Source organism: Rhodococcus sp. 15-649-2-2, assembly GCF_002258645.1.
Taxonomy (GTDB): domain Bacteria; phylum Actinomycetota; class Actinomycetes; order Mycobacteriales; family Mycobacteriaceae; genus Rhodococcoides.
Genome location: NZ_NPFM01000009.1, coordinates 1 through 56,058 on the forward strand (window position 1 = coordinate 1; position 56,058 = coordinate 56,058).

The 56,058-nt window shown below is 64.0% G+C and carries 56 protein-coding genes, 1 tRNA gene and 1 pseudogene (1 of these 58 only partly in view); 23 read left to right on the forward strand and 35 right to left on the reverse strand.

What is annotated here, in order from left to right; translation table 11 throughout:
* Positions 1–187 precede the first annotated feature (187 nt).
* Complete coding sequence (locus CH305_RS03980; protein WP_373454532.1) at positions 188–1,183, reverse strand: YihY/virulence factor BrkB family protein; 996 nt, start codon at positions 1,181–1,183, stop codon at positions 188–190.
* 140 nt (positions 1,184–1,323) lie between these two features.
* Here CH305_RS03980 and CH305_RS03985 point away from each other — a divergent pair, with 140 nt between their 5' ends.
* Together CH305_RS03985 and CH305_RS03990 are read left to right on the forward strand one after the other, a co-directional pair.
* The gene (locus CH305_RS03985) at positions 1,324–1,494 is read left to right on the forward strand and encodes a CsbD family protein (RefSeq protein ID WP_027495724.1); all 171 of its coding nucleotides are present in this window, start codon (positions 1,324–1,326) and stop codon (positions 1,492–1,494) included.
* A gap of 270 nt (positions 1,495–1,764) precedes the next feature.
* The gene (locus tag CH305_RS03990; RefSeq protein ID WP_249305040.1) at positions 1,765–2,388 is read left to right on the forward strand and encodes a GAF and ANTAR domain-containing protein; all 624 of its coding nucleotides are present in this window, start codon (positions 1,765–1,767) and stop codon (positions 2,386–2,388) included.
* A 118-nt stretch (positions 2,389–2,506) separates the two neighbouring features.
* On the opposite strand, the gene CH305_RS03995 is transcribed toward CH305_RS03990, so the two are convergent.
* The 6 genes and pseudogenes from CH305_RS03995 to CH305_RS04020 form a co-directional block, all read right to left on the reverse strand.
* Positions 2,507–3,304 carry a DNA-formamidopyrimidine glycosylase family protein gene (locus CH305_RS03995; protein WP_094702801.1) on the reverse strand — a complete coding sequence of 266 codons (798 nt, stop codon included), beginning with the start codon at positions 3,302–3,304 and terminating at the stop codon, positions 2,507–2,509.
* Positions 3,305–3,349: 45 nt separating this feature from the next.
* On the reverse strand, positions 3,350–4,366 hold the full coding sequence (locus CH305_RS04000) for a zinc-binding dehydrogenase (protein ID WP_032405679.1): 1,017 nt from the start codon (positions 4,364–4,366) through the stop codon (positions 3,350–3,352).
* A pseudogene (gene phnE / locus CH305_RS04005) lies at positions 4,342–5,829 on the reverse strand (phosphonate ABC transporter, permease protein PhnE); the annotation flags it as partial. The gene CH305_RS04000 and the pseudogene phnE, both read right to left, overlap by 25 nt.
* A gap of 101 nt (positions 5,830–5,930) precedes the next feature.
* Positions 5,931–6,734, reverse strand: a complete 804-nt coding sequence (phnC, locus tag CH305_RS04010; RefSeq protein ID WP_094608520.1) for a phosphonate ABC transporter ATP-binding protein — start codon at positions 6,732–6,734, stop codon at positions 5,931–5,933.
* A gap of 2 nt (positions 6,735–6,736) precedes the next feature.
* Positions 6,737–7,705, reverse strand: a complete 969-nt coding sequence (locus CH305_RS04015) for a phosphate/phosphite/phosphonate ABC transporter substrate-binding protein (RefSeq protein WP_032405676.1) — start codon at positions 7,703–7,705, stop codon at positions 6,737–6,739.
* Between the two features lie 41 nt (positions 7,706–7,746).
* Positions 7,747–8,445, reverse strand: coding sequence for a phosphonatase-like hydrolase (locus tag CH305_RS04020; protein ID WP_052078003.1), 699 nt, complete (start codon positions 8,443–8,445; stop codon positions 7,747–7,749).
* Positions 8,446–8,553: 108 nt separating this feature from the next.
* On the opposite strand from CH305_RS04020, the gene CH305_RS04025 reads away from it, so the two are divergent.
* Genes CH305_RS04025 through CH305_RS04035 form a run of 3 tightly spaced genes read left to right on the forward strand, consistent with a single transcriptional unit; the run spans position 8,554 to position 11,058 of the window.
* Positions 8,554–9,267, forward strand: coding sequence for a GntR family transcriptional regulator (locus tag CH305_RS04025; RefSeq protein WP_170944579.1), 714 nt, complete (start codon positions 8,554–8,556; stop codon positions 9,265–9,267).
* Position 9,268: 1 nt separating this feature from the next.
* Positions 9,269–10,429: a TIGR03364 family FAD-dependent oxidoreductase gene (locus CH305_RS04030; RefSeq protein WP_094702803.1), complete on the forward strand. Its 1,161-nt coding sequence runs from the start codon at positions 9,269–9,271 to the stop codon at positions 10,427–10,429.
* A gap of 26 nt (positions 10,430–10,455) precedes the next feature.
* Positions 10,456–11,058, forward strand: coding sequence for a TetR/AcrR family transcriptional regulator (locus CH305_RS04035; RefSeq protein ID WP_037154107.1), 603 nt, complete (start codon positions 10,456–10,458; stop codon positions 11,056–11,058).
* Between the two features lie 15 nt (positions 11,059–11,073).
* Here the strand turns inward: CH305_RS04035 and CH305_RS04040 are convergent, their stop codons facing one another.
* From CH305_RS04040 to CH305_RS04055, 4 genes are all read right to left on the reverse strand, one after another.
* Positions 11,074–12,264: a Dyp-type peroxidase gene (locus CH305_RS04040; RefSeq protein ID WP_094702805.1), complete on the reverse strand. Its 1,191-nt coding sequence runs from the start codon at positions 12,262–12,264 to the stop codon at positions 11,074–11,076.
* A gap of 25 nt (positions 12,265–12,289) precedes the next feature.
* Positions 12,290–12,838 (reverse strand): copper chaperone PCu(A)C, encoded by a 549-nt coding sequence (locus CH305_RS04045; protein WP_052078000.1) that lies wholly within the window; start codon positions 12,836–12,838, stop codon positions 12,290–12,292.
* Entirely contained in the window at positions 12,835–14,310 is a 1,476-nt protein-coding gene (locus CH305_RS04050; protein ID WP_256983523.1) for a PepSY domain-containing protein, read from the reverse strand. Before CH305_RS04050 ends, CH305_RS04045 begins: the two co-directional genes overlap by 4 nt.
* Before the next feature lie 181 nt (positions 14,311–14,491).
* A complete protein-coding gene (locus CH305_RS04055) occupies positions 14,492–15,019 on the reverse strand; it encodes a hypothetical protein (RefSeq protein ID WP_094702809.1) in 528 nt (175 codons plus the stop codon).
* Between the two features lie 161 nt (positions 15,020–15,180).
* On the opposite strand from CH305_RS04055, the gene CH305_RS04060 reads away from it, so the two are divergent.
* A complete protein-coding gene (locus CH305_RS04060; RefSeq protein WP_037154115.1) occupies positions 15,181–15,435 on the forward strand; it encodes a hypothetical protein in 255 nt (84 codons plus the stop codon).
* 37 nt (positions 15,436–15,472) lie between these two features.
* On the opposite strand, the gene CH305_RS04065 is transcribed toward CH305_RS04060, so the two are convergent.
* The gene (locus tag CH305_RS04065; protein ID WP_037154118.1) at positions 15,473–16,048 is read right to left on the reverse strand and encodes a TetR/AcrR family transcriptional regulator; all 576 of its coding nucleotides are present in this window, start codon (positions 16,046–16,048) and stop codon (positions 15,473–15,475) included.
* 77 nt (positions 16,049–16,125) lie between these two features.
* Here CH305_RS04065 and CH305_RS04070 point away from each other — a divergent pair, with 77 nt between their 5' ends.
* Positions 16,126–16,785, forward strand: a complete 660-nt coding sequence (locus CH305_RS04070; RefSeq protein ID WP_037154120.1) for an NAD(P)H-dependent oxidoreductase — start codon at positions 16,126–16,128, stop codon at positions 16,783–16,785.
* Between the two features lie 27 nt (positions 16,786–16,812).
* On the opposite strand, the gene CH305_RS04075 is transcribed toward CH305_RS04070, so the two are convergent.
* Both CH305_RS04075 and CH305_RS04080 read right to left on the reverse strand, forming a co-directional pair.
* The gene (locus CH305_RS04075) at positions 16,813–17,454 is read right to left on the reverse strand and encodes a CatB-related O-acetyltransferase (protein WP_094702811.1); all 642 of its coding nucleotides are present in this window, start codon (positions 17,452–17,454) and stop codon (positions 16,813–16,815) included.
* Positions 17,455–17,504: 50 nt separating this feature from the next.
* Positions 17,505–18,443, reverse strand: a complete 939-nt coding sequence (locus tag CH305_RS04080) for an acyl-CoA thioesterase II (protein ID WP_179278177.1) — start codon at positions 18,441–18,443, stop codon at positions 17,505–17,507.
* A gap of 124 nt (positions 18,444–18,567) precedes the next feature.
* Here CH305_RS04080 and CH305_RS04085 point away from each other — a divergent pair, with 124 nt between their 5' ends.
* Positions 18,568–20,730 (forward strand): acetate--CoA ligase family protein, encoded by a 2,163-nt coding sequence (locus tag CH305_RS04085; protein WP_094702815.1) that lies wholly within the window; start codon positions 18,568–18,570, stop codon positions 20,728–20,730.
* Between the two features lie 81 nt (positions 20,731–20,811).
* Here CH305_RS04085 and CH305_RS04090 read toward each other — a convergent pair whose 3' ends face one another.
* The 8 genes from CH305_RS04090 to CH305_RS04125 all read right to left on the reverse strand — a co-directional run bounded on the left by CH305_RS04090 (position 20,812) and on the right by CH305_RS04125 (position 31,138).
* Complete coding sequence (locus CH305_RS04090; RefSeq protein ID WP_094702817.1) at positions 20,812–21,612, reverse strand: SDR family NAD(P)-dependent oxidoreductase; 801 nt, start codon at positions 21,610–21,612, stop codon at positions 20,812–20,814.
* Positions 21,609–22,151 carry a carboxymuconolactone decarboxylase family protein gene (locus tag CH305_RS04095; protein ID WP_256983527.1) on the reverse strand — a complete coding sequence of 181 codons (543 nt, stop codon included), beginning with the start codon at positions 22,149–22,151 and terminating at the stop codon, positions 21,609–21,611. The genes CH305_RS04090 and CH305_RS04095 overlap by 4 nt, the downstream gene beginning before the upstream one ends.
* Positions 22,152–22,340: 189 nt before the next feature.
* A complete protein-coding gene (locus CH305_RS04100; RefSeq protein ID WP_094702819.1) occupies positions 22,341–24,401 on the reverse strand; it encodes a 3-hydroxyacyl-CoA dehydrogenase NAD-binding domain-containing protein in 2,061 nt (686 codons plus the stop codon).
* The gene (locus CH305_RS04105) at positions 24,398–25,561 is read right to left on the reverse strand and encodes an acyl-CoA dehydrogenase family protein (protein ID WP_094702821.1); all 1,164 of its coding nucleotides are present in this window, start codon (positions 25,559–25,561) and stop codon (positions 24,398–24,400) included. Before CH305_RS04105 ends, CH305_RS04100 begins: the two co-directional genes overlap by 4 nt.
* Positions 25,562–25,628: 67 nt before the next feature.
* Complete coding sequence (locus tag CH305_RS04110; RefSeq protein ID WP_094702871.1) at positions 25,629–26,771, reverse strand: ABC transporter substrate-binding protein; 1,143 nt, start codon at positions 26,769–26,771, stop codon at positions 25,629–25,631.
* A gap of 25 nt (positions 26,772–26,796) precedes the next feature.
* Positions 26,797–28,566 (reverse strand): iron ABC transporter permease, encoded by a 1,770-nt coding sequence (locus CH305_RS04115; RefSeq protein ID WP_094702823.1) that lies wholly within the window; start codon positions 28,564–28,566, stop codon positions 26,797–26,799.
* A complete protein-coding gene (locus tag CH305_RS04120; RefSeq protein ID WP_037154151.1) occupies positions 28,563–29,699 on the reverse strand; it encodes an ABC transporter ATP-binding protein in 1,137 nt (378 codons plus the stop codon). The genes CH305_RS04115 and CH305_RS04120 overlap by 4 nt, the downstream gene beginning before the upstream one ends.
* Before the next feature lie 47 nt (positions 29,700–29,746).
* Positions 29,747–31,138, reverse strand: a complete 1,392-nt coding sequence (locus tag CH305_RS04125) for an MmgE/PrpD family protein (protein ID WP_037154156.1) — start codon at positions 31,136–31,138, stop codon at positions 29,747–29,749.
* 236 nt (positions 31,139–31,374) lie between these two features.
* Here CH305_RS04125 and CH305_RS04130 point away from each other — a divergent pair, with 236 nt between their 5' ends.
* Genes CH305_RS04130 through CH305_RS04140 form a run of 3 tightly spaced genes read left to right on the forward strand, consistent with a single transcriptional unit; the run spans position 31,375 to position 34,539 of the window.
* A complete protein-coding gene (locus tag CH305_RS04130; protein ID WP_094702825.1) occupies positions 31,375–32,076 on the forward strand; it encodes a GntR family transcriptional regulator in 702 nt (233 codons plus the stop codon).
* A 49-nt stretch (positions 32,077–32,125) separates the two neighbouring features.
* Positions 32,126–33,298 carry an MFS transporter gene (locus CH305_RS04135; protein WP_094702873.1) on the forward strand — a complete coding sequence of 391 codons (1,173 nt, stop codon included), beginning with the start codon at positions 32,126–32,128 and terminating at the stop codon, positions 33,296–33,298.
* 26 nt (positions 33,299–33,324) lie between these two features.
* A complete protein-coding gene (locus CH305_RS04140; RefSeq protein WP_094702875.1) occupies positions 33,325–34,539 on the forward strand; it encodes an acetyl-CoA C-acetyltransferase in 1,215 nt (404 codons plus the stop codon).
* A gap of 13 nt (positions 34,540–34,552) precedes the next feature.
* On the opposite strand, the gene CH305_RS04145 is transcribed toward CH305_RS04140, so the two are convergent.
* A complete protein-coding gene (locus tag CH305_RS04145) occupies positions 34,553–34,972 on the reverse strand; it encodes a nitroreductase/quinone reductase family protein (RefSeq protein WP_094702827.1) in 420 nt (139 codons plus the stop codon).
* 107 nt (positions 34,973–35,079) lie between these two features.
* On the opposite strand from CH305_RS04145, the gene CH305_RS04150 reads away from it, so the two are divergent.
* A complete protein-coding gene (locus tag CH305_RS04150; protein WP_094702829.1) occupies positions 35,080–36,588 on the forward strand; it encodes a YdiU family protein in 1,509 nt (502 codons plus the stop codon).
* A 24-nt stretch (positions 36,589–36,612) separates the two neighbouring features.
* Here CH305_RS04150 and CH305_RS04155 read toward each other — a convergent pair whose 3' ends face one another.
* Together CH305_RS04155 and CH305_RS04160 are read right to left on the reverse strand one after the other, a co-directional pair.
* The gene (locus tag CH305_RS04155; protein WP_094702831.1) at positions 36,613–37,071 is read right to left on the reverse strand and encodes a VOC family protein; all 459 of its coding nucleotides are present in this window, start codon (positions 37,069–37,071) and stop codon (positions 36,613–36,615) included.
* A gap of 78 nt (positions 37,072–37,149) precedes the next feature.
* Entirely contained in the window at positions 37,150–38,328 is a 1,179-nt protein-coding gene (locus CH305_RS04160; protein WP_094702833.1) for an acyl-CoA dehydrogenase family protein, read from the reverse strand.
* Positions 38,329–38,558: 230 nt separating this feature from the next.
* On the opposite strand from CH305_RS04160, the gene CH305_RS28700 reads away from it, so the two are divergent.
* The gene (locus tag CH305_RS28700; RefSeq protein ID WP_141215791.1) at positions 38,559–38,705 is read left to right on the forward strand and encodes a thioesterase family protein; all 147 of its coding nucleotides are present in this window, start codon (positions 38,559–38,561) and stop codon (positions 38,703–38,705) included.
* A gap of 117 nt (positions 38,706–38,822) precedes the next feature.
* On the opposite strand, the gene CH305_RS04165 is transcribed toward CH305_RS28700, so the two are convergent.
* Positions 38,823–39,740: an oxygenase MpaB family protein gene (locus CH305_RS04165; RefSeq protein WP_179278178.1), complete on the reverse strand. Its 918-nt coding sequence runs from the start codon at positions 39,738–39,740 to the stop codon at positions 38,823–38,825.
* 393 nt (positions 39,741–40,133) lie between these two features.
* Between CH305_RS04165 and CH305_RS04170 the strand changes: the two genes are divergently transcribed.
* The gene (locus CH305_RS04170; protein ID WP_143545233.1) at positions 40,134–40,979 is read left to right on the forward strand and encodes an SGNH/GDSL hydrolase family protein; all 846 of its coding nucleotides are present in this window, start codon (positions 40,134–40,136) and stop codon (positions 40,977–40,979) included.
* A gap of 56 nt (positions 40,980–41,035) precedes the next feature.
* Here CH305_RS04170 and cynS read toward each other — a convergent pair whose 3' ends face one another.
* A complete protein-coding gene (gene cynS / locus CH305_RS04175; RefSeq protein ID WP_094702839.1) occupies positions 41,036–41,485 on the reverse strand; it encodes a cyanase in 450 nt (149 codons plus the stop codon).
* Between the two features lie 238 nt (positions 41,486–41,723).
* Between cynS and CH305_RS04180 the strand changes: the two genes are divergently transcribed.
* Complete coding sequence (locus CH305_RS04180) at positions 41,724–42,638, forward strand: aldo/keto reductase (RefSeq protein ID WP_094702841.1); 915 nt, start codon at positions 41,724–41,726, stop codon at positions 42,636–42,638.
* A 58-nt stretch (positions 42,639–42,696) separates the two neighbouring features.
* On the opposite strand, the gene CH305_RS04185 is transcribed toward CH305_RS04180, so the two are convergent.
* Positions 42,697–43,560, reverse strand: a complete 864-nt coding sequence (locus tag CH305_RS04185; RefSeq protein ID WP_179278179.1) for a bifunctional 2-polyprenyl-6-hydroxyphenol methylase/3-demethylubiquinol 3-O-methyltransferase UbiG — start codon at positions 43,558–43,560, stop codon at positions 42,697–42,699.
* Positions 43,561–43,620: 60 nt separating this feature from the next.
* On the opposite strand from CH305_RS04185, the gene CH305_RS04190 reads away from it, so the two are divergent.
* The 3 genes from CH305_RS04190 to CH305_RS04200 are packed head-to-tail and all read left to right on the forward strand — an operon-like array spanning position 43,621 to position 46,733.
* The gene (locus CH305_RS04190) at positions 43,621–44,433 is read left to right on the forward strand and encodes a class I SAM-dependent methyltransferase (protein WP_176458140.1); all 813 of its coding nucleotides are present in this window, start codon (positions 43,621–43,623) and stop codon (positions 44,431–44,433) included.
* Between the two features lie 5 nt (positions 44,434–44,438).
* Positions 44,439–45,404: a phytanoyl-CoA dioxygenase family protein gene (locus tag CH305_RS04195; RefSeq protein ID WP_094702877.1), complete on the forward strand. Its 966-nt coding sequence runs from the start codon at positions 44,439–44,441 to the stop codon at positions 45,402–45,404.
* Between the two features lie 48 nt (positions 45,405–45,452).
* Positions 45,453–46,733 carry a triacylglycerol lipase gene (locus CH305_RS04200; RefSeq protein WP_256983526.1) on the forward strand — a complete coding sequence of 427 codons (1,281 nt, stop codon included), beginning with the start codon at positions 45,453–45,455 and terminating at the stop codon, positions 46,731–46,733.
* 69 nt (positions 46,734–46,802) lie between these two features.
* On the opposite strand, the gene CH305_RS04205 is transcribed toward CH305_RS04200, so the two are convergent.
* Entirely contained in the window at positions 46,803–47,582 is a 780-nt protein-coding gene (locus tag CH305_RS04205; RefSeq protein WP_218828568.1) for an SGNH/GDSL hydrolase family protein, read from the reverse strand.
* A gap of 87 nt (positions 47,583–47,669) precedes the next feature.
* On the opposite strand from CH305_RS04205, the gene CH305_RS04210 reads away from it, so the two are divergent.
* On the forward strand, positions 47,670–48,230 hold the full coding sequence (locus CH305_RS04210; protein WP_094702881.1) for a PadR family transcriptional regulator: 561 nt from the start codon (positions 47,670–47,672) through the stop codon (positions 48,228–48,230).
* A gap of 103 nt (positions 48,231–48,333) precedes the next feature.
* The gene (locus tag CH305_RS04215; protein ID WP_094702849.1) at positions 48,334–48,738 is read left to right on the forward strand and encodes a nuclear transport factor 2 family protein; all 405 of its coding nucleotides are present in this window, start codon (positions 48,334–48,336) and stop codon (positions 48,736–48,738) included.
* A gap of 67 nt (positions 48,739–48,805) precedes the next feature.
* Here the strand turns inward: CH305_RS04215 and CH305_RS04220 are convergent, their stop codons facing one another.
* Together CH305_RS04220 and CH305_RS04225 are read right to left on the reverse strand one after the other, a co-directional pair.
* The gene (locus CH305_RS04220; RefSeq protein ID WP_037172685.1) at positions 48,806–49,228 is read right to left on the reverse strand and encodes a hypothetical protein; all 423 of its coding nucleotides are present in this window, start codon (positions 49,226–49,228) and stop codon (positions 48,806–48,808) included.
* A gap of 473 nt (positions 49,229–49,701) precedes the next feature.
* Positions 49,702–49,773: transfer RNA gene (locus CH305_RS04225), tRNA-Thr, on the reverse strand.
* 92 nt (positions 49,774–49,865) lie between these two features.
* Between CH305_RS04225 and CH305_RS04230 the strand changes: the two genes are divergently transcribed.
* The gene (locus CH305_RS04230; protein ID WP_032376227.1) at positions 49,866–51,329 is read left to right on the forward strand and encodes a threonine/serine exporter ThrE family protein; all 1,464 of its coding nucleotides are present in this window, start codon (positions 49,866–49,868) and stop codon (positions 51,327–51,329) included.
* Positions 51,330–51,337: 8 nt separating this feature from the next.
* Here the strand turns inward: CH305_RS04230 and CH305_RS04235 are convergent, their stop codons facing one another.
* Together CH305_RS04235 and CH305_RS04240 are read right to left on the reverse strand one after the other, a co-directional pair.
* Positions 51,338–51,598, reverse strand: coding sequence for an MbtH family protein (locus CH305_RS04235; RefSeq protein ID WP_032376226.1), 261 nt, complete (start codon positions 51,596–51,598; stop codon positions 51,338–51,340).
* Between the two features lie 90 nt (positions 51,599–51,688).
* Positions 51,689–52,498 carry an alpha/beta fold hydrolase gene (locus CH305_RS04240; protein ID WP_032376225.1) on the reverse strand — a complete coding sequence of 270 codons (810 nt, stop codon included), beginning with the start codon at positions 52,496–52,498 and terminating at the stop codon, positions 51,689–51,691.
* 92 nt (positions 52,499–52,590) lie between these two features.
* On the opposite strand from CH305_RS04240, the gene CH305_RS04245 reads away from it, so the two are divergent.
* On the forward strand, positions 52,591–53,118 hold the full coding sequence (locus CH305_RS04245) for a general stress protein CsbD (RefSeq protein ID WP_094702883.1): 528 nt from the start codon (positions 52,591–52,593) through the stop codon (positions 53,116–53,118).
* 30 nt (positions 53,119–53,148) lie between these two features.
* Complete coding sequence (locus CH305_RS04250) at positions 53,149–53,802, forward strand: hypothetical protein (protein ID WP_094702851.1); 654 nt, start codon at positions 53,149–53,151, stop codon at positions 53,800–53,802.
* A 91-nt stretch (positions 53,803–53,893) separates the two neighbouring features.
* Here the strand turns inward: CH305_RS04250 and CH305_RS04255 are convergent, their stop codons facing one another.
* Positions 53,894–55,261, reverse strand: coding sequence for an HNH endonuclease signature motif containing protein (locus CH305_RS04255; RefSeq protein WP_094702853.1), 1,368 nt, complete (start codon positions 55,259–55,261; stop codon positions 53,894–53,896).
* A gap of 104 nt (positions 55,262–55,365) precedes the next feature.
* A protein-coding gene (locus tag CH305_RS04260; protein ID WP_179278180.1) for a GlxA family transcriptional regulator crosses the window boundary here: on the reverse strand, positions 55,366–56,058 show its 3' portion. It continues 264 nt past the right edge of the window; 693 of the gene's 957 nt are visible here — the last part of the coding sequence; its start codon lies off the right edge, out of view; its stop codon occupies positions 55,366–55,368.

The following is a 56,058-nucleotide window of genomic DNA, read 5'->3' on the forward strand; positions in this document are numbered from 1 at the left end:
ACCATCTCCCGAATCTGCTCCCCCGTGAACTCAGCACTCAACATGCGATAACCCTCCATAGCTTCTCGAATGACTCACCAGAAGCTTGGCAAAGAGGGCTCGCGCGAAATAGGGCCCGATCACGAAGCTATTCCGCTCGCATCTGACGAATGCGCGCGCGTTTGCGGAGTCGATCAGCCCCCGCAGATCAGTCGGCCCGCGTCTCCGACGAGTCCTGACCCACAACCGAATTCGGCTCGTCGTAGGTAACCGTGATGTCCTGGAATCCCTTGTTACGCTGCGCTTCTGCTTGGCCGGTGTAGGAGTTCTTGTCCCCTTCGGTGAGTTCGACGTTGTCGGTGAACGGCGTGAGCAGCGCTCGGGGATGCAGGTGATCGACTCGCACGGCATTGATTTCGATGCACAGCACGATCAGCACCGATGCGACGTACAGGAAGCCGAGCAGACCGAGGACGATCGCAAAGATTCCGTTGGCAGCGCTGGCATTGCCGACGACGTAGCGAATGTAGATTCCGCCGAAGGACTGCAGCGCCTGCCAGATCACGGCGGCGATCGCTGCACCGGGCAGCACCTCGCGAACAGTCAGTGCACGTGCGGTTCCGATACGAAACGCTGCTGTGAAGACCACGACGTTGACGATCACCGCACCGATCAGTGCCAACGCACCGCCCGCGAACCCGAACACACCCGAGGACGCGACTCCGTTGAGGACGGTCAACCCGATGATTGCCGTGCCGACGGTGCTCAGGAGCAACAGCCCGCGCAGGCGCCCCTTGATCGGATCGGGTTGCTCGTTTCGGGGCACCGACCACGCGGTGTTCATCGCGTACTGGGCAGCCAAGGAGACTCCGAGTCCGCCGTACAACGACCCGACGACGCCGATGACGATGGCGGTGGTTCCGCCGCTCAGGCGATCGGGTTGACCGAGTTGGTCCCCGATCACGGGGATTTGGCTCATCGCCGAATCGATGATTCGGGTCTGCAGTTCCGGATCGCCGGCCAGCACGATCCCCAACACCGTGGTGAACAGCAGCAGTAGCGGAAAGAGCGAGAGGAACGAGTAGTACGCGATCAGAGCAGCGAGGTAGCCGCCTCGGTCGTCGAGAAATTTGTACAGCACTGCCAGCGGAAAACCCGCCGACGGGTGTTTGCGCTGATAACTGTCCACTTTCGCGACCATCATCGGTCGAATGTATCCACAGCCGACGTCGCGGAAACGTCGACGGCACGTGTGACCTAGATCTCTTCACGCACACGTGCGCTTCGGGCGGCAGCCCTCGACTAAGTAACCAGTACCAACCCAGGACGAGGAAAGGAACTCACATGAGCTTCATCGACAAGGCCAAGAACGCAGCAGAAGACGCCATCGGCAAGGCCAAGGAAGTTGTGGGCGACGCCACGAACAACAAGGACCTCGAGGCCGAGGGCAAGAAGGATCAGGGTTCGGCAGGCGTGAAGAAGGTCGGCGAGAACATCAAGGACACCTTCAAGTAAGTCTTTCCGCAGAGGGGACCGTCGATCACACGATCGACGGTCCCCTCTGCTTTGCACCCGTATAAAATGCACAGAACCGGCTGTAGCAGCCGGCAGGGCGTCCAGCAGACGGCGCATGTTCATGGATCTGTCCGGAGAACGACGGCAGAGGTCCCATGCGAGAGGACAGTGTGAATGTCGCAACAGTCGACCGATAGACACCCTGCCAGTACGTCCCATGCATCGTCGCTTGCCGAGTTCGCGCGATCTCTACGCGATACCCGTCGTTCGATGCCCGAGACGATCAGCGAAATTCTGCGTACTGCGATTCGGCTCATCCCAGGAGCAACCGTCGGTTGCGTCACGACGGTGAGCAAGGGTGAACGCACCGTCGTGGCATCCACCGATCCTGTTGCCGAGGAGCTGTGTCGACTTCAATACGAGCTCGACGAGGGCCCGATTCCCACCGAGGTCCGTCATTTCGATGTCGTCGTCTCGGACGACCTCACGTCCGAACCGCGATGGCCGGAATTCGCCGTCCTCGCCGTCGGCGAAGGGTTCAAGTCACTGGCCGCATTTCAGCTCTACAGCAATGCCGATGACCTCGGCGCGTTGGTTTTTTACAGCGACGAACCCGGGGCCTTCGACGCCGATGCCGTCGAGATCGGTGAGGCGCTCGCCGCCCACGCCGCGATCGCGATGCTCGGTGCCCGCGACAACGAACAGTTCCGTGCAGGCTTGGCCAGCCGCGACATCATCGGCCAGGCCAAAGGGATGATAATGGAACGCTACGATCTCGACGCGGTGCAGGCCTTCGAGCTGCTGGCGAAGCTGTCGCAACAACAGAACCTGCCGTTGCACAGGGTGGCTCGCGATCTGGTCGAGACCGATCACCCGACCAACTCGACCTTCTGACCGGCCCCCCAGGTTTCGATTTCCGCGTACGAGGAAGCCTGTGGGTGGTACCGGCTCACAACACGCGATACCCGCGGGCGGTTATGTCGTTGAGCCAACAGCGATCGACCGCTCGTCGCTAATGCTCCGGTTGGCATCTCGGACACCACCATGTTCGACGCCGATCGGGGTTACCGGGGACCTCAGCGACCACCCGAACGTGCGTCCCACATCGCAGACACGGCTTGCCTGCTCGTCCAGCGACCCAGTGCGAGTGTCCTCGTCGTGTGTCGCCGGTGGTGACCTGCATCGCTCCCGGAACGGACGCGGAATGGCGCATCGCCCGCTCTAGCAGCGCGACCAATTTCTCGGCATCCACGTCACTCGACCGAGTCCACGGCCACAATCCGCGTAAGAAACACAGTTCGTTCGCCCATAGATTGCCGGGCCCTGCTATCACCTTCTGATCGAGCAGAGTCGCGATGATCGGCCGATCCGTCTGAGCGACCACGTTGGCCACCGCTGTGTCGGTATCGAACGTCGGCTGCAGCGGGTCCGGACCCAGATGCGCAACCAGGGCATTCATGTCGGGTGTGAAGCCGTAGTCCACTACCGGCAACAGAATTCCGTAGGCGGTGGGCCCGTCGGCCACGGCCAATTGCACGCGAACGTCCGGACGCACACGCTGCGGAATCGATCGACCGGCCCGTACCACCGTCCACGAACCGCTCATCCGCAGATGTGTATGCAGCGTTGTGCCACCATCGAAATCGGTGAACAGATGCTTCCCATGAGTTCGATGCGCGACGACGGTTCGCCCGGCCAGATTCTCCACCGCATGTGCCGGCACGTTCAATCTGCCGGCCCGTAAGGTGGTGCCGTCCAGGGCTCGACGCAGCCTCGCGGCCAGCGCGAACACGGTGTCACCTTCGGGCATGCCTGTGGTGTATCCCTACTTCCGGATACGCAATCCTGCGCTCAGCTACGGCGCAACCGAGGATCGAAGGATGCCCGACGGCGTCGGCCGCAACACCGACGCGAGTTCCGTCAACGGAACCGGCGCCTCGACGAGGGCTTCCCACGGATACTTCGCGCCGATGTCGTGCAGGAAGGCAACGGCCTGATCGAGATGCCGCGGTTCGTAGTTGTGAACGCCGGTGACCGTCAGCCAGTTTCGGACCACTGTTTCGGGGTCGACGGTAATCGGTGGACCCGGCGCGACGGAACCAGCGAGCACCAGGCGGCCGCCGACATCGAGTCTGCCCAGCGCAGCCTGTACAGCGGGCGACGAACCGGAGAAGTCGATGGCCACATCTGTCGGTGCACCATCGTCCTCGCAGGCTCCGAATTCACGGGCTCTGTCCTGCCGCTCGGGGTCTCGATCGAGCACGCGGACCGTCGCACCTCGCTCGGTGGCCGCTGCCGCAGCAGTGATGCCCAGCATTCCTGCGCCGACGATCAGTACCCTCCTGCTGTCGAGAGCACCCGCCGCCTCGAGAGCCGCCATGACCGTGGCCGTCGCACACGCAGCCGGTGCGGCGACGGCGTCGGGCATGGTCTCGGGAACACGAGCCACAGCGGTACCGCGAGGAAGCACGATGTGCTGGGCGTAGGAGCCACTGAGAACCCAAGCCCCTTCGGCAGATTCGTGCCCTACCTTGCGCACGGCCGAGCATTTGGCCGTGAAACCTCTGTCGCATCGGCTGCACCGGCCGCACGGCACGGTGACCGACCATACGATTCGATCCCCCACCTCCACAGGGGATGTCACATCGCCGACGTTTACCACGTGGCCGACGGCCTCGTGCCCGAGCACCGACGGGCACGCACCGGTCCGGCGTCCCGACACCGTGTGCAGATCGCTCCCGCACACCGTCGCGAGATCGATGCGGACCAGCAGGTCACCCGATTCGAGTGTGGGAATCTCGATGTCCCGCATCTCGATTCCGTCACCCGTCCATAGTGCAGCCCGTGTCACACCAACAGCGATCTGATCCACCCGGAGATCCTTTCCACGATGTACACGACGACGAAGATCACCAGAACGATGGCACCGGCAACATCGAAGTTCAGTGTCCTGATGGACTCGAAAAGTAGGAAGCCGATACCGCCCGCACCCACGATCCCCAGGATGGTGGAGGTACGGATGTTCACGTCGAGCAGATACAGACTCGACCCGACCATCGACGGAATAGCCTGTGGGACAACAGCACTCAATGTCCGATTCCACCAACCGCCACCGACCGACGCGACGGCCTCGAGGGGGCCGGGATCGATCTCCTCGATGGCGTCGGCGACGAGCTTGCCGAGAAACCCGACGGATCCGATGGCCAGTGCGCAGGTTCCCGCCACCGGACCCAATCCGAGCGCCGCGACGAACACCACCGCGAGAATCAACTCGGGAACAGCCCGCACCAACAGAATCCAGGACCTCGCGCACCAATACACCACGGGATGCGGAGTTGCGTTGCGTGCGGCCAGGACTCCGATGGGTATCGACAACACGATCCCGATCGCGGTGGCCACAACACCGATGGCGATGGTCTGGACGGCGGCGTCGAGCAGGTCCGATCCCAGGGACGAGAAGTCCGGTGGGATCATTCTTCCGAACACTTCGACCGACGGCCCGATCCACGTCAGCAGCGACCGCGGATCCAATTCGAGCACCACGAACGACGACACCACCGCGACGACGAGCACCGCCGACGCTCCGATCCGCATCAGTCGATCGCGCTGCGGACCGGCCGCGGACGGAACCAGCAGCATGCGGCGAAGAGCCATGGCCGCCAACTCCATTGCCGCGATGATCACCAGGATCACCAGCACGATTCCGAGAGCACGCGGGTAGATCAAACCACGCAGGGCGTCCTGCAGTGCGAAGCCGATACCGCCTGCCCCGACGAAGCCGAGGACCACCGACATGCGTAGGTTGATGTCGATCCGGTAGACGAACGCTCCGATCCATGCCGGAACGACCTGCGGTACAACCGCATTGATCATCTCTCGAAAGTAGCCCGCCCCGGCGGCGCGCAGTGCCTCGCGCGGTCCCACGTCGGTCTCCTCGATGGCATCGGCGAACAGTTTGCCGAGCATGCCGATCGAGTGCAGCGCGAGGGCGAGGATGCCGGGCAGCACCCCGATTCCCAGCGCCCTGACGAACAGCACCGCGAACAGCAGGTCCGGCATCGCCCGGCAGAAGGTGATGATCGCACGAGCGACACTGTGCAGCATCGGATGCGGCGAGGTGTTCCGCGCGGCGAGAAAGGCCAACGGAACCGAGACAATCGCCGCAAGCACGGTGCCGAGCACCGCCATGAGCAATGTTTCGACGGCGAGTGAGACGATCCGGCCGGTGTCGTCGACGCGAGGCGGCAGCATACGTTCGACAAGGTTGCCGACGTCGTCGAGACCGTCGAGCAACGTGGTCGGCGCGAAGTCGATGTACCCCGCCGAGAGCACCGTGACAACGAGCGCGACGACGCCCAGCGCCGGGAACAGCCATCGACGTCGCCGCGGATCGTTCTGTACTGCAGCGTTCGTGGGCTTCGGTTCGAAGGTGACGGTCACGTCGGTGCCACCGCGGACCTGTTCCCGGCGTCGGGGGCAATCCGCTGATAGATCGGCATGATGTCCTCGCGCTCGAGCCCTGCTGCCGGGCGATCGAGCACCACCCGACCGTCTCGGAGACCCACGAGTCGGTGCGCCCAACCGAGCGCGAGATCGACCTGATGCAGTGTGCACACCACCGTCAGTTTCTCCTCGCTGCACACTCGCTGCAACAGGTCCATGACCACCCCCGCGTTCTCGGGATCGAGGGATGCGACGGGTTCGTCCGCGAGCACGATCCGCGGTCGCTGCATCAGGGTGCGTGCGATCGCCACCCGTTGCTGCTGCCCGCCCGACAGAGTGTCGGCGCGGCGTTCGGCGAAGTCCGCCAATCCGACTCGGTCGAGACAGGCCCGAGCCTCTTCTCGCATCACCTTCGGGTAGGTGAGTGCTCCGTAGCGCGGAATCGACAGGCGGCCGATGCCTCCCACGAGTACGTTCTCGAGGCAACTCAACCGACCGACGAGATTGAAGTGTTGAAAGATGAAGCCGACATCTCTGCGCAGTTCGCGCACCCGGCGACGGTTGGCCAGATCGACTCGAATGTCGAGTGCGGTGACACTGCCCGAGGTGACGGGATGCAGACCGTTGATGCATCGCAGTAGCGTCGACTTGCCGGAGCCCGAAAGCCCGAGCAGCACCAGCATTTCACTGCGGTGCACATCGAGGTTGACGTCCGCAAGCGCGGTGGTCGACCCGAACGTCTTGGTGACGTTGCGGACGCTGACGACCACGTCGGCCCTGTCCAAGGAAGTGGACATCGTCAGCCCTTGCACTTCTCGGAGGCGGTGATCTCGCAGACGTTGCGCACACCGTCGTAGTCGCTGTCCTGTGCCGGTACGACGCCCCAGGCATCCTCGTCGGTGATGCGGCATTCTTCGGCGCAGATGCCGTCGGCGACGAAAGCATCCGAGTTCATACCCTCGCTGAACACGTCCTGAAGTTTCGCGATGGCGTCGGTACCCAGATCGTCGTTGGCCGCGAAGAGCGAACCGGCGATCGTATCGGACTTCCAGACGGTCTTCAGCTCGCCGGGTGCAATCTCGCCGTTGTCGATCATCGTCCGGTCGACCATGGTGTCGAACGCGAATCCGGCGTCGCAATCGCCCGCCTTCACAGCAAGTACCGATGCATCGTGCCCGCCGGCATAGATCGGGGTCATGGCGGCCGAGATGTCGGCCTCCGAACCCGAGGCGATGACGTTGTCCTCGATCAGTCCTGCTGTCGGATAGAGGAATCCGGATGTCGAACTGGGGTCGACGAAGCAGACATTCTTGCCTGCGTAATCGGCAAGACCGTTCACCGATGCATTGTCGGACCGGGCGATTCCGTAGGACTGATAGCCGGGCTTGCCACCCTCGTCCTGGACGACGGCTCCCAGCGGCGTCATCTCGGCCCCGTTGATGCCGGCTACGACGTAGGCGAACGGGCCGAAGAATGCGATGTCGACGTTGCCTGCGATGAGGCCCTCGACCACACCGGCGTAATCGGAGGCCTGGATGAACTCGACCTTCGCACCGGTCTCCTTCTCCAACCGTGTGATCACCGGATCGTAGCTGGCCTTCAGATCGGTCGAGTTCTCGGCGGGAATCGCAGCGAGCGTGATGGTTTCGGGAAACCCTTGCTCGGTGGTGGCTCCGTCGGACGAACTGGAGCACCCTGCAGCGACGAGAGCTGCAGCAGACAGTACGGCCGCGGCGGTCACGGCACGACGGCGAGAGGTGGTGTTCATGGCAATGGTTTCCGTTCGGTGAGGTTGGGTCGAGTGAGTGTTCACGGCAGAACGATGGGGGGAAGATCGGCGACGCTCTCGAGCACGTGGGTCGCGCCTGCCTCGCGCAGAAGGTCCTCGGAGTGAGCTCCGCTGAGCACACCGACGAGTACTGATGCGCCGGCGCGGCGACCGGACAGGATGTCGCTCGAGGTGTCGCCGACGACGGCAACGGCTGCGATGTCACTGACCTCGGCGCGCAACGCAGCAGACAGGACGAGATCGGGGTGCGGCCGGCCACGACCGGCATCACCGGGCGCGAGGAATGCGTCGGGCAGATCCTGCCAGCCGAGTGTGTCGATGATGCGCTTCTGTGTCGGTGCCGAGAACCCTGTTGTCAGTACGACTCTGATGCCGGATTCACGAAGCTTCGTGATGGCCTGGGCCGCACCCGGAACGGGCGCGATGCCGTCGTCGATGCGGGCGTCGTAGGCAGACTCGAATTCCCGGTTGGCGGCCTGGGCGCGATCCTCGGATCCGAACAATGCCCGGAATACCTCGATCTTCGACTGCCCCATGGTGTCGAGTACGTAGCGTCGGGCGTCGTCACGTTCGGGTCCGTCTGTCGCGAGTCCGACGGCCGTCGCCGCGGCGTCGAATGCATCGAGTACGAGGCCGTCGTCGGTGACGGTCGTTCCTGCCATGTCGAGGACGACGAGCTCGATGTCGATGCTGGTGTTCGAGGTGGTGGAGTTCGGCATGAGGAAGAGACTGCCGTTTGGTATAGACCATTGCGTGGAACTCGGGTGAACGAATCGTGAACGTCGCGCAACAATTAGGTCTAGACCAATTGATGCTATGGTCGGATCATGGTTGTGACCACCGAACCCCGGGTGCTCAAGCACCAGATCGTGCGCGGAAGTCTCGATGCGATGCTCGACGGCATGTCCGCAGGCGACGCTTTTCCTTCGGAACGTGATCTCGCCGATCGATACGACGTCTCCCGCGAGACGCTGCGCCAGGCCATCCGAGAACTGTTGGTAGCCGGTCGAATCGAGCGTCGTGGGCGCGCGACGGTGGTGGCCGAGCCCAAGGTCGTACTGCCGCTCGCCATCGGCTCGTACACCGAGGCAGCGCGCGAGAAAGGCATGAGCGCAACCCGAATCCTGGTGGGCTGGGATACGTTCCGCGCCGACGACGCCCTGGCGGATCTGCTCGGAATCGACGTCGGTGCAGAGGTGGTGCAACTCGAGCGCGTCTTCACCACCGGCGACGTCCGAGTGGGCCTGGAAACGACCCGCATCCCTGCGCATCGGATTCCAGGACTACCGGACAGCTTCGATCACCGAACGTCTCTTTATGCCGAATTACGCACGCGTGGAATCACGTTCGGACGCGTCGTCGATACCATCGAAACCGTCCTCCCCGACGCCAGAGAAGCCGCGCTCCTCACCGTCGACACGAGGACACCGATGTTCCTGCTCGGCCGCGTCTCCTACGACACCGACGGCAGTCCCATCGAGCACAGACGTTCGCTCTATCGCGGAGACCGAATGACCTTCACCGCTGTCATGGACGCCTGAGATGACCACGAAATACGACGTCGTGGTCGTCGGGGCCGGGATCGTCGGCCTCGCCCACGCGTACCACGCTCACCGTCGTGGCCTGACCGTGGCAGTGGTCGATCATGCAGACCGGGTCGCGGGCGCGTCGGTACAGAACTTCGGACACGCCTGCATCACAGCGCAATCCGGTGACGCGCTCGAGTACGCCAGGGCCGGTCGCAGTCACTGGCTCGAGCTTGCCCGCCTAGCGGGCTTCTGGGCCGCGGAATCGGGAACACACTGCGTTGCCCGCCACGAGGACGAGTTCGCAGTACTCGAGCAGTTCGCCGAGTTGCGCGGCCCCGACCACACGGTGTTGTTGGACCGACGCGAGGTGCTGGACCGGCTCCCGATTGCCGACACCGATGTGGTGGGTGGCGTGTACATGCCGACCGACGTTCAGGTGGACCCCCGTACCGCCGCGCCGGCCATCGCGCGCTGGCTCGCCGACTGCGGGGTGGACTTCCACTGGCGCACCGCTGCAACGTCGTTCGCTCCGGGCATCGTCCACACTTCGCGCGGCGACCTGCACGCAGGCACCACGTTCGTCACCGTCAACCACGACATCGATCGACTGTTCCCCGAGTACGCGGAACGCGGCGGACTGGTGCGATGCCGTCTGCACATGATGCGCGCCACCCTCCCAGTGCGCGCACCACTCCCCTCGCCGCTGTTCACCGGTTGGTCGCTGCTCCGGTACTCGGGCTTCGAGAACCTTCCCGCCGTCGCAGACGTCGCCGCTCGCCTGCAGGCCGACCACCCCGACTACGTCGAACTCGATCTGCACCAGATGTACACCCCGCAGCCCGATGGGTCGATTCTGTTGGGTGACACACATGTTCGCGAGATCACCACGTCCCCGTTTCAAAACGAGGAGGGGTTCGAGGTGCTGCTCACGGAAGCGAAGTCACTGTTCGGAGTCGACCGCGTCGACGTCACCGAACGGTGGCAGGGCACGTACTGCTCGGCACCGGGTTCGGAGTTTCTGCTCGAAGAACCCCTCGATCGCGTGCACATCGTCACCGTCACCACCGGCATAGGAATGACCACCAGCATGGGCCTGGCGCTGTCGAGCGTCGACAACGCTCTGACGCCGGTCCAGCGGCCGGACTCCCGTTCTCGGCTCACCGCGCACAACTGAGCACATCTTCGTGTCAAGATGTAGTCATGCCGCCCGTCGTCCGTCCGTACCGAGGCGTCGCCGCCGACGAACGCCGACGTGAACGGCGTGAGAAGTTGCTCGAAGCGTGCCTCGACGCGGTAGCGGAGTCCGGTGTCTCCACCGTCACGGTCGACGACATCTGCGCCCGGGCCGGCCTTTCCAAGCGCTACTTCTACGAGAGCTTCGGAGATCGCGACACCATCCTCGTCTCCGCCCTCGACGACGTGATCGATACCGTGGGAACCGCGCTGAACGAGCTGGAGCAGCAACATGGATCGGCGGAGGACCGCGTCGCGCACACCGCCGCGGCCCTGGTACGCGCTCTCACCGCCGATCCACGGGCCTCCCTGCTGTACACCGCGGCATCGGCCAACCCCGCACTCGATGCCCGACGCCGGCAGATGGTCGACAGGTTCACCCCGCTACTGATGCGAGAAGTGCTCGACGCAGATCCCGGAGACCCACGCGCCGAAGCAGCCACCGTACTGATGGTCGCCGGCACGACCGAACTTCTCGACCGGTGGCTGCGCGGCACTCTGACATTCACCGAAGCCGAGTTCGTCGACACGTTGACCGCACTCGGCGTCGCCCTGGCGACAGCGTTCTGAAGCAGAGGGTCACGGTCACCCGAGCAAGGTCTGCCCCAGATAACCACCTTCGGCCACTCCCGGCAGGATCGCGAACACTGCAGACCCGATCGGCGTGGTCCATTCGTTCAGCGCATCGAATTCGTCGAGGCGCTGCTGAATCGGCACGAACTGGGTGAGCACATCACGCTGATAGCTCGCGAACAGCAGGCCGGTGTTCGACAGCGACCCCGTAGCCGGTGGGTCGTCGTAGTTGTAGGCCCGTCTGAAGATGCGTTCCCCGTCGCGCGTGTGCCGGGCACGCGCAATATGTGACGACGGTGGAATCACCGGAATTCCGAATCGATCGGTCGCATCGAAATCGGCCTCGTCGAACTCGGCGGTTCCGGTCAACGGGGCACCGGTGTCGAGGGTTCGCCCCACCGACAGTTCGCGGCCGGGTCGGTCCAGCTCGTCCCAGGTGTCCAACTCGATTCGGATGCGCCGCAACACCATCGACGTTCCGTGTTTCATCCAGGGCTGATCGCTACCGTCGTCCCAGACCAGAGCATCGAAGTCCGTGCTCCCGGCCGTTGGATTGACCGTGCCGTCGACCTGCCCCATCAGATTCCGCATTGTGGTGCCCGATTGCTCGGTGCCCCGCGATCGCCGGAATCCGCGCTGTGCCCAGGCGATCGTCACCAACGAGCGAACGTTCTTGGTGAGTACCCGCACAGCGTGCGCAACGGTGACAGGGTCGTCCGAGCACACCTGCAGCAACAGATCGCCTCCGGTGAATCCTGGCTCCAGACGGTCGATCCCGAACGCCGGGAGCGGTGCCAGCCACGACGGACGTCGATCCGGCATACCGATCGCATCGAACACACCGGGGCCGAGTCCCACTGTCACCGTCAGGCGAGCAGGCCGAAGCGCAAGTTCGGCCTCGGTGTCGGCCAGCGCGGGCGCACCGGCTGTCAGCCGTCCGATGTCCTCGGTCCAGACTTTCAGTATTCCGATCAGCTCGTCGCGCCCGACGCGATCCTGCAGGTTCAACCCGACGAACGTCGAGTGCGCCTGCGGCGGAACGGTATCGACTCCGGCTTGATGCATGCCGTGGTGCGGCACCGTGTCGGTTCCGGTGGTCGTCTCGTCCACTCGGTTGCCGATGACTCCGTAACCGGTCGCGGCTCCCACGCCCGCGACGCCGAGCGCGGCGACGCCTCCTCCGAGGAGGCGTCGCCGGCTCATCGAGCGTGGTGACCGGTTCTCGTTCTCAGCCACCGTGCGCCGGCGCAGGGGTCGCCGACCCGTCCATGTTCATGGTGCCGGGCTCGTAGTTCTCCTGGGCGCCGGAGAAGTCCCTGACCTGCGCGGTGAACGTCGTCGTCGACGCATCCTCGAATTCGAGGGTGAAGTCCGCGTCGGCTCCGGGAGTCAGCGGAGATGTCACATCCATCAACATCAGGTGGTCGCCTCCCGCGGCAAGCACATGCGTGCCGCCCGCCGGAATGACGAAGCCTCCCTCCTTCGGACGCATCACCATCGCACCGTCTGCCCCGGTTGCCATCTCGTGCAGTTCCGTTCGGCTCGATGCCGGTGACGATGCGCCGACCACGTGCACATCGGAGTCGCCTGTGTTCTGTAGTTCGGCGAAGGCTGCCGTCATACCGGAGTCGGCCGCTTTGACCCATTGCTCGCGGACGACGACGGAATCGGATTCCTTCGCCGCGGCAGCCGGCTCGTTGCTGGAGCATCCGGTGAGGATCAGACCGGTGACCGACAGTGCGGCCACCATCGTCGAGGTACGTCGGGAGAGCTTCATGCGAGTTCGCTTTCGTGTTGGGAAGCAGCAGAATTGGCGGCTCTGGTTCGCGTTCGACGGATCGACCCGAGCACGACGTCGATGGCGAGGAAGGCCACCAGGCTCAGCCCGAGGAGCGGGACGAACCAGCCGACCCCGACCGCGACCACCGTCAGTACGACCGCCGCGATCGGTGAGATGCGTCGAATACCGCCACGCAGCGGCGGGCGTCCCGCGGTGAGACCGGTTGCTTTGGTGGGGCGGCGTTTCCACCACATCATGTAGCCGCGGATGATGACCGACGCCAGTGCGATCGCAAGGGCAAGCAGGGCAAGCTGATTGGCCACGCCGAACAGCGTTCCCATGTGCAACTGAATACCCCACGCCGACAGCTTGGCCGCGAGGGGCCAGTCCGAGAAGTACTGGGTGTCGATCACCGTGCCGGTACTGCCGTCGATCGAGATGGAGTTGTTCGACATCACCCAGGGCTGACGGGTTTCGGCGACGACGAACGCCATGTCGTCCGACGCTGGGATCGACGCCTCCACCGCCCCGTCGATACCGTTGGCCTTTGCAGTGTCGAGAACCGAATCGATACGTCCGACGTTGTTTTCGGCCGTCGACGCGTCGGCCGACATGTCCATCGAATGACCGCCGTGACCGGAGTGGTCACCTGTCGTCGTCGCCTCGGAGGAACCGATGGTCGTGGTGATGGCGGGTGTGGTCCAGCTCAGTGCCGAACGCAGCTCGGTGACGTTCTCCCCCGCGTAGGTGGACCACGTGAGTCCGGTGGCGGACAGGAAGATCAGACCGACGGCTATCCAGATCCCGGCTACGCCATGCCAGTTCAAGGACCTGTTGCGACCCTTCGACTTACGATCGAAGGTGAGCAATCTTGCCTTGTCGCGGTTGCGTCGATAGCGCTCGAACCAGAGGTAGAGGCCGCCGAGCGCGATCACCCACAACCACGATGCCGCGAGTTCGCTGTAGAGGCGACCCGGCTCTCCCAGGTGCAGATGGCGATGCAGTTCGGAGATCCAGGTGCGCACAGGTAAGGCGCTGGAGGAGCCGTAGACCGTCAGTTCGCCCACGGACGTCGCGGTGGCGGGGTCGACGAAGACGGCCAGCCGCTTGGATTCACCGAGGCCGGGGTCGGTGAACATCACTCGGGTGGTGTCGCCCGCCTCGGTGGCGGGACGCACTGCGGCGACGGTGAGGTCGGGTTGTTCGGCCTGCGCTGCTCGTATCTGCTCTGCCACCGGAACGGCCGGGCCGGTGGCGTCGACGTGCAGGTAGTCCCGATACATGAGTTGTTCGATGGTCGGTGCGACGGCGTACAGCCCGCCGCTGATGGTGGCGATCAGGATGAACGGTGCGATGAGGATGCCCGCGTAGAAGTGCAGCCGCAAGATCAGCGGACGCCAACTGCGAGGGCTGGTCGGACGGGTGGGCGGGGAAGGATCGGCGACGCGTTCCATTTCCGGTGTGGACACGAGGACTCGTTTCGTGAAGGCATGAGTGGGCGCGCAGATATGCGCGAGGTGGCATCGCCTACGGGACCAGGCCGCGCGGAGGCAGCGTGAATCACCGAGAGTGCGATGTGCGGTATCGAATGCGGCACCAACCCACTACCCGACGCCTGACGAGCAGCGCGGGTGAGACGATGGGTTGTGCTCAGGCAGTTCGAGCCGGTGGTCCGCGGTTCCCGCAGCCCGAGAGGTCGAGCAATAGCGTCGATTCCGGGACCCGGTACACCGGGAGCGGCGGAGCGATGCGATTTTCGTCGACGACGAGGGCCGCCAGTAGAGGCAAAACCCTGCGCAGCGAGGTGACTGCACGCCGGAGTCCGAGCTCGGCTCCACGAATGGCGAGTGCGCCGGCCAGGACGGCGACGGCGTGCGCGGCAAGCATCTGCTGGGTGAGCATCGATCCGTGATGATGACCGTCGACGGCAGTAAGCAACAGGTGCCCGATCGCCTGCGCCGTGGCCAGAACGACCAGCAGCTGAGCCCGGGGTGCCGCTGCAGTCGGTGATGCCGCTGTCGCAAATCCGACCGCCGTGCAGACGAGCACCAGCAACACTATCGCCGCGTCGGACGGGAACATCCCGCCGCCGAACGTATGTGCAGTGGCCGTGACCAGCGCAGACAGAGCGCCCACGGAGGCACCGCGCAAGGGCGCGAATCCATCCGAGGCAGACATGAATGGGATCCTACTATCGACTACGCCGCGTAGTAGCCAGTCGCCGGCACCGATGCCCACATCTTCACGAATCCGGTCAGACGGTCTCTTTGGGAGCGGTTATCCTCATCTTCGGTACTCGAACTTTCGAGTACTTCAGCTCTGTTCGTGAAAGGACACACATGACGGAGAGCTCGGACGAGGCGCAGGCGCGGGTGTTTGCCGACATGCTGGTTGCCGAGATCGCGTCGGCGTCGACTCGCGTGGAGGAGTCCGAGCGATGTGCGCGCAAGGCGTCCCGGGTCGGAGATTCCCGCAGTCAGGTGTGGCACAGCGAGGAAGCGCACACTCAGAGGCGGGCCCTGTACGAGTTGCATCGCCAGCTCGATGCGTTGCGCAACCGGTTCCCCGTCACGAACGCGCATACGTCGCAGTAGACGCGACCCGATTCACACTCCCATCCCGCCTGCCGCGTCAGGCCTTACCGACAATCGCGACGATCAACTCCGCCAACTCCCCAGTTGCCTCCTCGGGAGCGAGCGCACCCGATACAGCCGCATGCGACAGCGCGTCCGCGGCACCGAAGATGGCGGTGAGGGAGGGCGCAGACAGGCCGGCGGGGGTACTGAACGGCTGCAGGATCTCTCGACAGCGTTCGGAATAGGCGTGTTCGGCGGTGCGCTTGACCTTCTCGAGTTCGGGTGAACCTTCCAGCGCGGCAAGCACTCCCGTCAGCTCGCGCCCCGTGGCCAATGTGCAGCCCACGTAGGAATTGGCAATAGCGCTCGCGCGTCCGTTCAACGTCGCGGGCGCTGTGTCGAGAGAAGCCTCGAGCATCGCCGCCTGTCGGTCGTCGAATTCCGTGAACAATGCCGCCAACAGCTCGGCACGTGAGCCGAAATGGCTGTACACCACCGGTTTTGCGACGCCGGCATGTTCGGCGAGCCGGCCCAGCGTCAGCGCGTCCGCCCCCTCTGCCCGGACGAGAGCCCACGAGACCTCGACCAGTTGGTCGTACCTGTCCGATCGGGACAGTCTCGTGCGTGCCATCGCGGACCTCCTTGCGCTATATACGAATAGTAACCTACTCTTGGTACATAGCCGTTGCCTCAACGAAAGGACCAGCCATGACCGCTCTTGTCGTAGTCTCCCATTCCGATCCCGACTCTCTCACCCACTCCGTCGCCAGATCCATTTCGGACGCGATCCGCACCACTGGCGGAGCTGTCGAGACGGCCGACCTCGCTGCGGAGAACTTCGACCCCCGCTTTGCCATCGCCGATCAGAACCTGTTCCGCGGCAACGGCACCACCCCTGCTGACGTCATCGCCGAACAGGAACGAATCGACCGCGCAGACCATCTGATTCTCGCCTTCCCGATGTACTGGTGGTCGATGCCCGCCCTGCTGAAAGGGTGGATCGATCGGGTCTTCGTCAGCGGATGGGCGTACGAGTACAACCCGGGAGTCGAGCTCGTCAAGAAGCTGGACCGACTCACCGTCCACCTGGTAGTTATCGCTGGCGACGACGCCGAGAGCTTTGAACGCCATCGCGTGCACGACGCGTTCCGCACGCAGATCGAGCGCGGCATAGTCGAATACTGCGGGGCTACAGTCGGATCGACAACATTTGTGTACGAGTCGGATTCCAGAACTCGCGAGGACCTCGGTGTCGAAATCAGCGAGATCGGCATCGCCATGGCCGCGCGCGTGCAGGATCAGCACCCGAGCGTCGACACCCGCAACACACCGGCACCGGTCGACTCGAATTCACATGCAGGGGTATAGAAGTCGCGGCTGGTAGTCGACTCTTACTCAGTCGAATCGCGCTGCCACCGCAGCGAGGTCGGCCACCGACCCATCGGAGATCGTGCGGATGTGTTCGGTGATCGAGTCGATGGGCCAGTTCCACCAGGCGATGTCCGGCAGAGTCCGAATCTCGTCCGCGGTGAACCGTTCTCGGAGCACACGGGCGGGATTGCCACCGACGACGGCGTAATCCGGAACATCTTTGGTGACAACGGCTTCGGTGGAGATCACTGCCCCGTTCCCGATCCGCACCCCCGGCATCACCGTGACGTTGCCGCCGATCCAGACATCGTTGCCCACCACGGTGTCTCCCCGCGACGGCAGATCGGACACCAAATCCGAGTGCTCGGACCAGGCACCACCCATGATGGGAAAGGGATACGTGGACACACCGCTCATTCGGTGGTTCGCCCCATTCATGATGAATGTGACTCCGGTGGCCAAGGCACAGAACTTCCCGATCATCAATCGATCGGGTCCGTAGTGATGCAAAACGTTTCGGGTCGCGAATTGCTCGGCGAACTCCGGATCGTCGTAGTACGTGTACTCGCCGATGTCGATGAGCGGGCTGGAAATCAACGGCTTCAACAGCACCACCCTCGGCTGCCCGGGAATGGGGTGCAGGTTCGATGCGTCTGGTGCAGTCATGCTCCGACACTAGCCACGCACCGACCCAACCTCACGGCTGATCGCGACAACTACTCGAGGATCAGGCCCTGCTGCGCCACGGAAGCGACCGGGCGACCCCTCTCGTCCACGATCGACCCCAGCGCCAGACCGGACTTGGGAGTGTGAAATGGCGAGTCCTGGAGGTAGAGATACCAATCGCCGGCCCGCACGTCGGCATGGAACCACATCGAGTGATCGATACTCGCCGTGCGCATGGTGTGGGCCCCGGCCAGATCTCCGCGTGCGTGTGCGATGGCGGGTAGCAACGACCGATCACTTGCGAACGCCAGGATCGCCCGGTGGACGTTTTGATGGACACCGCGGACGGCTGCGGTACGAAACCAGAAGCAGCGCCGTTGGGAGTCGTCGATGTACCGGATATCGACCGGCCGAGACGCCGTCTCCCAACGCCGGCGAGTCGGAAGCTTGATGCCGTCGGCCGGCAGACCGAGACGACGACGCCGATTCAGCGGCTCGAGCGTCTCGGGGGCCGGGACTGCTGGATCCACAACGGCTTCCGCGGCGGTAGAAATACCGATCGCAGAGGGCACACAGAACGACGCCGAGATCCTGGTGAGCTTACGAGCGTTCTGGATCACCGTGGTTTCTCGGATGGACAAAGACCTTCCGTCTCGCACGGCGTCGACGTCGTAGCGCAAGGGGTGTTCGTGCGAGCCCGAGGTGAGAAAGTACGCGTGCAGAGAGTTCACTACGCGTTCCGGATCCTCGACTGTCGCAGCGCTTGCAAGCACAGCCTGCGCAACCAGGTGTCCGCCGAATGTTCGCTGCGTGAACCCCTCGACAGGTCTCCCCACGAAGCTCGCGGTTGTGCGACCGAGTCGATCGTCAGGCGCCCGACACGGCTCGACGGCAAGCCTGTTCACCAGATCCTCTCGGTTGGTCACGCCCGCGACGGACGTGTTGTCGCCGTTCTCGGCGTCCTCGTCATCGCCACTGCTCGAACTCATGTTGATAGACAGTACTCTATAGAGTGTGTAACGTAGATCATGCAGCCTCGGTCGAGTGGTCTGCACCACCATCAGGCGTGCTGTCCGAAGCCACGACCGCCCATTGCTCCCAGGAGTTGAGCCCATGAACGAACATCGCAACGATCCCGACGGCACTCGGTCGTTCGCCCAGAGACTGATCGACCCGAAGTCGATTGCGATCGTGGGGGCATCCAACGATCCGAAGAAGACGACTGCCCGTCCGCAGCAATTTCTGGCGCAGGCCGGATATACCGGGAACGCCTACTTCATCAACCCGACGAGGGAGACTGTCCAGGGCGAAAAGGCATGGCCCAGCCTGTCCGCCCTGCCCGAGGTTCCCGAGCACGTTTACATCATGACCGGCGCGGAAGCGGCGATCTCTGCCGTCGACGAGTGCGCTCGACTCGGCGTCACTGCCGCCACAGTCCTTTCGTCGGGATTTGCCGAGGAAGGCCCCGAGGGCGTCGAACGCGAGGACCGTCTGCGTGCGGCCGCGGCCAAGGGCGACGTGCGAGTCATCGGACCGAGCAGCCTCGGTGTGGTGAACCCACGCACTGGTGTCATGCTCACGGGTAACGCCGCATTCGGCGAACCGGACATCCCTGCCGGCGGTATCTTCGTCGCGTCGCAGTCGGGCAGCGTCATCGGATCTCTAGTCAGCCGCGCTCGCGGTCGCGGAATCGGATTCGCCGGACTGGTCTCCACCGGCGGCGAAGCCGACCTGTCCCTCGGCGCACTATGCGAGTCGATGGTTGCCGATCCCGGCGTCACCTCATTCGCCCTCTTCATGGAGTCGCTGCGCAATTCGGAAGACCTCGCGTCGTTCGCTCAGGCCGCCGCTGCCGCGGGCAAGCCGGTCGCGGTCTACAAGCTCGGTCGATCGGATGAAGCTGCGGCACTTTCTGTTTCGCATACCGGAGCACTTGCCGGCGAGGACAGCGAGTCCGAGGCATTCTTCCGCGCCTGCGGTTTCGCTCGGGTCTACAACTTCGAGTCTCTCGTCGAAGCACCCGGCCTGCTGCGACGCGTCCCCGTCTCCCCCACGCCCGTCTCCCCTCGAGTCGGCGTAGTGACGACCACCGGCGGCGGTGCAGCAATCATGGTCGACCAGCTCGCGCTGCGCGGACTCACCATCGCAGGACCCAGTGAGAATCTCGTCGCCACGATGGCAGAGCGCGGAGCCACCATCCCGCACAGCCTGATTGCCGATCTCGGCTTGGCCGGCGCACGACACGACATCGTCACCAACGCTCTCGACGCAATGCAGGAGAGTGGCGAATTCGATCTGATCGTGTTCGTCATCGGCTCCTCGGCCCGGCTGAACCCGGAACTCGCCGTGCAGGCGATCTCCGAGCGGGGTAACCACTCGGTGCCCATCGTTGCCTTCGCTCTGCCCGAAGCACCCGACGCCGCAGCACTTCTCAACACCTCCGGCGTCCCGGCCTTCCGCACTCCGGAGTCGTGCGCCGACGTCATCGCAGCCACGTACGGTCGCGTTCCGGCGTCCATCGGGAACGGAGCTCGGTTCGCTGTCGACGCATCGGCACCGACCGCCGTCCTGGACGAGAAGGCATCGGGCGAGCTCCTCGGTTCGCTCGGCGTGGAATTCTGCCCCGCCGTCGCACTCGACGTCGACTCTCTCGCGGGCGAGCTGAACCTGCCTTTCGCTTACCCGGCTGTCGTGAAGGTGTTGTCGGACAAAGTCCCTCACAAGAGCGATGTCGGCGGGGTCGTGCTGAACGTGGTCGACGACCAGGGTGTGCGCGACGCTGCTCGATCCATCGTCACCAGCGTCGGCGAGCACCAGCCCGATGTCGTCGTCGACCGGGTTCTCTTGCAGCAGATGGCCCCTCGCGGCTTGGCCGACGCGTTGGTGGGATACCGCGTCAGCGCCGACGTCGGACCGTTGGTCGTACTGTCCACCGGAGGCGTGCTGGCCGAAATCTTCGCTGACTCCTCGGTTCGCCTGGCACCGGTCGACACGAAGACCGCTCACGAGATGATCGGGGAGGTCAAGGGGCTGTCGGTGGTCACCGGCTACCGGGGACTTCCGGAAGGCGATCTGGATGCTCTCGCAGCCACCATCGTTGCGGTCTCCGAGCTCGCCGTGTCCCACACAGACGTACTGGAGGCCGAGATCAACCCGGTCTCCATCCGTCCCGCTGGTGCAGGCGTCGTCGCACTCGACGCACTGGTGCGTCGAGTGTCGAGCTCCGACCGAGGCGAGTCGTTGACGGTAGGGTCTGCTGCTGCTGCAGGCCACTGACCCACACTCGGCCAGAACCGTAGCGGCCCCGAACCGACAGGTTCGGGGCCGCTCGTTTGCCGTGTGCGATCTCCCACAGGTTCAGTCGCAGCGAGCCGACATGCCGCCGTCGACGACGATCTCGGTACCGGTGATGAACCGTGCCTCGTCGGATGCGAGGAACAGTGCGACGTTCGCGGTGTCTCGGCCATCGCCCATGAAACCGATCGGAATCCGCGAGAGCCGTTGTTCGAGTAGCTTGACGACGTCACCACCGGAGCGTTGACCGGCGAGCCGAACCTCGACCATCGGCGTGTGCAGTTGTCCCGGGATTACAGTGTTGGCACGAATACCGAACGGAGCGTGTTGAACCGCGACGGACCGGGTGAATGCGATCACTCCGGCCTTCGACGCGGCGTACGCCGCTTGTGCAGCTCCGGTCCAGCGGATGCCCGATGTCGACGCGGTGTTGACGATGGCACCTGTGCCGGCCTCCTTCATGTGCGGCAGGACGTGCTTACACGTGAGAAATGTTGTCGTGAGATTGAATTCGAGCTGTTTGTTCCACTCCTCTTCGGTCATCTCCACCGGCCCACCGGCGCGAGACCCACCGACGTTGTTGACCAGTATGTCGATCCTGCCCGCTTGTTCTACACACGTGGACACGACGGTCTCGACGGCAGCGGTATCGGTTACATCGCACTGCAGGGGGATGATCGAACCTGCCGGCCCGTCGAAGCGTGCCACGGTCTCGTCGAGTGCCTCCCGGTTCAGATCGACCGCGAAGACCGTCGCGCCTTCTTGGGCGAAGCGCACCGCGGACGCACGACCGTTACCCCAACCCGGTCCGACACTTCCTGCTCCCGTTACCAGGGCAACTCTGCCTGCCAATCGACCGGTCATGCCGTCACTTCGCTTTCCGTTGATTCGGACGTGTCCGCCGACTCGGCGTGGCCGACGTGGAGTGCTACGAGAAATCGAGACACCATGTTGTACGCCGCGATGGTGCCGGTCAGCTCAACGAGTTGCTGTGTGCCCAAACGCTTGTGAACGGCCGCGCTGAGCTCGTCCGGCACCGTGACCGACCGCGTCATCGCGTCCGTGTAGGCGAGGACGAGCTGATGATCGTCCTCCAGCGGCGCGGTGTCGGCGCCGAGTCTCAGGGCGGCAACCTGCTCGTCCGTCAGCCCCTCTGCGTGTGCGATCGGGGCGTGCGCACGCCACTCGTAGTCGGCGCCGTTCAACGCGGCGATGCGGCAGATCGCGAGCTCTCGGAGCACACCGGGCAACGCCATGCTGGACCTGACGGCACCGAGCAATATATTCCATCCGTCTGCGAACGGCTCGCTGTGCAGCAGGGCCTCATCGAGCGGAGTCAAGTGGCCGCCTCTGCGGGCTCTGACTCGGTCGGCTACCTCACCGGTACCCGCAGCGGGATGCACTCTTGCCAATGGTCTGTTCCTTTTAGTTGTGGGCTCCACGAGCTCTTGGCCCCAATGGATTTCGTAGGTCGCGATCGGCGCTGATTCCGAGTCGGACGATTCGTACGACACGGATGGTTCGAAATCTCGTTCATGCGCCGACAGCCACCTCGACGGAGATCGAGGTGGCTGTCATCGTGCGTGGCTTGGCTACGTACGCAGAACCGCCGGGTCACCGACGGTGAATCCTGATCCGACCACCGAGGCCAGACGTTCGAGCCGTTGCGAGAGCTCGGCAGGATCCTGGTTCGATACCCACGGCCCGAGGCCGCCGACATGCGAGGGAAATCCGTAGGCAAGTGTCAGCATCAGGTCGATATCGCCGGGACGGTCGGCAATGCCTTCGGCCAACAACAACGATGCCTCGTTCGCCATGGACAACAGAACACGGTCGACGATGGCGTCGTCGGTGAACGAACTGCGTTCGATGCCCTTGCTCGCCGAGGATCGGTCGATCAGCTCGTGGACGGCCGGGTCGGAGATCGGGGTTCGAGAACCGTCTACGTACCGATACCAACCCGCGCCGGTCTTCTGGCCGAATCGGCCCTGCTCGCACAGAGTGTCCGCGACGTCCGGATACCGTTCGGCGGGATTGCGATCGGCACTCTTCGCCTGCCGCATCCGCCAGGCGATATCGAGCCCCGACATGTCCGAGACAGCGAACGGCCCCATCGCGAAACCGAACTGGACCAACGCTCGGTCGACCTGCTCCGGGTAGGCACCCTCTTCGAGCATCAGCTCGCATTGGCGACGATAGGCGTTGTAGATCCGGTTCCCGATGAACCCGTCGCACACGCCGGCAACGATCGGCAGCTTCTTCAACACGTTCGCCGCTGTCAACGCTCGGTCCAATGCCTCACGTGACGTCTCGCGCCCTCGCACCACTTCGAGGACCGCCGCGCGATGCGCAGGGCTGAAGAAGTGCATACCCACTACCCGACCGGGACGATCGACCGCCGTCGCAAGCTCGTCGACATCCAGATACGAGGTGTTTGTCGCCAGAGTGACGTGCGGACGAACCACATGCTGAAGCCGTTGCAGCAGTTCCTTCTTGACCGCCATGTCCTCGAAGACAGCCTCGATGACAAGGTCGCATTCGTCCAAGGACTCGACCGAACGACCGGGGCTCAGGAGCATCATGCGCTCGTCGACATCGTGCGTGCTCAGCCGCCCCTGTGCGACCGACCGCTCGTACGTCGAACGCAACTTCTCGATTGCCCGCACCGCCATGTCGGGATCCCTGTCCACGAGGACCACGGACTTCCCCGCCTCGACGAAGGCGCGGGCGATGCCGGCTCCCATCGTTCCCGCGCCGACGACACCCACCGAGTCGACTTCCCTCGGCGACGTCGGCTTGTTCGCCTTCGTCGTTTCACGTCGAGCGAAGAACAGGTGACGCAAAGCCGCCGCTTCAGGACCGTTGCGCAGTCTGGTGAATTCGGCTCGCTCGAAGGCGATCGCGGACGGCGCAGACAGCGCCACGCCGTTCAGAATCGCTGTCACCGCCGCCGCGTACTGCGGTCGTCCGCGTCCCCGCGTCAGCACTGCGTGTGCCGTCTGCTCGAACTCACCCGGCTCATCGACCGATACGACCGGAAGGTCCATCAGAACACGCTTGCCCGAGCAATTCCGAGCGAAAGAGACTGCAGCAGAGCGCAGATCATCGTCGGTCAGGCTGTCGACGAGACCGTTGTCGGCTGCCCATCGCACCGGCATGGACTTGCCGGAGGTGATCAGATCCAGCGTTCGTGAGGGTCCGATGATGCGCAACGGTCGCTGCGTGCCGCCGGCACCCGGGATCATTCCGAGGCCGATTTCCGGCAATCCCACGACGGTCCCAGGTGCAGCGATTCGGTAGTCACATCCGAGCGCCAGCTCGAAGCCACCGCCCAGCGTCGAGCCGGAGATAGCCGCGACGACGGGCTTGGCAGAGGCCTCGATTGCCGCGATGACGGTAGGCAGTGTCGGCTCGGGGACGGGTCCGTCGAACTCTCGCAGATCCGAACCGGACACGAAATGTTTGCCCGCTCCGAGGAGAACGATCGCATCGATCGCACTGTCTGCATTCGCGGCACCGAGCCCGTCCAACAGACCTCGCCGAACCGCTGCGCTACTCGCATTGACCGGAGGATTGTCGATCGTCAGAACCGCAACCCTATCCTCGACCTCGTAGGAAACGATGCTTCGCACCGCCACCGGCGTCGAGGTCATCGGGTGTCTTCCTGCCTCGGTACACGCTGACTGAACTTCCGGTCGAACACTTCCTCGGCAATGCGGTTCTTCAACATCTCGATGGATCCACCCGCGATCATCCAGCCGCGGGTACGACGCATGCAGTACTCGACGAGGGATTCGGAGCTGTAGCCCAGGGCACCCATGGCCTGCATCGCTTCGTTGGCGGCGAGGAAACCTGCCTCGTTGGCGGCGAGCTTGGCGACCGAGGTCTCGTACGCGGACGGCAGGCCGGCCGCGGCGTTACGGACGGCACGCTCGAGCAGCAGTTCGGCACCGTCGAGAGCAACCGCCACCTCGGCGAACTTCCACTGCAGGCCCTGAAATTCGTTGAGAGTGCGGCCGAACTGGGTCCGCTCACTCACGTGTGCACGCGCGGTGTCGAAGGCCAGTCGCCCCAGAGCCAATGCGCGCGAGGCGTTTCCGATGCGCTCGACGTTGAACCCGCTCATCTGCTTCTTGAACCCACCCGGTCCGAGCAGGATGTTCTCGCGCGGGACCCACACGTTGTCGAAGTAGAGTTGGCACCACTGCTCGCCGCTCATGTAGTTCGACGGCTTCCCGAACGAGAGTCCTTCGGCACCGCGCTCGACGAGAACGGAGCCGATGTTGCGGGTGCCGGGGCCGAAGCGGACGTAGATCAGAAACAGTGTCGCGTCGACGCTGTGCGTGCCCCAGATCTTGGTGCCGTTGAGCCGATACCCGTCACCGTCCTCGGTCACCGAGGTCTCCAGCTCGGTCGCGGCCGAACCTGCCCCGGGCTCGCTCATGCCGAGGCTGATCAGGGCGTTGCCCGACAACAGGTCCGGCAGGTACTTGTGCTTCTGCTCCTCGGTACCGAACTCGGCGAAGGTACGGATCGCGCCGAAGTTACCGGCCTGCAGGATGTCTGCGCTCTTGGGGCACGAGCGAGCAACTTCCTGGATGACGGCCACCGCGTCGGCCAACGATGCTCCCTGGCCCCCGTCCTTCTCGGCGATGGTCAGGCCCAGAAGATCTTGCGCGCCCAGCAGGCGAGCGATGTCCCACGAGTACGCGGGGTCATGGGCCCGTTCGAGGGCTCCGTCGGCGAGGTGCCGTTTCGCGAAGGCGCGAACCGAATCCACCAGTGCATCACGGTCGGTCATCACTGCGGTCATGATTGTCCTTCTCTCGATATTCTATAGATTCATGAAGTCTGCGAGATCGCTCTCGATTCGGGCCGGATCAGCCCATGTAACCGAACGCCTGCTTCCAGATCTCTTCGTCTCGCGCTGCGAACTCGTCGTATTCCTCTTCGGTGAAGAGATGGAACTGCGGCGAATTCGCCTGCGGCAGCTGGTACTTGTCGCCCGCTTTGATCGGGTCCATGTCGGTACGCGCCGGGACGAACCCCTGTGCCGCTGCGAATCCTTGTCCGGACTTGGACATCGTCCAATTCATGAACACCTGAGCAGCGGGATTGGCGAGACCGTTCGCGGTCATGCCCATCAAGTTTTCCGACGCCGACACACCCTTGTCGGGAATCACCAGTTCGAGAGGTGCTCCTGCGAGTTCGGCCGCGAACGCGTTGTTGAAGCTCAGCGATGCGATGGAGATTTCACCGCGAGCAAGCGCATCGACCTCGGTGGACGTCGAATCGAAGATGCGTGGATTCTGCTCTCCCTGCTTCTTCAAGAAGTCCTCGCCGAGTGTGGAGATCTGGAAGTTGGCCAGCGCATTCAGCGTTCCGCCGGTGGTCACCGCGACGACACCGAGCTTTCCCTTGTACTTCGGGTCGGTCAGGTCCTCCCACTGGGTGGGCTGATCCTCTTCGATGATCGCGTCGTTGTATCCCATTGCGTTCACGAAGTAGTAGCAGTTGAGATAGGTGTCGCGTAAACCGGTGTTCTGCTGACGGAGCAGATCGTCGAAAGGTGTTGCATACGGTACGAATACACCCTGTTCGGAGAATTGTTTCGCCACTCGCGGATCGGTCACTCGCGCGATGTCGGCACCGAGTTTGCCTGCGCCCTGCTCGGACAGAACACGTTCGGCGAGCTTGTTCGTCGGCAAACGCGTCAGCTCGATATCGAGGCCCGTCTCCTGCTTGAATCGCGCCGCAGTGAGGTCCTCGGCTTCTTTTCCGGTACCGGAGTAGAGCTTGACCACTCCCCCCTGCGCCGCATCCCAGAGTGCCTTGTCCGCAACGAGTTCCCCGTCGATCACGAGACCGTTGCTGGTGTCGACCTCCGAGGCCCGATACAGCTCGCGCGCTTGCTCGTCTTTGCCGCCGCCTTCCTGGCCGCACGCTGTCAGCGTCACGACGAGTGCGGTCGCTGCCACGAGGGCTCCGGCCACCCGCGGGAGACGTCCCTTTCGAGTAGACATTTCGATTCCTTTCGAGCCGGTTGCGTTACGCATGACCGGACCCACTCTTGGCACCGATCCGGCGCGGCAGGTAACTGAGGATGAACATGATCGCGCAGTAGATCAGTGCCAGCGCGGAAGCCTCGCGGAGCGCTCCACCGTTCTCGAACTGGTCGTAGATGGCGATCGAGAGAATGCGGGTGTCGGTGGTGTACAGGAACAGAGGCACGGTGAGCTCTCGCATGCTGAGCATCAGCAGCATCAGGAACGTCGAGGACACCGCGACGCGGAGCAGCGGAATCGTGACGAAGCTGATGGCCCGAAAGCGGCGTGCGCCCAACAGGACTGCACTGTCTTCCAGATCGCGATCCGTCGACTGGATGGCAGCAGCGATACCGCGGAAGCCCTGTGGCATCTGCACCGCGACGAAGCCGATGATCAGAACCCAGAGCGTGCCGTACACCGGGACCGGCATGACCAACCACGTCCAGAGCAATCCGATACCGAGAACGATTGCCGGGATGGCCAGCGGCACCATCGACAGCGCTTCGAGCAGACCGCGTGCATACGAGCTGGTGCGGTAGACGGTGTATCCCACAAGGAAGGCCAGCACCGTTCCGCCTGCTGCCGCCATGACCGACACCAGGACACTGTTGGTCGCTGCGGTGTGGAAGGTCTCCGAGGAGAACACGTCCGTGAACGAGGTGATATCCAGTGCGCCCGGCTCGGTCAAGGAACCGAACGACTGCATGTACGGAGAGCTGCGGATGGCCGACAGGAACAGGGCGAGCAGCGGAAGCACGATCGCCAGAACGAAATACAGCAACGCCAGCAGCAGTGCCGGTGTGCGCAGCTTGCCGAGGTCGAGGGTGCGAGCCTTGACTCCCTTGCCCGAAACCGTGGTGTACGAGCGCTTCGCCAACACCTTGCGCTGCACGATCGTGATGGCAATGACGGCGGCAACCAGAACGATCGCGATGACCGATGCCTCGTTACCGCGGGACGGCGAGGTGTTCATCAACCTGTAGATGAAGGTGGGCAGAGTGTCGATCTGCCCGGGGGTGGCCAATACCTGTGCAACAGGGAAGTTTTCGAGGATCAAGATGAACATCAACAACCCCGAACCCATGATCGCCGGCAGGGCCAGCGGGGTGGTGACCGACCGAATCGTGCGCCAGGTGGACGCTCCGTGCACGCTGGATGCATCTTCGAGGTCGGGGTTCATCAGCGACATCGAGGCATGAATGAGGAGAAAGGCGTAGGGCGCGTAATACATGGCGAACACCATGACGACACCACCGGTGGAGTACATGTTCACCGGGCTGCCCATCCCCAGATCGCGGGCTCCGACATTGAGCAGACCCGCTCCCGGACTTCCGAGAATCGACCACGCCAATGCACCCACGTACGACGGCAGGAACATCGGCATCAGGCCGATGAGAAAGACGAAGGACTTTCCGCGGACGTTCGTTCTGGCGGTGATGAATGCCAGGAAACCGCCGATGCAAAGGGCAATCGCTGTCGCGGACACCGCAATCAACAGCGAGTTCGCAGTCGCTCCGAGGACGCCGGCCTCGAGGAGAACGTCGACGTTCTTCAGCGTGAGATCGAACGAGATGCTTCCGGGGCGCGGAACCGTTTCGCTGAACGCAGCAAGCAGGACGAAGCCTGCAGGTACGAGCACGAGGAATGCGACGACGAGCAGTAGGGGGAGGCTTCCGAACTTGCCGCGACGGCCGATCTTCTTGTTGCGCTTACGCGGTACGAGTGGAAGCGGTGCCTCCGGTGCCGCTTTCTCGAGAAGGGACGCACTCATGCCGCTACCGCCACTCGGGAATCCACGACCGGTGCTTCGTCGGGCAGAACCTTGACCGCGTCTGCCGCGATGGTGACCTTGACACGCGCGCCCGGCGCCAGCACACCGTCGGCAGGTGGTGCGCACACTGCGTCGAGCTGAACTCCGCCGTCGAGCTTGACCTTGCATCGAATCGTTGCGCCCTGGAAGACGGCGATCTCGACAACACCGTCGAGGAGATTGGTGTCGGAATGGCCTGCGGCCGAGGCAACGTCACGCGGCTGATCGAGGGTGACGAGAATGTCTTCGGGTCGAATGCAGGCACTCGATGCCGCCGTGGGCACGTCGGAGCTGGACCGAAGCACAACCTCGGACCCGGTGAGGTGAAGCGATCGAGACGTCGAGTCGGCCGCGACCGAGAAGACATTGGTCACGCCGAGGAAGCTGGCGATCGAGGCGCTCACCGGCGACCCGTAGATCTGCTCGGGAGTGCCGAGCTGACTGATGCGGCCCTCCTGCATGATCGCGATGCGATCGGCCAGAGCGAGCGCTTCTTGCTGATCGTGGGTGACGTAGAGGCTCGTCAGACCACGTTCGGTCTGGATCCTGCGGAGCTCGACACGGAGGTCGTCGCGCAGCCTGGCGTCGAGGTTGGACAGTGGCTCGTCGAGCAGAAGCACGCTCGGGGCCATCGCCATGGAACGTGCGAGTGCGACGCGCTGCATCTGTCCACCGGAGAGCATGCTCGCTCCGCGGTCGGCCAGGTGCGCGAGTCCGACGAGTTCTAGTACGGCCAGCGCCTCTGCCCGACGCTTGGACTTCGCCACGCCCTTCATCTTCAGCGGAAAGGCCACGTTCTCGAGGACGGTCTTGTGCGGCCACACCGCATAGGACTGGAAGACCATGCCCACGTTGCGCTTGTACACCGGTACGACGCGTCCGGAGTTGCCGTCGAACACCGTCTTGTCACCGATCGAAATGGTTCCACCGGTGGGCATTTCGAGACCGGCGATGCAGCGCATCGTGCTGGTCTTTCCGCAACCCGACTGGCCGAGCAGGACCACCGATTCACCGTCCGGGATGATCAGGTCGAGACTCTTGATGGCTACGAAATCGCCGTAAGCGAGTTCGAGGTCGTGAACTGCAACCTCCATGAGAGGTCCTTTCTGTATCCGACGGATGACCGGCGGAAGTGGATGTCTTAGGTGGTGGTGGAGTACGCGCGCACTGCGGCGTCGAGATCGTCGAAGAATTCGAGAGTGTCGAAATTCCAGCAGGATTCGATCAGCTGTTTGGCCCCGTCCGAACCGATGAGCGGCTCGACGAGTCCGCGAGCCTTGAGCTCGAGATCGGCGTCGGACATGGGGTTGGTCGGCTCCCCGTACGGCTGCTCGACGCGGTGCACCAGACGACGTCCGTCCTTGGTGGTGATCGCAACCTCGGCCGGGCGGCCGGTCTTGGGGTACGACGCCTCGGCGGCCTCGTCCAGGCGAACAGTCACTGCGTCCATGAGCGCGACGATCTCCGCGTCCTGCCGGGTGGTCTCGGCGAAGTCCGTCATGGTGACGGCTCCGCGGACGGCAGCGACGGCGACGGTGAACGGAAGACTCAGCTGCGCCTGCAGGATGGTGTCGAGAACCCGGCCGGCGTGCCGGGTGGCGATGGCGAACGTACCGACGTCGATCGAGCTGATGTCGGCTGCATCGAGGGCGTGTTCGTTCCGAATCGCCAGGACTGCGTCGATCGCACCGTGCAGGTGTCGGCAGCACGGATACGGCTTCACGTAGGTGCGCAGTAGAACCCAGTCCTCACCGAGTCCTCGGGTGAGGGTGTCGGCGAACCAGTCCGTGCCTTCGTCCCCCGCATAGGCGGCGAAGTAACCGTCGCGACCCTCGAAGATGGTGGTGGGCCCGGTGAGGCCGGCTTCGGCCAAGTCGGCACTGGCGATGCCGTCACGGGCAGCTTTGCCTGGATGGAAGCGCTTGACCTCGGCCGAACCGCCCAGGAACTCGAAGACGCCGCTGGCGTGCGAGCCGGCGAGGCCGAGCGCGTTGGCAACGCCGTTCGCGTCGAGCTCGAGCAGAACCGCGACGGCGGCAGCAGCCCCGAAGACTCCGGCGATCGGGGTGTTGTGGAAATGGCGGTTACGCGTTGCGGGGTGGCCTGCGTCGGCAATTCTGCAGGCCAGCTCCATTCCGATGGCGGAGGCGATCAGGACGCGCTCACCGCTGATCCCACGCTCTTGAGCGACTGCGAACACGGCCGGAAAGACCACCGAGGTCGGGTGCATCGAACCCGGTGTGTACCCCTCGTCCGACTCGATTCCGTGGCCGTTGGTTCCGTTGAGCAGTGCTGCACCCAGGGCAGACGTACGACCGTGACCGATCGCAGTGGACGTGGAGCCTGTGTATGACCGCGAGACGTGCACCCCGACGGCGCGCGACACATCTCCTACCGCGCTTGCGGCTACGCCGGCCAAGTGATCGAGGAGCATGCGCCGAACATGATGATCCATGTTCGCCGGGAGTGGGGCATTGCTCTGCCTCACGATCCAGTCGGCGATATCCAGTGTCAGATTGTCCTGGGAGCTCATTCGCATCTCCGTAATCGGTCTAGTCAGTGATTGTCTCGCCGGTGGGATGGGCCTGCATCGTTATCGAACAGCGAGTTGCCGGTCACACTCCCCTGCGCTGGTGATGCACGTTACACACTCTATAGAGTGTTGTCTACTGTCCATAGTCCATGTGAAACCGACTGTTTAGGCGTAAGGTCAACACACGATGGTGTAGACAAAATAGAGCGCACTTCGCACGAAGAGAGGTCCCCGGCATGAGCGTCTCCAGTTCCGCCCCGCCAGTGAGCCGGACGAAATACGTAGTCGATCGCCTCAAGGAAGACGTTGCCAGCGGTGCGATCAAGCCCGGCGAGCTGATCAAGCAGACCGTTCTCGCCAAGCGATACGGAGTCAGCGCCACGCCGGTTCGCGAAGCACTGCGGATGCTCGAGGCCGACGGGGTCGTCTCCTACGACGCGCACAAGGGTGCGTCGGTGCGCGAAATGACGCCGGACACCGCCCGCGACCTCTATCGCCTCCGTGCCGCGGCCGAGCGCACGGCCGCCGAGATGGCCGTGGAGAGAATGACGCCGCGTGGACTCGACGCGATCCGGGCAGCACATGCAGAGCTGTCCGCCGCCCAGGAAGCGGGCACCAGCACTCCGGCCGAACTCTCGGTTCTCAATCGAGCCTTCCACTTCGCCATCTACGGCCAGACGTCCCCACTGATCGTTCAGCACCTCGAACTTCTGTGGGCCCGTTTCACCCCCGGCACCACCGTGTGGCGTCGGCCCGCAGATGCGGCCGAGCTTCAGCACGATCACGACGGCATTCTCGCCGCGATCGAACGAGGAGATGCAGGGGAAGCCGGGCGACTGACCGCCGAACACGTGGCCCGCGCCAGCCGCATTCGCGAACGGGAGCCCGACCTTCGGGCGGCAGGAGCCGACGAAATCGAGAACTTCTCGAATGAGTGACCTCCCTGTCGGTCGCGTCGAAGCCGGCAAGGGACACTGAGCGAAGATGATCAAGTCTTGGTTTGTGATGCTCTGTGCCACAACGGCACTCATCCAAGCGGTATACGCAGCAGTACGTGTGATGATCACCTACAAAGCCTTGGAACTCGGCGGTGATGCCCTGACGGTCGGAGTCCTCACGGCCCTGTATTCGCTGCTTCCACTGGTCGCGGCAATGCAGATCGGACGGGCGGTCGACGGGCGCCGGGCGGCGACCATGCTGCGCCTGGGCACCGCGATCTCACTCATCGCCGTCGCAGTCGTCATCGTGAGCTCGGGGATCGTGGTACTGGCTGCCGGCTGTATCTTGCTCGGCTTCAGCCACATCCTGACCATGGTGTCCAGCCAGGGCTACATTCCCGTCCGGTCGAAGCCGGACGACTACGACCGGCGCTTCGGGGGATTGACGGTCTGGATATCGGTGGGCCAGTCGATCGGAATACCGATCGTCGGCTTCATCGCCTCACGCAGCGACGTCGGCCACGTGGATACGCAAGGAGCCTTGATCGCCATGTTCGGCGTCGCGGTCGTGGCGTCGATCCTCACGTTGGCACCCTCACTGAGTATCAGCGGGGCCTCGGTCAGCGCGCGCAAGCAGCACGAAAAACAGTCCACACGAACGATGTTGACAACAAAGGGCATGCGTCCAGCAGTATTTTCGAGTTTGATCATTCTGACGTCGATGGACCTGATGACCGCGTACCTACCGGTCTTCGGCGAGCAGTACGGGTACAGCGTCGTAGTCGTGACAGTCATCTTGACAGCTCGCTCCGTCGCCGCCATCATCTCCCGTACGCTGCTCACTCAGCTGTTGAAAGTGGCTCCCAGACAGTGGCTTCTGATGTCCGGGAGCCTCTGCTCTGCTCTTCCCATGGTTCTGGTCCCGATCCTGCCGAACCAATGGGTAGTGGGTGTACTGATCGCGATCGCCGGATTCTTCTGGGGGCTTGTGCAACCCCTGACCATGACTTGGGTTGCCGGACTGGTGAACCCACGTAACCGTGCGTCTGCTCTCTCGCTTCGTCTGACGGGTAATCGCCTCGGTCAAGTAGTCATCCCCCTCGTCGCAGGCACCTTCGCCGGTTCGGCCGGGGCGGGTGCGGTCTTCTACCTCACGGGCGGGCTGTTGGCCGGGGCCGCAGCATCGACGTGGCGGGCTCTGTTTCGAACTCGATCTCCATGAACACTGACCTCCAGTTAGGAATGCACATGCCAGACGCCGTCATCTGCGAACCGCTTCGAACACCCGTCGGACGGTTCGGAGGCGTTTTCCGAGACATAGCCCCCGAGGAACTCGCGGCCACTGTCATCCGAGAAATAATGCATCGCACCGGCATTGCGGCCGGCCGCGTGGATGACGTGATCCTCGGCCAAGCGTCACCCAACGGAGAAGCACCCGCACTCGGCCGAGTGGCAGCATTGCAGGCCGGACTGGGCATCGAGGTCCCCGGGCAACAGATCGATCGCCGATGCGGATCCGGCTTGCAAGCAATCATCAACGCGTGCATGCAGGTTCAAACCGGAGCCAGCACTCTCGTTCTGGCCGGCGGGGCAGAGTCGATGAGCAGCGCCGAGTTTTACGCGACCGGCATGCGATGGGGCGTCAAGGCAGAATCGGTCCAGTTGGCCGACCGATTGGCCCGCGCGCGCGTCACCGCAGGAGGAGCGAACTTCCCGGTTCCCGGCGGAATGATCGAAACCGCGGAGAATTTACGCTCAGAATTCTCGATCTCCCGCGCAGACCAGGACTCGCTGGCAGTTCTTTCGCATCGTCGAGCAGTCGCAGCGCAAGCGAACGGCGTCTTCGAAGAGGAAATCGTCCCCGTGTCGGTTCCCAATCGGAAAGGGGAGCCCACAGTCGTTGCCATCGACGAACACCCGCGCGCCGACACCACCATGGAGAGCTTGGCGTCACTGCGTCCGATACGCCACCGGGTCGACCCCGATTCGACTGTTACTGCGGGAAACGCCAGCGGCCAGAACGACGGCGCGGCGCTGTGCATCGTCACGACCCCCGAGGTCGCGTCCGAGCTGGGCCTTCGACCGCTTGCCCGACTCGCGTCGTGGGCGGTGTCAGGCGTGCCGCCCCGCACGATGGGCATCGGACCGGTGCCCGCGAGCCGAGCCGCGCTCGGCCGACTGGATCTGGGACTCGACGACATGGATGTCATCGAACTGAACGAAGCTTTTGCGGCTCAGGCACTATCGGTCCTTCGGACCTGGGAGATCGAGCCCACCGATTCGCGACTCAACCCCAACGGTTCGGGCATTTCGCTCGGCCATCCCGTAGGCGCAACCGGGGCCAGAATTCTGGCGACACTGCTTCGGGAAATGGATCGGCGCGAGGTCCGCTACGGGCTCGAAACCATGTGCATCGGTGGAGGACAAGGACTGGCGGCGGTGTTCGAGCGCACAGCGCTCTGACCGGAGTCGTGGGTCAGGCGGGAGTCAGCCGAAAGATCGGAAACCGTCGTCCCTCGGCTGTCTCGACGTATTTCGCGAAGCCCTCGGACGCGTCCAAGAATTTCTGCCAGTTCTCGTCCCACTGGTCGTCGGGGATTTCCGACACCGTCACTGCGATGGTCCGGACCGCACCGTCTCCGGGAATCTCGACGTCGATGGCGGGGTGTGCACGCAGGTTGTGCACCCAGGCAGGGTGTTTGGGTGAGCCGGCGGCCGATCCGACGATCAGCCAGCTTCCGTCCTCCGGGATCGCCATCAAGGGGTTCAACCGAACCTCGCCGCTCTTGGCACCTATGGAGTGCAGAACGACGAGCGCATCGCCGAAGCCCGCCGTGGACACATGTCCGCCGTTGCTGCGGAACTCGTCGATGATCATCTGGTTGAAGTCGGCCATACGACGAGTATGACGCGCATCCCGTCGTTTCGGACCTGATCAACCCCGAAAGGCATCGGTCACCTGGCGCTGGACGGGATGCAGCGATTCGTGGCTACCCTTGAATCATGAGTGGAACCTCGAACGACCCCGCAGTCGCGACCACGAATCTTCCTGCATTCGGGTTCGAGACCACCTTGGCCGACGAGGTTCCCGGCGTCACGGTGCCGTGGCAGGGCACTCACGCACCGGGCCCTCGGGTGCTGGTCCTCAACGACGGCCTGGCCCGGTCACTCGCGCTCGACCCGGCGGCGCTGCGGACTCCGGAAGGGGCGGGCGTGCTGTCCGGGTCGATTCCTCCGGCCGAGGTTGCAACCGTGGCGATGGCCTACGCGGGTCACCAGTTCGGCAACTTCCAGCCCCTCCTGGGCGACGGTCGAGCGCTGCTACTCGGTGAGCTTCGCGACGATCGGGGCCATCGAGTCGATCTGCATCTCAAAGGGTCCGGCGCTACACCATTCTCGCGTGGCGGTGACGGGCGCGCGGTACTGGGAGCGATGCTGCGCGAATACCTGATCAGCGAGGCCATGCACGCACTGAACATTCCCACCACGCGTTCACTCGCCGTCGTCACGACCGGTGAGCAGGTACTGCGAGAAGGAGGGCCGCAACCCGGCGCGGTGCTCGCCAGGGTTGCGTCGAGCCATCTGCGGGTGGGCACCTTCGAGTTCGCCGTCCGGCGGGAAGGACTCGCGCAAACCCTCGCGGACTACGCGATCGCCCGCCACTACCCTGAAATCGTCGAGGGTGCACCTGAGGATCGCTACCTCGCCTTCTTCGAGGCCGTCGTGGATGCTCAGGCGTCCCTCGTAGCCCAGTGGATGTCGGTCGGATTCGTGCACGGTGTCATGAACACCGACAACACGACCATCTCCGGCGAGACGATCGACTACGGGCCGTGCGCCTTTCTGGACGCCTACGATCCGGCGACCGTGTTCAGCTCCATCGACCACAGCGGACGCTATGCCTACGGAAATCAGCCTGCGGTTCTCGGATGGAATCTGGCCCGATTCGGTGAAACGCTTTTGCCACTGGTGAATTCGACGCCGGACACCGCCATCACAGCCCTCACCGCGGTCCTCGACACGTACGGGGACCGCTACCGACACCACTACTCGACCGCGATGGCCCTCAAGCTCGGCCTGGCAGACGACGGCGTGGACGCGGCACTCGTGGACGACCTGCACCGGTTGCTGACCGATCATCGTGCCGACTGGACCCTGACTTTCCGCGCCCTCGCCGAGAATCTGCGCGGGAACACGGCTCCGTTCGAGGCGCTCGTTCCACCCGATGCGTCCGGAAATTGGCTCGAGCGTTGGCGCAATGCGGTTTCGGCACGCAGACAGGACCTTTCATCTGTCGCCGACGGCATGGATCGCGTCAACCCGGCATACATTCCCCGCAACCATCTGGTCGACGCTGCCCTGAATTCCGCGACCGAGGGCGATCTCGAACCTTTCGAGCGCATGCTCGACGTCGTCACGTCACCGTTCGATCGACGCGACGACCGGTCGGACTACGCCCTGCCTGCGCCCGAGAAGTTCAGTGCCGGTTTTCGGACTTTCTGCGGTACATGACTTCTTTGCAGCCCGGCCTGGTCGTCACTGCGGCGGCTCCATGAATTCGATGGTCTCGCCGTCCGGGCCCACTGCGTACATGACGCGGGTGCCCACCTTGGCACCGCCGGCAATGGGTTGGGGAGTTCCCTGCGCCGTCCATCCGAAGTCCGCGATGCGAGTCTGGGCCGGATCGATGTTGTCGACCTCGAAAGCAAGATGCGCGAAACCCGGATCGTAGGGTCGCGACGACCCCGGCTCCCCCTCCACGTTGCGATATTCCAACAGCTCGATCGTCTGACCCGCAACGGAGACCACCGCCATCCGGACCGTCGCGCCGTGCGCCCCGGTGACCTCTCCGAGAAACTCTCCGCCCATCTCACCGGTGCGTTCGAGGGTCGCTCCGAGACCGTCGATCCAGAACCGAAGGGCGTCATCGAGGGAACCGACGGAGAATCCGACATGGTCGGAGCGGTGTAGTCGAAACGACGTCGTATCAGCCATAGAACCGATTGTCGCCCTGAGCGGTTGTGCCGATAGCACCGGGTCCCTAGACCACGGTGAAGCCTTCGCGTGGTGCGCTCACGAGTTGCGCTTCTGTTCGGCTCGAATCAGGCCGCCACCGACGATCAACCGCTGAATCTCGCTGGTGCCCTCGTACAACCGGAGCAATCGCACGTCACGGTAGATGCGTTCGACCGGAACCTCACGCATGTATCCTGCACCGCCGTGGATCTGGACGGCCAGATCGGCGACCTTGCCGACCATCTCGGTACAGAACAGCTTCACCGCAGAGGGAGCGATACGCCGATCGGTCTCCTGCACCCACGCCCGCGCAGCCTCACGCACCATCGCCCGGCCCGCCATGACACCGACCTGCTGATCGGCGATCATCGCCTGCACCAACTGGAAGTTACCGATCGGCTCACCGCCCTGCGTGGACGCCGCGGCATACGACACCGATTCGTCCAATGCCCGCTGCGCCTGACCGACGGCCAGCGCAGCAATATGCACTCGCCCCCGCGCCAGAGACGTCATCGCCGCCTTGTACCCGATGTCGCCGTTCCCGCCGACCAATGCGTCGGCCTCGACGCGTACGTCGGTGAAGTTCACATCGGCGGTGCCGGAGCCCTGTTGCCCCATCTTCGCGTCCTTGACGCCCACCTCGATCCCAGCCGTGTCGGCAGGAACCAGAAATACCGCGATACCGTTGCCGCGCTCCGGTTTCGGATCCAGCTTGGCGAAGACGACGAACATGTTCGCGATCGGTGCATTGGTGATGTAGCGCTTGCTGCCGTTGATGACCCACCCGGTGCCGTCGACTTTCGCGGTGGTCCGTAGTCCCGCCGGATTGGATCCGGCCCCGTCCTCGGTGAGAGCGAAGGAGGCGACGATGTCGCCGGTTGCCATGCCCGGCAACCATTTCGCCTTCTGCTCCTCGGTACCGAAGCCCACGAGCACCTGCCCGGCGATCCCGTTGTTGGTACCGAACATCGATCGCAACGACAACGAGGTGTAACCGAGCTCCATCGCGAACTCGACATCCTGAATCAGATTGAGACCGAGCCCGCCCCACTCCTGCGGAAGCGCGTACCCGAACAATCCCATCTCCGCAGCCTGCTTACGCAGATCCTCCGGAATCGAATCGGTGTTCATGATCTCGAGTTCACGCGGCACGACACGTGACCGAACGAACTGCGAGATCTGCTTCAACACGTCCGCGAAGACGTCATCCGGTATATCGGGGTTCAGCGTGTCCATAGGACCCACTATCGAGGAGGGCGAGCTCCTCCGTCCACTGAGAGAAACGTATCTCTGCTCGACGGGGCGTATTTCCCCACGCCGGCGGAGTCGGCTCCGTCACCGAGTAGGTCCTTCGCGGCACGGTCTCCTGGCATGAGCGCTGGCCGGTGGACCGTTGAACCGAAGCAGTTCAGGACTGCTATCTCGCCGACATCGATGTCGATCTCATCCGCTCCCCCGCGCTGTCCATGGGCGAGTTGATCATCGAGACCACCCTGGTGCGACGGGGGCGCCGATTCTGCCTTCTCGATTCGGAGCTGCGCACCGCGGACGGTAAGACCCTCGTGCGATCCCACGGCCCCGAGGCCACAGCGCGTACCCGCGAGTCGTACTGAGCCCACGTCACCGCAACAGCGTCGCCCGGAGTACGGAACGCCACAGCATCGGGTCGATCTTCCTTGTCCGCTGAAACGCCTCACACACCGTCAGCGGCAAGCCGATACCATTGCTGCTCAACGGTTTTCTCCTGTCGGACGGATGCTGCGTGTGACGGCCTTGCGGTGGCCGAGCGTCGGTATGTCCAGCGGTTTGGGATGACGCGTTCCGAAGTGATCGGACCAGGATCGGTGGGGCCGATGCGGGCGAACGCCCTGAAATGCCAGGTAGGCACCGATTGCCGGCGGCACCACCCGCCGGTAGCCGGCCGATGGGTCGGGCAGCCGATGGAGTGCACGCAGGTCTTCGCTGAACACCGACAGCAGAATGCCGTCCGCGAAGCGCTTCGTGTGACCGGGGAACCACCGCTCCCGCCAATCGAGGAACAGTTGATCGACGATCTTGCGGGCCCCGTCGGTGTGCTCGTAGCGGGCCTCGTAGTCGAAGGTCCAGCGCAAGAACCCTTTCCGCGTCTGCGGAACGTCGAGTCCCATGTATTCGCCGACCTGGCGCCAGAAGTGAAAACGCGCCTCGCGCTCGTTGTCGGTGAAGACGTTCGACCCGAGGTGTTCGACGATACGATCCGGCTCGAAAGCCAGCGATCCCAGCGTGTACAGCTTGTCGTCGTCGGTGATGCCGAATCGTGAGTGGATCTGCTCCATCCGGTCGATGAACGATCGGCCGTACTCGCTCGAGTGGCCGTGATGGAGCATCTCTCCGAAGAAGAGCAGCGTGTCGTCGTTGCGTCTGCGCACGTCGTGCATCATGTCGCCGGTACCGGTTCGGTACAGAATTCGCGCGATCGACGGAATCGCCACCTGTCGGGCGAAGGCCACGGTGTATGCGGCATGAGCGAAAATGGCATCCCCGTAACGGACTTCGAGGCTCAGGTGGGTGGCTTCCTCGTTTCCGACAACCGGGTCGAGTTCCTCGATCCGGCGGCCGACCGCCCGGCCCGTCACCCACTTCCGAGACATCAGTGCGCTCGACGCCATGACTTTTCCTCCACATTCCGTCATCGGCACCAAATAGGAACGGCACCGTTCTCATTTCACCATCAACTAGGAACGCCTTCGTGTCAATATGTAACCGAAGATCGGATGACAACGAACGAAGGACGAGCGAACGATGACCACTCTCGACTCAGTGGACCCACTACTGACATTCGCCGCGGCATGGGAGCCGTACGGCGGCGCGTCGGCGAATGACCGAGGGCTCAGGATTCCGCGGCGAGGTCTCGATCATCGAGGAAGAACCCATCTCTCTCGACATCTTCGTCGATCCCACTGCGTGACATCCATTGACCCGTTGGTGAATCAGCTTCGGTGATCGAGAGGGTGTGCTCGAAGCGGCTGGACGCAGGCCGTGGCATCAGCCACAGTGGAGTGGTGAATACATCACCTCGGATGCCGGGCACACGCACGTACTCCGACATGGTCGCCTTGGGCAGCTCGTTCGCTGCCGGACCCGGAATCGAACCCGTAATCGACGACAAGGCAATGCGGTCCGGGAGAAACTACGCACACCTCATCGCCGAGGACCTGGGTGCCGCGCTCACGGATGCAACGGTGTCGGGTGCCACCACGGCCACGATCCTCGAGAAGAAGCAACGAGTCTCCACGACGCGGTTCGCCCCACAGATCGACGCAGTCCGAACCTCCACCGATCTCGTGACGATCACCGTCGGTGGAAACGATTTGGGCTATCTCGGCGCACTGCTCGGGTGTGCTGCGGCGAACCGGGTAGCGCACCGCTGGTACGGCCGTCCGGCGGGATGGTTGTTCCGAAAGGTGCTGTCCAAGAAGGACATCACCGACGGTCTCGTATCGGACACCACAGACTCCGTCGTCAGGATCATCGACGAGGTACGACGGCGTGCACCACACGCGCGGGTTGTGGTGGTCGACTACGCCCCGATCGTCGACGACACCACTGTTCCCAGCGACACCGTTCCTCTCACCGCCGAGGAGATTGCGTTCGCCCGCACCGTCTCGGCGACGTTGTCCGACATCTACCTCGCCGCCGGAGCGAAGACCGGGGCAGAGATCGTGTCCGCGTCGTCCTTCGAGTCCGGCCACGGTACCGGTACCGCACAACCCTGGGTTCACGGCTTCCGACCCAACGGACTTCTCGCCGGGTCGTTCCATCCGACAGCAGAGGGGATGCGCGCTGCAGCAGATCTGGTGTTGGAACTTCTCCGACGCAGCGACGGGACCGGAAACGGATCGAGCTAGGAATCAGATAAAGACGGGCCGAACGACAGACGGCCGAGTTCCGAAGCACGCCAGGTCTACTCGGTCCATCGATAGTCGAGGAACTTCCCGTCGAACGTCACCACGACACGATCTCCGTCATCGTGCGGGCGTCGTTCGATGTTCATCGTGAAGTTGATGGCACTCATGATGCCGTCGCCGAACTCCTCGGCGATCAGTTCTTTGAGCGCCGGGCCGTACACCTCCAGCGCCTCGTGGAATCGGTAGACCGTGGGGTCCGAGGAGATGCCGAGCGACCCACGATAGGGGGCCAGGGTCAGCTCGAACAACGAGCCTTCGGGCATGTTCAACTTCTCTGCGAGCACATCGGCCTGAGCGACGCTCAGCGGATGCTGGCCGTACAGTGCCGACACCGTCCATGCCACCGGCATGTCGATGGCCTCGGCCAAGCCGGCCCAACTGAATCCGGCACGTGCGCGTGCAAGTCGAACCTCCTTGATCAAAGGCTTGTCTTCGAAACCGGTCACGAGTTCTCTCCTACGTAGTCGTTCTGCACGCTCGGCCTCTCGAGACCACGCGCCTGGCTGCCCGACGTCCCAGTCTCAGCCGAGAACTTCTGGCTCGCAACATGTGGTCTCGATATCACGGGCGCTGCCCGATGTGTGTCGAGCCGCATCGAGACTCCGGTCGACATGCATGCTGGTATCCACAATCCGTGGATCTTGTGCACGTTCACCGCTCGGACACAACGAAAGTACTGACGACATGACGCAACTCGGTCTCGGCCTTGCCGCACTCGGACGCCCCGAGTACCTGACGGTGGGGCACTCGGCTTCGATAGAGGGGCGTTTCGATCCGGTCGCCCTCGAGCAGCTGTGCCACGCGGTACTGGACGCCGCATGGGACCGCGGAGTTCGACACTTCGACGTCGCGCGATCCTACGGGTTGGCCGAGCGGTTCCTCGGCAGCTGGTTGTCTCGACAGCCGAATCGGCGCGCTGACCTCGTGATCGGCTCCAAGTGGGGATACGCCTACGTCGCCGATTTCCAGCAGGGAGCCGAGGTTCACGAGGTGAAGGAACACTCGGTTGCCCGTTTGGCCGAGCAGTGGCCGCAGACCCTCCACGAACTCGGCGGTGCGCCCGACCATTACTTGATCCACAGCGTCACCCCGGACAGCCCGGCCCTGAGCGACGGTGCACTGCTCGACGACCTACGGGCCGTGGCAGACAGCGGTACCCGAATCGGCATCAGCACGAGCGGGCCACACCAAGCCGACGTCGTTCACGCAGCGCTCGAGACAGGGGTCTTCAGCTCGGTGCAGTCGACGTGGAACCCACTCGAGCCGTCTGCCGCTCCCGCACTGGCACGCGCACACGACGCCGGCTGGTTCGTCGTCGTCAAAGAAGCAATGGCCAATGGCCGACTCGTGGCCGAAGATTCAGCACTCGGCCGGGTCGCGGATTCGGCCGGCATCGGCCGCGACGCACTCGCGCTGGCGATTGCACTCGCGCAACCGTGGGCCGATGTGGTGCTGTCCGGCGCGGCCACCGCTACCCAACTCGAGCAGAATGTTGCTGCACTGTCCGTCGACCGCGAGCTGATCGTGGCGGCCGGCCTGGACAGCGCAGAAAATCCAGAGCGTTACTGGAACAACCGTTCCCACCTGCCGTGGACGTGACCGCCGATTCCACCAGGCTGCGTTGCCAGGCATGCTTTGGTCGATCTGGCGGGCCCTCTCATCGACGCGTCGCGGCGAACACGTCGACCGGATGCGGCACCCGAGGCCTGCCATCGGAACCGGGCACCGAGACCGCGTCCAGGTAAGCCCGCACCGGCCCGCGCAGATCTGGCGTCAGCCGGGCCTGTACGGCGAAGTCGAGCACCTCGTCGCTCGCGGAAGAGAGGTCGATCTTCGCGTCCAGGGCGACCACGCCGTCGAGAAAGATCCCGGCGTCGACGAAGGCACTCTCGACGTCGGCGCTGAACCACTGTCGGTGGCCCTGCAGCGGCGGGGCGAGAACGCCGACCAACGCGTTGAGCGCAGCCGTCGGCGCAATGGCCACCCAGAGCTCGCCGCCGGGTCGCAACAAGCCGAGCGCGGCACGCAGCGTCGCGCCCAGGTCGGGGACGTAATACATCGAGTGCACGAACATCACGACATCGAAGGTCTCGGCCACCGAGGATTCACCGAACGACGCGACGTACGCGTCGGAGCTGAGCTCGTCCGCCTCCAGCGCGGCCATCTTTGCGGCGAACCGCTCCGCGCTTCCCACCCAGGGGTCGACGCCGACGTACCGCACCGGTCGGCCGGGTACCCCCTGTATCAGCCCCGCGGCGAGCCGGGCGTCCAGCGAGCCGTCACCGCACCCCACCGACAGCACCGAGACCGGTCCGTCCCCGATCGCTGCCAGCCGGTCGGCGAAGTGCTCGGCGATCAGGCCGCGCTGGTCGGAGAGGCGCTCGAAGGCGGCATGCTCGCGTGCGTAGGACTCGGGCTCGAGGCCGGCCAAGGCCGGAGCACCACGCCGTGCCGCTCGCACACCGTCCAGAAGGACGGCCGCGATGTCGGTCGGAAGATTCGGAGCTATGTTGGACGTCACAGTGAGTCCATCATGACGCACCCACCCGGTGCTTTGCGGTCGGCTTCCAGAAGGAGTGGCATGAGCAGCGGAGATACAGCCGAACGCAGTCTCGAGCATTGGAGCGAAGCCGGTCGCACGGGTATGGAGGCGTTCTATGCCCTGGCCACCGAGGACTACCACCAGCTGGCCCTGGCCGCCGACTGGCCCGCACTGCTCGCCGCCCACGCGCACGACGGCTGGTCGCTGCTCGACGTAGCCTGCGGCAGCGGCAAGTTCCCGACCGCATTGCGCCGATACACCGATCTGTCCGCGGTACCCGAGGTGGCCTACGACCTGCTCGACCCGTCTGCGTTCTCTGTCGCCGAGGCGCGTGGGGCGCTCGGTGCGCCGTTCGTGGCTCGACACGACCTGGTGATGACGCTGCAGGACTTGCCCGCCGACCACACCGGCTACGACGTCGTATGGGCCACCCACGCCCTCTACGCACTTCCTCCGGCCGAGCTCGACGCCGCCACCGAGCGGTTCGTGGCTGCACTGGCCCCCGGCGGTCTCGGACTCGTCGCGCAAGCCACAGAAGCGTCCCACTACATCGCGTTCTACGACGCCTTCCGCGCAGGCGTCCGCGAAGCGACGCCGTACACAACGGCCGAGCAGGTGCGCGACGCGCTGATACGAGCCGGTGCGGACGTGCGCGACCAGCGCGTCACGTACACCACCTCGACATCCGATCGCCTTGTCGCCGAGGGCTTTCTGCAGCGCTGCGCCTTCGACGACTCCGTGTCGCTGGAGGAGATGGAGGCGGCACCGGTGTTGGGTGACTACCTTGCCTCCTGTCGCGACGAGTCCGGCTCCTACACCTTCTCGCACGAGGCGGCCCTGTTGTGGCTCTGAACCCGATGACCAATGAGCTTCTCCCCGAACAGAATCGCGACGGCGGTATCGATCAGGACTGGGCAGGTGACGATCAGGACTGGTGGGACTGGTACGTCACGCTGGCCGCCAACGACACGATGCCGACCGAGCTGGTCGACGGTCCCGGTCTACCGGACGTCGAGGCGGCGACGGACGCGCAGGTCGAACGTGAGCTTGCCGAGCCGTACGACCTCGACCCTGCTGCCGTCGAGTCCTTCGCTCGAGAAGCCTTCGTGCGGCTGCCCGCTGTGTTCTCGCCGGCCGTCGTACGTCGCCTCGCGGAGCGCCTCGAGGAGCTGCTGCGAGCCGAGCACGGCGACGACGTCGCAGGCCGATTCACCGCGTTGGAACAGATGTGGCTTCATGACGACCTGATGCGCGCCGTGGCGCTGTCTCCCCGAGTCGGGGGCGTGGCCGCGGCTTTGCTCGACGAACCGGCCGTTCGGCTCTATCACGACAACGCGCTGTCCAAGGAGCCCGGTTGCGGACGCACACCGTGGCACCACGACGCGGAGCATTTTCCGCTGCATACCACCCAAGCGGTCACTGCTTGGATGCCGATGTCGGCGATCCCCGGCCGAATGGGTCCGCTGTCGTTCGCTCGCGGCCGAGAGGTACTGGACGAGGTTGCGGACTTGGAGTTCGACAAGGTCGGCACGTCGTACGACGAGGCCGTCGCGCAGCGCTTCGGCGAGCGTGACGTCGCGGTGCAGTCGGAGCCGTTCGCAGTGGGCGACGTGTCGTTCCACTCCGCGCTGTGCTTCCACACCGCGGGGCCCAACCTGACCACTCAGCCTCGCCGAGCGCTGGCCACCACCTACTTCGCTGATGGGGCTCGAGTTGTGGAGTCGCCGACGCTGATCAGCGGCACGTGGCGCGAATTCCTTCCCGGTGTCGAGCCCGGCGGCCTTGCGAACTCCGAGCTGAACCCGGTGGTCGGCCGCCGCTGATTCGCGGCAGCAATGGCAGTTTCAGTGGACATACGTACACTGGATTCGGTGGGGAAGAAAACTCAGCGCACACAGGAGTTGGGTGAACTCGCTGAAATCACGCTTCGCGAGCTGGCGTCGGCCGCCGGTGGTGTTCGCGCAGTTCACTCGGCTATTGCACGACGCACATTTGCCGCCGTGAAACTCGGCGTCGGGCCGGCTGTCTTGCCGGCACAGCTGATGCACGACGCGATCGCCGCCGGCACCTACGCGAGCATCGTCGCCGCCTGCTCCGGCGCAGCCAAGGCAGTCGGCGCCCTGACCGGCAGTTTCGAAGTGACCGGCGACGACGTGACCGAGGACGACTCGCGGCCGTCACCCTCGCACACCACTCGCGGCGCACAGACGATCGCGGTCCTGCACGGTCTCATCGGCGACGACATGGAGCGAACCGCCCGGGTCCTCGCCTGTCCCATGTCGATTCGCGTCGACGGCCGCCCCGTGCCCCCGAAGTACCGCCCGCTGGCCGCGGCGTTTCCCACCGCGGGAGCGCATCTCGTGTTGTTCCTGCACGGGCTCGTCGAGACCGAAGCGGCATGGCGGCTCGGCGGGCGGCCCACATACGGGGAGCGGCTGGACTCCGAAGCCGGCACCACCTCGATCTTCCTGCGCTACAACACCGGACGTCGAATAGCCAAGAACGGTGCCGACCTGTCGGCCCTGCTCGAACAGCTCGTCGCGGCGTGGCCGGTCAGGGTTCACCGCATCACCCTGGTCGGTCATTCCATGGGCGGGTTGGTCTCACGCAGCGCCGCTCACCATGCCGCCGAGAGCGACCGCCACTGGGTGGACCTGCTGACTGACGTATTCACGCTGGGGACACCACATCTGGGCGCGCCGCTCGCACACGGCGTTCACGTCGCCACCGCTGCGCTGGCACTCGCACCCGAGACCCGGCCGTTCGCAAACCTGTTGGCGCGTCGAAGCGCCGGAGTCCGCGACCTGATCCACGGCGCAATCACCGAAGAAGAGGGACATGCCAGCTACGCCGACGGATTCGATGTCGGCGCGGCCATGGACATCTCGGTCCCGGAGGGGGTGCGGCATCATCACGCCTCCGCCGTCGTCACCGGAAATCCGCGACATCCGGTCGGGATCTTCGTGGGCGACGGACTCGTCCGGACCGACAGTGCCGAAGGACGAAACAAGCTGCGCAACATAGGACTTCGGCCGGACGATGGCCTGGCGATCAACAGCGCGCATCACTTCACCTTGCTGAACGACGAGAGGGTGTACGGCTGGATGCGGGGCGTTCTCGTCCAGGACGTGCCCACGAAAGCCTCGGACTGACCGAAAACTGTCCGAGGACATATCGATCGACCCACGATAGGGAGCACCACTGCTCCCCCACCCCGAGCGCTACCCGAGCATCGAGGTCAGCTCCGGTCGTTTGGCCGTCCGGCTGTCGCCCGAGGAACGTCTACGGAGTCGGCGAGTCAACCACGGCGCGAGAAACATGCCGGCCCAGGTGAGGTCGGCACGAACTCGGGAGACCAGACGCGGGCGTGTGAGCGGTGCCAGAGGGAGATTCCACGCGTCCGTGGCACCCGGCAGGTCCAGCGCATAGGCGGCAGCTGCGGCGAGCCGCGCATGTCCGGTCTCGTTCAGATGCAGACGGTCCCAGCTCCACAACCGCGGGTCCGATGCCACATCGTGCTGCTCGAGGTCGATCAATACGACTCCGAATTCCTCTGCAGCCCTGCGAATTTCGGAGTTCAGCTCGGTCATACGTTTCGCAATGACCGCCCGACCGGGGACCGGGTGAGCGAGACGGGGAAACGTCATGGTGATGACGGTGCAGTCGGCGGACCGCAGCGCGCCGAACATCGCGCCCAGTTCACCTGCCACGGTGCGAGCATCGAAATTCGGCCGCAAGATGTCGTTGACGCCGGCAGCAACGGACGCAACGCTCGGTCTCAACGCCAATGCAGCGGGCAACTGCTCGGCCCTGACCTGCGCGGCTTTGCGACCACGCACCGCGAGGTTCGCATAGGCAACCCCGTTTTCGCTCTCTGCCATGTGCTCGGCGAGCCGATCGGCCCAGCCACGAAAGCCCGTTTCCTCGTCGCCATCGTTCAGCCCCTCCGTCTGGCTGTCGCCGAGGGCCACGTAACGCAACTGGTCCTTTTCGTTCACCACGTCCACCGCTCCTCCATCGAGCAAAATATACAACAAGTTGTATATGAAAGTACTATGTGGAGTGCGCCACGGGTACTGTGCCGAATCATGTCGCTACGTGATGCCGTGCTCGCCGCACTGGTCGACGGGGAGCTGTCGGGCTACGACCTGTCCAAGGCGTTCGATGCCACTGTCGCCAACTTCTGGACCGCCACTCCCCAACAGCTCTATCGCGAGCTCGATCGAATGGATCGGGACGACGTGATCTCGGCGAAGCTGGTCGAGCAGGACGGTCGGCCCAACAAGAAACTGTTCAGGCTGACCGACAAAGGCCGTGCGGCGCTGCGCCAGGTCAGTCACAGGCGATCGAAACTTCCTGCTATTCGTGACGAGCACCTGGTCGCAGTCCACGCACTGGAGGCCGGCGACATCGAGCCTATGACCGCCGCGATCCGCGAACGAATGCAGCTCTCGCGCGACAAGCTGGCCAGGTACGACCGGATGGCGCACCGCCTGCTCGACGGACGCACCGAGACCGACTTTCTGGCGACCGCTGATCGCATCGGCCCCTACCTCACCCTGATGCGAGGACGAATGTTCGAGGAGGAATCGCTCCGCTGGGGTGCCCGCGTCCTCGAAGTACTCGACGCCCGCGCTGGTCGTAGATGAGCGCGGCATAACCCCGTCACTAGTCGCAAAGTTGTGTATGGTTCGCGGATAACAACCGGATCGTGGGCAGTCCCGGTCCGGGCCTCACTGAAGGAGATGACGCGTGCAGCTGTTCCGAGAAGCCGTAGAGGCGGACGACCACGACGCCATGGCCTCCACCCTTGCTGACGACGTCGTCTTCAGCTCCCCCGTCGCCTTCAAGCCGTACCACGGCAAGCAGACGACCGCGGCGATACTACGCGCCGTCACACGCGTGTTCCGCGACTTCCACTACGTCCGAACCGTCGACGACATCGGCGGCCGCGACCAAGTCATGTTCTTCGAGGCCCGCATCGACGACGTGACCGTGCACGGCTGCGACATCCTGCACCTCGATTCCGACGGCCTGATCGACGACTTCACCGTGATGGTCCGTCCGCTGTCGGCGGCGCAGGCACTCTCCCGCGCCATGGCTACGGAATTCGCCGCCGAGATGGCCTCGATCACTCCCACGGACAAGACCGGCTGACGCAGGCCCAGGTCGCGTACATGAAAGTCGCGTCCGACAGTCCGGGCCCCTGCACTGCTGCCGCTGTCTACTTTTCGGCGAGACCTAGTGCCGCTGAGAGATATTCACGCGAATCTCGAAACGTCTGCGCCACGCCGCGTCCCGCGACGGCTCCGTACCGACTGATCTGATCGTCATCGAGAAGGTCGAGCACAGTGGTGGAATCTGCGTGCATCCAACCGCCGTCTCGCACCAGTTCGTGGGCGCGTTTGCCCTGCAGGGCTGCAATTCCCTCGACCCTGATTCCTTTCGGATCGGTCGACACTGCGATGTAGTAAGCCTTCTTGCCGGGGTAACCGGCCTTGACCTTCGAGCGCAACCGCAAGACGGCATCGACGGCGTCATCGACGGCAGACGACTGCTCGTCGGAGCCCGATTCGGCAGCAGAGACGCGTGCAATCTCAGCATCCAGTCCAGCAAGCAAAGTGGCGAGGTACTCGAGATCGCTCATCAACTCATGATGCCCTACGACAGCAGACTCTCGAACCAGACCCGACGACGCTCACAATTCAGCTTCAGCTGAACCGGAGGCAGTCCCCGGGCCAACGCACTCAACATGGGGAGCCAGGTTTACACGTCAGAATCCCCAGCGCAAGATCGGGTGCGGTCGAATAAGCAACGCAGTCCGCCGAGTTCGATGACTCGTCCACTGAGATCCGGCAGGTTTCGCCACTCGATGCAGCAGACCAAGGTCAACACGAGCCGATACCGATCCCCAGATTCACAGCCCTAACCGAAATTGACACCTCGCAGGCAGGGCGGGGATTACTGCGACGGGCGTCGATTCGACCGATCGAGTCAATCGACTCCTCACCTTCGGATACCTGACTCCGATCGGCGTCGGATATCCGGAACCGAGGAGCTGATTCGACGCGGAGTAGGCAAGAAGAACTCCGAGCCCGGCACCGGGATCGGAGTGGTCGGAGCCTCCTAACGGGATTGAACCGTTGACCGCTCGCTTACAAGGCGAGTGCTCTACCGCTGAGCTAAGGAGGCAGTGAAGCGAGGCCAGCATATCCGTTCATCGGACGCTCAGTGTCAACAGGTACCTTGTCGGTGGATCACCCCAGCAACGTGTAAAGACGGTCATGACTTTCCTGCAAGACCTGACGGCTTCGCTGAGCCGTCTCACCGGTGAGCGTCGGGCCACCATCGATACGCCGACCGCAGCGCCGTCACCTCTACGCCCGATCGATCTGACCGACGATGCGTCGGTCGCGGAGGTTCTGGACCTCGCGGTTCGCGTCGGCGAGGTCTTGTTGGCCTCTGGCACTTCGGCGGTGGATACGGCAACGCAGGTGCAGTTCATCGCGGCGACGTACGGCCTCGCGCGGTGCGATGTCGACGTCACGTACAACTCGATCACTCTGAGCGCACACCGCGGCCCGACGCGGCCTCCGGCGTCGACGATGCGCATCGTGCATTACCGCTCGATGGACTTCACTCGTCTGGCCGAGGTCGACCGTCTCATTCGCGCGGTCCGCGTGAAGATGGTGCCGCCCAGTGTGGCTCTCGACCGGCTCGACGACATCACCAAGGCCCCGCACCCCTACAACCGCTGGATCGCGACCCTCGCCTGGTCCGGCATGGCCGCGGCCATCAGTGTGTTGCTCGGCGGTGGCCCCCTGGTGGCTGTGGTCAGCTTCCTGACGACGATGGTGATCGACCGCATCGGACGCGTCCTGAACCGCGCAGGCCTGCCGTTCTTCTTTCAGCAGGTGGTCGGCGGCTTCGTGGCCGCGACACCGGCGATCACTCTGTACAACTTCCAGGACCAGCTGAACATCAGCATTTCGCCGTCGCAGATCATCGCGGCCGGTGTAGTCGTGTTGCTGTCGGGTCTCTCGCTGGTCGGCTCGGTGCAAGACGCGATCACCGGTGCCCCGATCACGGCGTCGGCGAGGTTCTTCGAGGTGTTGATGATGACCGGCGGAATCATCGCCGGTGTCGCGACGTCACTGCGGATTGCGGCGTTGATCGGTAGCGATCTGCCTCAGATCAGCAATCTGGCACCGCCGGACATCCTGCAGGTCCCCACGAAGGTGCTCGCAGGCGCGGCAGCGTCGTTGTTCTATGCCCTTGCCTGCTACGCAGAACGGCGCGCGTTGACGGCTGCCTTTATGGGCGGTTTCGCAGGCTCCCTCGTCTACCTGCTGTCGCAGACGCTCAATGTGGGTCCGATCATCGCGTCGGCCATCGCCGCTGTCGTCGTCGGGTTCGCGGGTGGTCTGCTGGCGCGTCGTGCGCTCATTCCGCCGTTGATCGTGGCCGTTGCCGGGATCACGCCGTTGCTGCCAGGTCTCTCTCTGTATCGCGGTCTGTACGCGATTCTGAACGACCAATTACTGCTGGGAATCAGCTCATTGTTCGCAGCGTTCGGCGTCGGTTGCGGCCTGGCCGCCGGCGTGACCCTGGGTGAGTGGGGTGCCCGTACCCTGCGCCGCCCGCGCATCCTGGCGCGCACCGAGGAACTACTGCGCCCGACGCTTCGCCGCAAAGAAGAACCGCGCCGACCGACGGTTCGTCGGCGGCGCGGCACGGGTACTTCGTAACGCGAAGATCAGGCCTCGGCGCTGGGGGTTCCCTCGGCAGAGGCGCGTGCAGCAGCGTCGGCTTCCATGGCCTCACGCAGGCTGCGCGGACGCATATCGGTCCAGTTCTTCTCGACGTACTCCAAGCACGCAGCGCGGGTGTCTTCACCGAAGACGACACGCCATCCCTGAGGGACCTCGGAGAACGTCGGCCACAGCGAATGCTGGTCTTCGTCGTTGACCAGCACGAAGAAGCGTCCGTCTTCGTCATCGAACGGGTTGGTACTCATCTCGCCTCACTCGTCGCGAACGTTTGTTTGGTAAGTCTGCACCGTGAGGTGCCACACGACCCTAGCAACGCAGGTCGGGCTGTGGTGCCGTCAGGCCTTCAGAAAGCCGAGCAATTCCGCATTGACTGCCTCGGGACGCTCGAGATATCCGTAGTGGCCGGCATCTGCGATTTCGACGTACCGGGCACCTGGAATGGCGTCCGCCAGCTCCTTGCCCAGGTAGGCGGGGATCATCCGATCGTCGGCGAACCCCACCGACAGGCACGGCACCGAGACCCCCCGGTAAGCCGAAGTTCGATCGAAGTCGTCCTCCATCCCCAGCTGGGCACGCACTCCGGCCGAGGGCGAGGAGGCCGAGAACTCGAACAGATCCAGCCAATCGCGGGCACTGCGCCCGTCACGCAACGTCGCAGGCGACAGGTTCATCACTGCCGTCACCGCCGCCGAGTACGTGCCGGGGAGCTCGACCCGCTTGTCGTAGAGGGCCCGCTCACCGTGGGCGAGGGTCTTCTGAAACTCGTCCACTCTGGCGTGACCGGCGAGGAACACGGCCTTGCGCACCAGATCAGGCCTGGCCAAGGCCAGCTCCTGCGCGACGCGTGAACCCATCGACGTGCCGACGACGAAGGCCTTCTCCTCGCCGTTGCGGACGAGTTCGATCAGGCCCGCGGTATCGGCGACCATGGATTCGATCGTGATGCCGTGAGTACTCTCCGACGACGGCGCGATGCCGCGATTGTCGAACGTGCACACCCGATACCCCGCTGCTGTGAGAGCGGGCACCTGGTGCAGCTCCCACACGCGGCCGGGACTACCGGTACCCATAACGAGAACCACCAGGTCTCCACTGCCTTTGACCTGGTAATTAATGTCGATGCCGTTGATCTTGGCGATAGGCATAGGTCTCCTCACTGCTGATGCGTTCGTCGGCGATCGTATCGTTCGGGACCGACACGGGGTTACTCGTACAGCCAGTGGGTACCTGCAGTTACATGACTGACGAGAACGTAGCGGGCGAAGCACGCAAGGGATTGCTCGACGGAATCAAGGGCAAAGCCAAAGAGGTCGTGGGCGCGGTGACCGGCAACGACTCGTTGACTGCAGAGGGTCAGTTGCAGGCCGCCCAAGCGCGCGAGCGCAAGGAGGCCCACGCCACCGAGCGGGTAGCGGAGGCTCAGGCCACCGATGCCGGCGAGGAACTGGCCGACGTGCGCACAGCTGCCGAGAGTCGCAGGGAGGCCGCGGAGGAAAATGCCGCGGTGACCGAGGCGCAGGCAGATCGAGTTCGCGAGACACAGGTGGCTGCAGCCGAACAGAACAAGCGCGAGACCGTGGCGCAGGAGCGCGCAGCCGCGGAGGTCGACGCCACTGCCGAGCAGATCGAAGCCGACGAGGACAGGCGCATCGAGCAGGCCGCCGCCGACTCCGACGAAATGGTGGCCGCGCAGAAGCACCAGGAGGCACTTCGTCAGGCCGAGGCCGATCGCAAGAAGGCCGAAGAGCTCCGCAACCAAGCCTGAACCACTACCGCAAAACAGGAGTTTCGTTTCATGAGCGTTCTAGCCATACCGATGACCATTCTTCGCATTCAGTACAAGATCGCTCGAATTCCGTTGCAGCTCATCGAGACCAACGTTGTCGAGAAGATGAATGCGGAATCGCCCGCCCGCCTGGTGTACGAGCACACACTCGGATCACTGGACCGCGCCGTCGGGAACCTGTTGGGCGACAAGAGCCTTGCGGATCGTGGCGAGACGTTGGTCGACAGCACCGAGAACCGAGCAGAGGCAGCTCGGTTGGACGCCGAGGCCCGCGCCAAGAAGGCCGCTGCGGACGACGAGCTGAAGGTGGCTCGCGAGACTGCAGAGAAGGATCGCCGAGCCGCCGACGCCGCTGCCCAGGAAGCAGCACGCGACGCTCGCCAGGAGGCCGAGCAGCGCAAGCGCGAGGCTGCTCAGGAAGCCGAGCGTGAAGCCGCCGCCAAGAAGAAGAAGGCCGACGAGCAGGCTGCGGCAGCGACAAAATCAGCCGAGGATCGCAAGAAGGCTCAGCAGGCTCAGGTCGACAAGCAGGAGAAGCTGGCCGCAGCGCCGTCCGAGGCCGAATTGGCCGAGGCTGCAGAGCGTTCCAGGGAAGCTGACGCCAAGAAAGATGAAGCAGAGCGCATCGAAAAGCTGTTCATCGCCGAGAAGAACAAGGACTGACCATCCTGATTCACTCGAATTGAGCTGATGGTCAACTTCTTCCAGCCCCGCACCGTGTTCTCGGTGCGGGGCTGGTTCCGTGTGTGGGTGGTTATGTGATGTGGGGTCCGGCTCGGGCGTGGGATTGTCGGGGTTCTCGGTAGGGGTCGACGGTGGCGGGTGGGATGAACCAGGGGTGGTTGTCTGTGCCGATGAACACTTCCCAGTCACTGTGGTGGATGAGTCGGTGGTGGAATCCGCAGAGCAGAACCAGGTTGTTCATGTCGGTGGGTCCGCCGTCGGTCCAATGCCAGATGTGGTGACCTTCGGTCCAGGCTGCGGGTTTGCCGCAGCCGGGGAACGCGCACCCGTGATCGCGGGCGGTGAGGGCGCGTTTCTGTTTCGCGGTGACGGTGCGGGCGGTGCGGGCCAGATTGATCGGGGAACCGTTCTCGTCCATGACGATCGCGGTGAGAAGGCAGTCGCAGGCCAGTTGGCGGGACGTGTTGCGGGAGAGTGGTCCCATCCAGGGCAGCCAGCCGACAGTGGTGCCGTCACCGAACAAGTCCCGATACGCACGACGATCCGCGGTGGGGCCGGTGGCGCTGTCGCAACCGTCAGCATCACCGCCGCCGGTGCTGCCGCTCACGCTATCGGATTCGGCTGCGGTGCCGGTGTTCTCGTCACTACCACTACCACTATCGCCTGCTGCAGTTCCGCGCAGATCGGTGAGATCTTTCAGGCTGATGTGCAGGTTGAGGTGCGGCTTTTCGCCGCCTTCGGTGGGGCGGTTACTCGAGGCGAGGTAGCGGTCGAGGATGTGCCCGAACGCCTCGGCGCGGCGTAGAGCGGGGCTACGTTCGTCCTGGGTGCCGTCGGCTGCGGGTCGGGGTTCGGTCAACGGCGAGAGTGCGGCGAGGAGTTTTTCACCGGTGATCGCATCGAAGTCACCTTTCAACGCCAAACGCCCGTTCAAGGTTTTCGAGGCGAAGAGTTCGTTGCGGTCGGTGTCCTCGGGTGGCGGCTTCTTGCCACCGTAGGTGTCCTCGAGTTTGGTGATCGCTTCACGGATGCGGTCGGTACGTGCGCCGGGTCCGGTCGCAGCTTTGATCATGGCAGCGCGGGCGATGTCGCGACCCTCCTGCGGGAGGTTCTTGGGTGGTGTTTCGGCAAAGGTGAGGATCAACGCGGCATGGTCGACGGACATCACGCCGGTGTTCACGGCGTCGGCGATATCGGGGAAGTTCTTCAGTCCGCGTGCGAGGGCAACGATCTTGGTGGCTTTGCTGGGGCTGAGCAGGGTGGTGGAGGTCAACCACCCTGCGGGTCCGGGGAAGCCGAGTTTCTCGCGGGCCACGCGGGTGTCGATTTCGGCGACGAGGGCGATGCGGTGGGCTTCCATCAACTGGATTCGGTGGGAGACATCGGCAACGTCGGCGAGGAGTTCTGCCTCGCTCAGTTGCCAGATCTCTGTGGTCATGGGATTAAGTGTATCGAACGCATGTTCTATACACAATGATCGTCGAATCGAAAACTATTGCCCTGCATAATTATTCGGAAATTTAACCTTGTCGGTGAGCCATGCTAGGCGAGTCGACCACCAACCCTGAACGTCGCTCGGTATGCACTGGGCGAAACACCCAGCTCCGCAGCAAGCTGGTTTCTCAACGATGTCGCGGTGCCGAATCCGGTGTCGTGCGCGATGCGTTCGACGGTCAGATCCGTGTTCTCGAGCAACTCCCGTGCACGCTGCACCCGCTGCGCCACGATCCAGCGGGCCGGGGAGACACCGACTTCGGCCATGAATCGGCGGGAGAACGTCCGAACACTCATCGACTGCCGTCGCGCCAGGTCCTCCACCGACAGTGGCGCACCCAACTTACTCAGCGCCCACTCCTGCGCGTCCGCCGTCGATGTGCCGTGCGTCCGCGGTACCGGGGTGTCGATGTACTGCGATTGACCGCCGCTGCGATGGGGTGGCACGACGGTTCCTCGGGCCACCCGATTGGCCACTGCCGCACCGAAATCCTGACGAATCATGTGCAGACAAAGATCGATTCCCGACGCCTCCCCTGCCGCCGTCAGTATGTCGCCGTCCTCGGTATAGAGCACGTTCGGATCGAGCAGGACCGTCGGATACAGCTCGGCGAATCGGGAGGCCGACTTCCAGTGCGTGGTAGCCCGTTTGCCGTCGAGCAGCCCGGCTGCGGCGAGAACGACCGCGCCTGTGCAGATGGACGCCAATCTCTGATTCGTCACCACACGGAACAGGGGCGA

Coding starts and splice junctions, on each gene's coding strand:
- CH305_RS04090 (WP_094702817.1), bottom strand. CDS start 21,612: ATGACCGGTCGATTGGCAGGCAGAGTTGCCCTGGTAACGGGAGCAGGA.
- CH305_RS04125 (WP_037154156.1), bottom strand. CDS start 31,138: ATGAGCTCCCAGGACAATCTGACACTGGATATCGCCGACTGGATCGTG.
- CH305_RS03995 (WP_094702801.1), bottom strand. CDS start 3,304: ATGCCCGAAGGTGACACCGTGTTCGCGCTGGCCGCGAGGCTGCGTCGA.
- CH305_RS03990 (WP_249305040.1), top strand. CDS start 1,765: ATGCCCGAGACGATCAGCGAAATTCTGCGTACTGCGATTCGGCTCATC.
- CH305_RS04255 (WP_094702853.1), bottom strand. CDS start 55,261: ATGACCACAGAGATCTGGCAACTGAGCGAGGCAGAACTCCTCGCCGAC.
- CH305_RS04160 (WP_094702833.1), bottom strand. CDS start 38,328: ATGGACACGCTGAACCCCGATATACCGGATGACGTCTTCGCGGACGTG.
- CH305_RS04075 (WP_094702811.1), bottom strand. CDS start 17,454: ATGACTGCACCAGACGCATCGAACCTGCACCCCATTCCCGGGCAGCCG.
- CH305_RS04040 (WP_094702805.1), bottom strand. CDS start 12,264: ATGAGCCGGCGACGCCTCCTCGGAGGAGGCGTCGCCGCGCTCGGCGTC.
- CH305_RS04195 (WP_094702877.1), top strand. CDS start 44,439: ATGACCAATGAGCTTCTCCCCGAACAGAATCGCGACGGCGGTATCGAT.
- CH305_RS04015 (WP_032405676.1), bottom strand. CDS start 7,705: ATGAACACCACCTCTCGCCGTCGTGCCGTGACCGCCGCGGCCGTACTG.
- CH305_RS04115 (WP_094702823.1), bottom strand. CDS start 28,566: ATGAGTGCGTCCCTTCTCGAGAAAGCGGCACCGGAGGCACCGCTTCCA.
- CH305_RS04250 (WP_094702851.1), top strand. CDS start 53,149: ATGAGCGTTCTAGCCATACCGATGACCATTCTTCGCATTCAGTACAAG.
- CH305_RS03980 (WP_373454532.1), bottom strand. CDS start 1,183: ATGATGGTCGCGAAAGTGGACAGTTATCAGCGCAAACACCCGTCGGCG.
- CH305_RS04100 (WP_094702819.1), bottom strand. CDS start 24,401: ATGACCTCGACGCCGGTGGCGGTGCGAAGCATCGTTTCCTACGAGGTC.
- CH305_RS04240 (WP_032376225.1), bottom strand. CDS start 52,498: ATGCCTATCGCCAAGATCAACGGCATCGACATTAATTACCAGGTCAAA.
- CH305_RS04150 (WP_094702829.1), top strand. CDS start 35,080: ATGAGTGGAACCTCGAACGACCCCGCAGTCGCGACCACGAATCTTCCT.
- CH305_RS04130 (WP_094702825.1), top strand. CDS start 31,375: ATGAGCGTCTCCAGTTCCGCCCCGCCAGTGAGCCGGACGAAATACGTA.
- CH305_RS04085 (WP_094702815.1), top strand. CDS start 18,568: ATGAACGAACATCGCAACGATCCCGACGGCACTCGGTCGTTCGCCCAG.
- phnC (WP_094608520.1), bottom strand. CDS start 6,734: ATGTCCACTTCCTTGGACAGGGCCGACGTGGTCGTCAGCGTCCGCAAC.
- CH305_RS04190 (WP_176458140.1), top strand. CDS start 43,621: ATGAGCAGCGGAGATACAGCCGAACGCAGTCTCGAGCATTGGAGCGAA.
- CH305_RS04080 (WP_179278177.1), bottom strand. CDS start 18,443: ATGAGTTCGAGCAGTGGCGATGACGAGGACGCCGAGAACGGCGACAAC.
- CH305_RS04055 (WP_094702809.1), bottom strand. CDS start 15,019: ATGTCTGCCTCGGATGGATTCGCGCCCTTGCGCGGTGCCTCCGTGGGC.
- CH305_RS04070 (WP_037154120.1), top strand. CDS start 16,126: ATGACCGCTCTTGTCGTAGTCTCCCATTCCGATCCCGACTCTCTCACC.
- CH305_RS04120 (WP_037154151.1), bottom strand. CDS start 29,699: ATGGAGGTTGCAGTTCACGACCTCGAACTCGCTTACGGCGATTTCGTA.
- CH305_RS04145 (WP_094702827.1), bottom strand. CDS start 34,972: ATGGCCGACTTCAACCAGATGATCATCGACGAGTTCCGCAGCAACGGC.
- CH305_RS04245 (WP_094702883.1), top strand. CDS start 52,591: ATGACTGACGAGAACGTAGCGGGCGAAGCACGCAAGGGATTGCTCGAC.
- CH305_RS04230 (WP_032376227.1), top strand. CDS start 49,866: ATGACTTTCCTGCAAGACCTGACGGCTTCGCTGAGCCGTCTCACCGGT.
- CH305_RS04065 (WP_037154118.1), bottom strand. CDS start 16,048: ATGGCACGCACGAGACTGTCCCGATCGGACAGGTACGACCAACTGGTC.
- CH305_RS04155 (WP_094702831.1), bottom strand. CDS start 37,071: ATGGCTGATACGACGTCGTTTCGACTACACCGCTCCGACCATGTCGGA.
- CH305_RS04180 (WP_094702841.1), top strand. CDS start 41,724: ATGACGCAACTCGGTCTCGGCCTTGCCGCACTCGGACGCCCCGAGTAC.
- CH305_RS28700 (WP_141215791.1), top strand. CDS start 38,559: ATGGGCGAGTTGATCATCGAGACCACCCTGGTGCGACGGGGGCGCCGA.
- CH305_RS04220 (WP_037172685.1), bottom strand. CDS start 49,228: ATGAGCGATCTCGAGTACCTCGCCACTTTGCTTGCTGGACTGGATGCT.
- CH305_RS04020 (WP_052078003.1), bottom strand. CDS start 8,445: ATGCCGAACTCCACCACCTCGAACACCAGCATCGACATCGAGCTCGTC.
- CH305_RS04045 (WP_052078000.1), bottom strand. CDS start 12,838: ATGAAGCTCTCCCGACGTACCTCGACGATGGTGGCCGCACTGTCGGTC.
- CH305_RS04060 (WP_037154115.1), top strand. CDS start 15,181: ATGACGGAGAGCTCGGACGAGGCGCAGGCGCGGGTGTTTGCCGACATG.
- CH305_RS04140 (WP_094702875.1), top strand. CDS start 33,325: ATGCCAGACGCCGTCATCTGCGAACCGCTTCGAACACCCGTCGGACGG.
- CH305_RS03985 (WP_027495724.1), top strand. CDS start 1,324: ATGAGCTTCATCGACAAGGCCAAGAACGCAGCAGAAGACGCCATCGGC.
- CH305_RS04030 (WP_094702803.1), top strand. CDS start 9,269: ATGACCACGAAATACGACGTCGTGGTCGTCGGGGCCGGGATCGTCGGC.
- CH305_RS04235 (WP_032376226.1), bottom strand. CDS start 51,598: ATGAGTACCAACCCGTTCGATGACGAAGACGGACGCTTCTTCGTGCTG.
- CH305_RS04105 (WP_094702821.1), bottom strand. CDS start 25,561: ATGACCGCAGTGATGACCGACCGTGATGCACTGGTGGATTCGGTTCGC.
- CH305_RS04025 (WP_170944579.1), top strand. CDS start 8,554: ATGGTTGTGACCACCGAACCCCGGGTGCTCAAGCACCAGATCGTGCGC.
- CH305_RS04110 (WP_094702871.1), bottom strand. CDS start 26,771: ATGTCTACTCGAAAGGGACGTCTCCCGCGGGTGGCCGGAGCCCTCGTG.
- CH305_RS04165 (WP_179278178.1), bottom strand. CDS start 39,740: ATGGCGTCGAGCGCACTGATGTCTCGGAAGTGGGTGACGGGCCGGGCG.
- CH305_RS04210 (WP_094702881.1), top strand. CDS start 47,670: ATGTCGCTACGTGATGCCGTGCTCGCCGCACTGGTCGACGGGGAGCTG.
- CH305_RS04035 (WP_037154107.1), top strand. CDS start 10,456: ATGCCGCCCGTCGTCCGTCCGTACCGAGGCGTCGCCGCCGACGAACGC.